This is a genomic window from Protaetiibacter intestinalis (assembly GCF_003627075.1).
Lineage (GTDB): Bacteria > Actinomycetota > Actinomycetes > Actinomycetales > Microbacteriaceae > Homoserinibacter > Homoserinibacter intestinalis.
The window spans coordinates 2655827-2711015 of record NZ_CP032630.1 but is presented as its reverse complement, the minus strand read 5'-3'; the positions used below and the strand labels follow the sequence as shown (position 1 = coordinate 2711015).

57 protein-coding genes and 1 tRNA gene (2 of these 58 cut by a window edge) are annotated in these 55189 nt (G+C 71.9%); 34 read left to right on the top strand and 24 right to left on the bottom strand.

Annotated elements, in window-relative coordinates:
• The 5 genes in view from sufB to D7I47_RS12805 are tightly spaced (at most 27 nt apart) and all read left to right on the top strand, a layout consistent with a single transcriptional unit that may run on beyond the window.
• Nucleotides 1-67, top strand: the end of a protein-coding gene (gene sufB / locus D7I47_RS12825) for a Fe-S cluster assembly protein SufB (protein WP_120763420.1). It extends 1352 nt beyond the left edge of the window; the window shows 67 of its 1419 coding nt (coding positions 1353-1419); the start codon falls outside the window, past its left edge; it ends in the stop codon at nt 65-67.
• Entirely contained in the window at nt 68-1237 is a 1170-nt protein-coding gene (gene sufD / locus D7I47_RS12820) for a Fe-S cluster assembly protein SufD (RefSeq protein WP_405083438.1), read from the top strand.
• Nucleotides 1234-1560, top strand: coding sequence for a non-heme iron oxygenase ferredoxin subunit (locus D7I47_RS12815; RefSeq protein ID WP_120763419.1), 327 nt, complete (start codon nt 1234-1236; stop codon nt 1558-1560). The genes sufD and D7I47_RS12815 overlap by 4 nt, the downstream gene beginning before the upstream one ends.
• 11 nt (nt 1561-1571) lie before the next feature.
• The gene (gene sufC / locus D7I47_RS12810; RefSeq protein ID WP_120763418.1) at nt 1572-2330 is read left to right on the top strand and encodes a Fe-S cluster assembly ATPase SufC; all 759 of its coding nucleotides are present in this window, start codon (nt 1572-1574) and stop codon (nt 2328-2330) included.
• Between the two features lie 27 nt (nt 2331-2357).
• Nucleotides 2358-2687, top strand: coding sequence for a metal-sulfur cluster assembly factor (locus D7I47_RS12805; RefSeq protein ID WP_120763417.1), 330 nt, complete (start codon nt 2358-2360; stop codon nt 2685-2687).
• Nucleotides 2688-2744: 57 nt separating this feature from the next.
• On the opposite strand, the gene D7I47_RS12800 is transcribed toward D7I47_RS12805, so the two are convergent.
• A complete protein-coding gene (locus tag D7I47_RS12800) occupies nt 2745-3359 on the bottom strand; it encodes a biotin transporter BioY (RefSeq protein WP_120763416.1) in 615 nt (204 codons plus the stop codon).
• A 118-nt stretch (nt 3360-3477) separates the two neighbouring features.
• Here D7I47_RS12800 and D7I47_RS12795 point away from each other — a divergent pair, with 118 nt between their 5' ends.
• Complete coding sequence (locus D7I47_RS12795) at nt 3478-5076, top strand: ABC-F family ATP-binding cassette domain-containing protein (protein ID WP_120763415.1); 1599 nt, start codon at nt 3478-3480, stop codon at nt 5074-5076.
• On the opposite strand, the gene D7I47_RS12790 is transcribed toward D7I47_RS12795, so the two are convergent.
• The 3 genes from D7I47_RS12790 to D7I47_RS15190 are packed head-to-tail and all read right to left on the bottom strand — an operon-like array spanning nt 5073 to nt 6360.
• Nucleotides 5073-5927 carry an SURF1 family cytochrome oxidase biogenesis protein gene (locus tag D7I47_RS12790; RefSeq protein WP_120763414.1) on the bottom strand — a complete coding sequence of 285 codons (855 nt, stop codon included), beginning with the start codon at nt 5925-5927 and terminating at the stop codon, nt 5073-5075. The genes D7I47_RS12795 and D7I47_RS12790 overlap by 4 nt on opposite strands.
• Nucleotides 5924-6157, bottom strand: a complete 234-nt coding sequence (locus D7I47_RS12785; protein WP_405083437.1) for a hypothetical protein — start codon at nt 6155-6157, stop codon at nt 5924-5926. The genes D7I47_RS12790 and D7I47_RS12785 overlap by 4 nt, the downstream gene beginning before the upstream one ends.
• Nucleotides 6154-6360: a DUF3099 domain-containing protein gene (locus D7I47_RS15190; protein WP_264371273.1), complete on the bottom strand. Its 207-nt coding sequence runs from the start codon at nt 6358-6360 to the stop codon at nt 6154-6156. The genes D7I47_RS12785 and D7I47_RS15190 overlap by 4 nt, the downstream gene beginning before the upstream one ends.
• Before the next feature lie 112 nt (nt 6361-6472).
• Here D7I47_RS15190 and fabG point away from each other — a divergent pair, with 112 nt between their 5' ends.
• Nucleotides 6473-7180: a beta-ketoacyl-ACP reductase gene (gene fabG / locus D7I47_RS12775; protein ID WP_120763412.1), complete on the top strand. Its 708-nt coding sequence runs from the start codon at nt 6473-6475 to the stop codon at nt 7178-7180.
• A 1-nt stretch (nt 7181) separates the two neighbouring features.
• On the opposite strand, the gene serB is transcribed toward fabG, so the two are convergent.
• Together serB and glgC are read right to left on the bottom strand one after the other, a co-directional pair.
• A complete protein-coding gene (serB, locus tag D7I47_RS12770; protein WP_120763411.1) occupies nt 7182-7820 on the bottom strand; it encodes a phosphoserine phosphatase SerB in 639 nt (212 codons plus the stop codon).
• 45 nt (nt 7821-7865) lie between these two features.
• Entirely contained in the window at nt 7866-9107 is a 1242-nt protein-coding gene (glgC, locus tag D7I47_RS12765; protein ID WP_120763410.1) for a glucose-1-phosphate adenylyltransferase, read from the bottom strand.
• Between the two features lie 47 nt (nt 9108-9154).
• Between glgC and glgA the strand changes: the two genes are divergently transcribed.
• The 3 genes from glgA (at nt 9155) to D7I47_RS12750 (ending at nt 11459) form a co-directional block, all read left to right on the top strand.
• Entirely contained in the window at nt 9155-10339 is a 1185-nt protein-coding gene (gene glgA, locus D7I47_RS12760) for a glycogen synthase (protein WP_120763409.1), read from the top strand.
• Between the two features lie 12 nt (nt 10340-10351).
• Complete coding sequence (locus D7I47_RS12755) at nt 10352-11140, top strand: ABC transporter ATP-binding protein (protein ID WP_120763408.1); 789 nt, start codon at nt 10352-10354, stop codon at nt 11138-11140.
• A 70-nt stretch (nt 11141-11210) separates the two neighbouring features.
• On the top strand, nt 11211-11459 hold the full coding sequence (locus D7I47_RS12750; protein ID WP_120763407.1) for a type B 50S ribosomal protein L31: 249 nt from the start codon (nt 11211-11213) through the stop codon (nt 11457-11459).
• Between the two features lie 64 nt (nt 11460-11523).
• On the opposite strand, the gene D7I47_RS15275 is transcribed toward D7I47_RS12750, so the two are convergent.
• Both D7I47_RS15275 and treS read right to left on the bottom strand, forming a co-directional pair.
• The gene (locus D7I47_RS15275) at nt 11524-13020 is read right to left on the bottom strand and encodes an exonuclease domain-containing protein (protein ID WP_120763406.1); all 1497 of its coding nucleotides are present in this window, start codon (nt 13018-13020) and stop codon (nt 11524-11526) included.
• Nucleotides 13021-13052: 32 nt separating this feature from the next.
• Complete coding sequence (treS, locus tag D7I47_RS12740; RefSeq protein WP_120763405.1) at nt 13053-14780, bottom strand: maltose alpha-D-glucosyltransferase; 1728 nt, start codon at nt 14778-14780, stop codon at nt 13053-13055.
• 50 nt (nt 14781-14830) lie between these two features.
• Here treS and D7I47_RS12735 point away from each other — a divergent pair, with 50 nt between their 5' ends.
• Together D7I47_RS12735 and D7I47_RS12730 are read left to right on the top strand one after the other, a co-directional pair.
• The gene (locus D7I47_RS12735; RefSeq protein ID WP_120763404.1) at nt 14831-15739 is read left to right on the top strand and encodes an alpha/beta fold hydrolase; all 909 of its coding nucleotides are present in this window, start codon (nt 14831-14833) and stop codon (nt 15737-15739) included.
• Nucleotides 15736-16818 carry a glycosyltransferase family 4 protein gene (locus D7I47_RS12730; RefSeq protein WP_120763403.1) on the top strand — a complete coding sequence of 361 codons (1083 nt, stop codon included), beginning with the start codon at nt 15736-15738 and terminating at the stop codon, nt 16816-16818. The genes D7I47_RS12735 and D7I47_RS12730 overlap by 4 nt, the downstream gene beginning before the upstream one ends.
• A gap of 51 nt (nt 16819-16869) precedes the next feature.
• On the opposite strand, the gene D7I47_RS12725 is transcribed toward D7I47_RS12730, so the two are convergent.
• The 3 genes from D7I47_RS12725 to D7I47_RS12715 are packed head-to-tail and all read right to left on the bottom strand — an operon-like array spanning nt 16870 to nt 18859.
• A complete protein-coding gene (locus D7I47_RS12725) occupies nt 16870-17328 on the bottom strand; it encodes a YbaK/EbsC family protein (RefSeq protein WP_120763402.1) in 459 nt (152 codons plus the stop codon).
• Nucleotides 17328-17981: a histidine phosphatase family protein gene (locus D7I47_RS12720; protein WP_120763401.1), complete on the bottom strand. Its 654-nt coding sequence runs from the start codon at nt 17979-17981 to the stop codon at nt 17328-17330. The genes D7I47_RS12725 and D7I47_RS12720 overlap by 1 nt, the downstream gene beginning before the upstream one ends.
• A gap of 20 nt (nt 17982-18001) precedes the next feature.
• Nucleotides 18002-18859 carry a Sir2 family NAD-dependent protein deacetylase gene (locus D7I47_RS12715; protein ID WP_120763400.1) on the bottom strand — a complete coding sequence of 286 codons (858 nt, stop codon included), beginning with the start codon at nt 18857-18859 and terminating at the stop codon, nt 18002-18004.
• A gap of 75 nt (nt 18860-18934) precedes the next feature.
• On the opposite strand from D7I47_RS12715, the gene D7I47_RS12710 reads away from it, so the two are divergent.
• The 3 genes from D7I47_RS12710 to D7I47_RS12700 all read left to right on the top strand — a co-directional run bounded on the left by D7I47_RS12710 (nt 18935) and on the right by D7I47_RS12700 (nt 22577).
• On the top strand, nt 18935-19735 hold the full coding sequence (locus D7I47_RS12710) for a TrmH family RNA methyltransferase (RefSeq protein ID WP_120763399.1): 801 nt from the start codon (nt 18935-18937) through the stop codon (nt 19733-19735).
• Nucleotides 19736-19744: 9 nt separating this feature from the next.
• Nucleotides 19745-21274: an APC family permease gene (locus D7I47_RS12705; protein WP_120763398.1), complete on the top strand. Its 1530-nt coding sequence runs from the start codon at nt 19745-19747 to the stop codon at nt 21272-21274.
• Nucleotides 21275-21341: 67 nt separating this feature from the next.
• The gene (locus tag D7I47_RS12700; protein ID WP_120763397.1) at nt 21342-22577 is read left to right on the top strand and encodes a D-alanyl-D-alanine carboxypeptidase family protein; all 1236 of its coding nucleotides are present in this window, start codon (nt 21342-21344) and stop codon (nt 22575-22577) included.
• A gap of 9 nt (nt 22578-22586) precedes the next feature.
• Here D7I47_RS12700 and D7I47_RS12695 read toward each other — a convergent pair whose 3' ends face one another.
• A complete protein-coding gene (locus D7I47_RS12695) occupies nt 22587-23369 on the bottom strand; it encodes an SGNH/GDSL hydrolase family protein (RefSeq protein WP_120763396.1) in 783 nt (260 codons plus the stop codon).
• A 103-nt stretch (nt 23370-23472) separates the two neighbouring features.
• Here D7I47_RS12695 and D7I47_RS12690 point away from each other — a divergent pair, with 103 nt between their 5' ends.
• From D7I47_RS12690 to D7I47_RS12675, 4 genes are all read left to right on the top strand, one after another.
• Nucleotides 23473-23736, top strand: a complete 264-nt coding sequence (locus D7I47_RS12690; protein WP_120763395.1) for a GlsB/YeaQ/YmgE family stress response membrane protein — start codon at nt 23473-23475, stop codon at nt 23734-23736.
• Between the two features lie 92 nt (nt 23737-23828).
• Nucleotides 23829-25073, top strand: a complete 1245-nt coding sequence (dinB, locus tag D7I47_RS12685) for a DNA polymerase IV (protein ID WP_120763394.1) — start codon at nt 23829-23831, stop codon at nt 25071-25073.
• Nucleotides 25074-25113: 40 nt separating this feature from the next.
• Nucleotides 25114-26916 carry a DEAD/DEAH box helicase gene (locus D7I47_RS12680; RefSeq protein WP_120763393.1) on the top strand — a complete coding sequence of 601 codons (1803 nt, stop codon included), beginning with the start codon at nt 25114-25116 and terminating at the stop codon, nt 26914-26916.
• 49 nt (nt 26917-26965) lie between these two features.
• On the top strand, nt 26966-28204 hold the full coding sequence (locus tag D7I47_RS12675) for an aminotransferase class I/II-fold pyridoxal phosphate-dependent enzyme (RefSeq protein WP_120763392.1): 1239 nt from the start codon (nt 26966-26968) through the stop codon (nt 28202-28204).
• Nucleotides 28205-28481: 277 nt separating this feature from the next.
• On the opposite strand, the gene D7I47_RS12670 is transcribed toward D7I47_RS12675, so the two are convergent.
• From D7I47_RS12670 to D7I47_RS12645, 6 genes are all read right to left on the bottom strand, one after another.
• The gene (locus tag D7I47_RS12670; protein ID WP_120763391.1) at nt 28482-31886 is read right to left on the bottom strand and encodes an error-prone DNA polymerase; all 3405 of its coding nucleotides are present in this window, start codon (nt 31884-31886) and stop codon (nt 28482-28484) included.
• The gene (locus tag D7I47_RS12665) at nt 31886-33418 is read right to left on the bottom strand and encodes a DNA polymerase Y family protein (RefSeq protein ID WP_120763390.1); all 1533 of its coding nucleotides are present in this window, start codon (nt 33416-33418) and stop codon (nt 31886-31888) included. The genes D7I47_RS12670 and D7I47_RS12665 overlap by 1 nt, the downstream gene beginning before the upstream one ends.
• Before the next feature lie 237 nt (nt 33419-33655).
• Nucleotides 33656-33955 carry a DUF1905 domain-containing protein gene (locus D7I47_RS12660; protein ID WP_120763389.1) on the bottom strand — a complete coding sequence of 100 codons (300 nt, stop codon included), beginning with the start codon at nt 33953-33955 and terminating at the stop codon, nt 33656-33658.
• Between the two features lie 9 nt (nt 33956-33964).
• Nucleotides 33965-34669: a hypothetical protein gene (locus tag D7I47_RS12655; RefSeq protein WP_120763388.1), complete on the bottom strand. Its 705-nt coding sequence runs from the start codon at nt 34667-34669 to the stop codon at nt 33965-33967.
• Between the two features lie 42 nt (nt 34670-34711).
• Nucleotides 34712-35347, bottom strand: a complete 636-nt coding sequence (locus tag D7I47_RS12650; RefSeq protein WP_227000990.1) for a DUF1294 domain-containing protein — start codon at nt 35345-35347, stop codon at nt 34712-34714.
• 166 nt (nt 35348-35513) lie between these two features.
• Nucleotides 35514-35598, bottom strand: a tRNA-Leu gene (locus D7I47_RS12645).
• A gap of 91 nt (nt 35599-35689) precedes the next feature.
• Between D7I47_RS12645 and guaD the strand changes: the two genes are divergently transcribed.
• The 3 genes from guaD to D7I47_RS12630 all read left to right on the top strand — a co-directional run bounded on the left by guaD (nt 35690) and on the right by D7I47_RS12630 (nt 39304).
• Entirely contained in the window at nt 35690-37018 is a 1329-nt protein-coding gene (gene guaD, locus D7I47_RS12640; protein ID WP_120763386.1) for a guanine deaminase, read from the top strand.
• A 108-nt stretch (nt 37019-37126) separates the two neighbouring features.
• Nucleotides 37127-38422, top strand: coding sequence for a M20/M25/M40 family metallo-hydrolase (locus tag D7I47_RS12635; protein WP_120763385.1), 1296 nt, complete (start codon nt 37127-37129; stop codon nt 38420-38422).
• 12 nt (nt 38423-38434) lie between these two features.
• The gene (locus D7I47_RS12630) at nt 38435-39304 is read left to right on the top strand and encodes an undecaprenyl-diphosphate phosphatase (protein ID WP_120763384.1); all 870 of its coding nucleotides are present in this window, start codon (nt 38435-38437) and stop codon (nt 39302-39304) included.
• A gap of 4 nt (nt 39305-39308) precedes the next feature.
• On the opposite strand, the gene D7I47_RS12625 is transcribed toward D7I47_RS12630, so the two are convergent.
• Nucleotides 39309-40163 (bottom strand): PAC2 family protein, encoded by an 855-nt coding sequence (locus D7I47_RS12625; protein WP_227000673.1) that lies wholly within the window; start codon nt 40161-40163, stop codon nt 39309-39311.
• Nucleotides 40164-40272: 109 nt separating this feature from the next.
• Here D7I47_RS12625 and D7I47_RS12620 point away from each other — a divergent pair, with 109 nt between their 5' ends.
• The 9 genes from D7I47_RS12620 to lnt all read left to right on the top strand — a co-directional run bounded on the left by D7I47_RS12620 (nt 40273) and on the right by lnt (nt 50185).
• The gene (locus D7I47_RS12620; protein ID WP_120763382.1) at nt 40273-40911 is read left to right on the top strand and encodes an HAD family hydrolase; all 639 of its coding nucleotides are present in this window, start codon (nt 40273-40275) and stop codon (nt 40909-40911) included.
• Nucleotides 40908-41906 (top strand): tRNA (adenine-N1)-methyltransferase, encoded by a 999-nt coding sequence (locus D7I47_RS12615; RefSeq protein WP_120763381.1) that lies wholly within the window; start codon nt 40908-40910, stop codon nt 41904-41906. Before D7I47_RS12620 ends, D7I47_RS12615 begins: the two co-directional genes overlap by 4 nt.
• A gap of 76 nt (nt 41907-41982) precedes the next feature.
• Nucleotides 41983-42963, top strand: a complete 981-nt coding sequence (locus tag D7I47_RS12610; protein ID WP_120763380.1) for an FKBP-type peptidyl-prolyl cis-trans isomerase — start codon at nt 41983-41985, stop codon at nt 42961-42963.
• A gap of 63 nt (nt 42964-43026) precedes the next feature.
• Complete coding sequence (locus tag D7I47_RS12605) at nt 43027-43962, top strand: helix-turn-helix transcriptional regulator (RefSeq protein WP_227000671.1); 936 nt, start codon at nt 43027-43029, stop codon at nt 43960-43962.
• Nucleotides 43955-44953, top strand: coding sequence for a helix-turn-helix transcriptional regulator (locus D7I47_RS12600; RefSeq protein WP_120763378.1), 999 nt, complete (start codon nt 43955-43957; stop codon nt 44951-44953). Before D7I47_RS12605 ends, D7I47_RS12600 begins: the two co-directional genes overlap by 8 nt.
• A gap of 38 nt (nt 44954-44991) precedes the next feature.
• The gene (gene tatA, locus D7I47_RS12595; protein ID WP_120763377.1) at nt 44992-45228 is read left to right on the top strand and encodes a twin-arginine translocase TatA/TatE family subunit; all 237 of its coding nucleotides are present in this window, start codon (nt 44992-44994) and stop codon (nt 45226-45228) included.
• 5 nt (nt 45229-45233) lie between these two features.
• Complete coding sequence (gene tatC / locus D7I47_RS12590) at nt 45234-46118, top strand: twin-arginine translocase subunit TatC (RefSeq protein ID WP_319592666.1); 885 nt, start codon at nt 45234-45236, stop codon at nt 46116-46118.
• Complete coding sequence (locus tag D7I47_RS12585) at nt 46115-48556, top strand: DEAD/DEAH box helicase (protein ID WP_120763375.1); 2442 nt, start codon at nt 46115-46117, stop codon at nt 48554-48556. Before tatC ends, D7I47_RS12585 begins: the two co-directional genes overlap by 4 nt.
• Before the next feature lie 33 nt (nt 48557-48589).
• On the top strand, nt 48590-50185 hold the full coding sequence (gene lnt, locus D7I47_RS12580) for an apolipoprotein N-acyltransferase (RefSeq protein WP_120763374.1): 1596 nt from the start codon (nt 48590-48592) through the stop codon (nt 50183-50185).
• Here lnt and D7I47_RS12575 read toward each other — a convergent pair.
• From D7I47_RS12575 to D7I47_RS12560, 4 genes are all read right to left on the bottom strand, one after another.
• Nucleotides 50134-50508, bottom strand: coding sequence for an RNA polymerase-binding protein RbpA (locus D7I47_RS12575; protein WP_120763373.1), 375 nt, complete (start codon nt 50506-50508; stop codon nt 50134-50136). The genes lnt and D7I47_RS12575 overlap by 52 nt on opposite strands.
• A gap of 187 nt (nt 50509-50695) precedes the next feature.
• Nucleotides 50696-51475 carry a glycerophosphodiester phosphodiesterase family protein gene (locus tag D7I47_RS12570; protein ID WP_120763372.1) on the bottom strand — a complete coding sequence of 260 codons (780 nt, stop codon included), beginning with the start codon at nt 51473-51475 and terminating at the stop codon, nt 50696-50698.
• On the bottom strand, nt 51456-52388 hold the full coding sequence (locus D7I47_RS12565; protein ID WP_120763371.1) for an SPFH domain-containing protein: 933 nt from the start codon (nt 52386-52388) through the stop codon (nt 51456-51458). The genes D7I47_RS12570 and D7I47_RS12565 overlap by 20 nt, the downstream gene beginning before the upstream one ends.
• Nucleotides 52385-52861 (bottom strand): NfeD family protein, encoded by a 477-nt coding sequence (locus D7I47_RS12560; RefSeq protein ID WP_120763370.1) that lies wholly within the window; start codon nt 52859-52861, stop codon nt 52385-52387. Before D7I47_RS12560 ends, D7I47_RS12565 begins: the two co-directional genes overlap by 4 nt.
• Nucleotides 52862-52948: 87 nt before the next feature.
• On the opposite strand from D7I47_RS12560, the gene D7I47_RS12555 reads away from it, so the two are divergent.
• The 3 genes from D7I47_RS12555 (at nt 52949) to D7I47_RS12545 (ending at nt 55015) form a co-directional block, all read left to right on the top strand.
• A complete protein-coding gene (locus tag D7I47_RS12555; RefSeq protein WP_120763369.1) occupies nt 52949-53716 on the top strand; it encodes an SDR family oxidoreductase in 768 nt (255 codons plus the stop codon).
• Nucleotides 53717-53728: 12 nt separating this feature from the next.
• A complete protein-coding gene (locus D7I47_RS12550; protein WP_120763368.1) occupies nt 53729-54193 on the top strand; it encodes an NUDIX hydrolase in 465 nt (154 codons plus the stop codon).
• Nucleotides 54194-54262: 69 nt separating this feature from the next.
• The gene (locus D7I47_RS12545) at nt 54263-55015 is read left to right on the top strand and encodes a hypothetical protein (RefSeq protein WP_120763367.1); all 753 of its coding nucleotides are present in this window, start codon (nt 54263-54265) and stop codon (nt 55013-55015) included.
• A gap of 69 nt (nt 55016-55084) precedes the next feature.
• On the opposite strand, the gene D7I47_RS12540 is transcribed toward D7I47_RS12545, so the two are convergent.
• A protein-coding gene (locus D7I47_RS12540) for an LCP family protein (protein ID WP_157981732.1) crosses the window boundary here: on the bottom strand, nt 55085-55189 show its 3' portion. The gene runs 1026 nt beyond the window's last position; 105 of the gene's 1131 nt are visible here — the last part of the coding sequence; the start codon falls outside the window, past its right edge; its stop codon occupies nt 55085-55087.

Here is a 55189-nt window from a genome sequence, read left to right as displayed (position 1 = left end):
GCCGATGGAGTACGCACTCGAACTCAACAAGCTCATCGAGATGAGCATGGAAGGCAGCGTCGGCTAAGTGAGCACCCCCGTTCAGACTGAACAGCACGGCCTGACGGAGCACTCGCACGGAGGGTGGGCGACCGCGCCCGTCCAGACCCGTTCGGAGCGCTTCGCCTCGACCGCGCACGACGAGTTCCCCGAGGTCACCGGTCGCGAGGCGATCTGGAAGTTCAGCCCCGTCGACCGGCTCCGCGGTCTCATCGACGGTGAACTCGACGGCTCGCCCTACGCGGTCCTGTACCCGGAGGCGGCGGGCACCACCGTCGAGTGGGTCGACCGCAGCCACGAGCTCGTCGGCACCGCCGGCACCCCCGAGGACCGCGCTGCCGCGAACGCCTGGACGAGCTTCGAGAAGGCCCTGCACATCCGTCTGGACGGTGAGGCCGAGACGCTCACCGTGACCCGCACCGGCCTCGGGGATGCGCCGCGCGCCGCGCACACGCTCATCACGGCCGCCGCGGGTGCCACCGGGCTCATCGTGCTCGACAGCCAGGGTGACGCGCGGCTCACCGAGAACCTCGAGATCGTGCTCGAGGCCGACGCGAACATCACGGTGGTCTCGGTGCAGGAGTGGGACGACACCGCGCTGCACCTCGCGAGCCAGTTCGCCCGCATCGGGCACGGCGCGACCCTCACCCACATCATCGTGTCGCTCGGCGGCTCCGTCGTGCGGGTCAACCCCTCCGCCCACCTCGCCGAGGAGGGCGCGGAGGCCGAGCTGTACGGCGTCTACTTCGCGGATGCCGGCCAGCACCTCGAGCAGCAGGTCTACGTGCACCACGACGCCCCGCACACCCGCAGCCGGGTCACCTACAAGGGCGCGCTGAACGGCGAGGGCGCGCACACCGTCTGGATCGGCGACGTGCTCATCGGCCGCGACGCGACCGGCACCGACACCTACGAGCAGAACCGCAACCTCGTGCTCTCCGACGGCACCCGCGCCGATTCGATCCCGAACCTCGAGATCGAGACGGGCGACATCGAGGGCGCCGGGCACGCCTCCGCGACCGGTCGCTTCGACGACGAGCAGCTGTTCTACCTGCAGGCGCGCGGCATCCCCGAGGACGAGGCCCGTCGCCTCGTCGTGCTGGGCTTCCTCAGCGAGATCGTCCAGAAGATCGGCGAGCCGGTGCTCGAGGCGCGCCTGCACGAGGCCCTCGAGGCGGAACTGCAGGCGGCCCGATGAGCGCTCAGAAGGTGTGCGGCGTCGAGGAGCTCTCACCCGCGACCGCGCGTCGCGTCGTCCTGGACGGTGTCGCGATCGCCGTCGTGCGGGACTCCGCGGGCGAGGTGCACGCCATCGGCGACACCTGCACCCACGGCGACATCTCGCTCTCCGAGGGTTTCGTGGAGGACGACGGCCTCGAGTGCTGGGCGCACGGGTCGAAGTTCTCGTTCGCCACCGGCAAGCCCCTGAACCTCCCGGCCTACGAGCCGGTCCCCGTCTTCGCGGTCGAGATCATCGACGGCGACGTGTACATCGACCCGGCCGTGCGGCTCGCGGTCTGAAAGGCCACATCATGTCCACTCTGGAAATCCGCGACCTCAAGGTCTCGATCGAGACCGACCAGGGCACCAAGCACATCCTCAAGGGCGTCGACCTGACGATCAACGAGGGCGAGATCCACGCCGTCATGGGCCCCAACGGCTCGGGCAAGTCGACGCTCGCGTACACGATCGCCGGCCACCCCCGCTACACCGTCGAGGGCGGCTCGATCACCTTCGACGGCCAGGACGTGCTCGCGATGAGCGTCGACGAGCGCGCCCGTGCGGGCCTGTTCCTCGCGATGCAGTACCCCGTCGAGATCCCCGGCGTCACCGTCACCAACTTCCTGCGCACCGCGAAGACCGCGATCGACGGCGAGGAGCCCTCGATCCGTCACTGGGGCGCGACCGTGAAGGATGCGATGGGCAAGCTGCGCATGGACCCGTCGTTCGCCGCGCGCAACGTCAACGAGGGCTTCTCGGGCGGCGAGAAGAAGCGCCACGAGATCCTGCAGCTCGAACTGCTGAAGCCCAAGTTCGCGATCCTCGACGAGACCGACTCGGGCCTCGACGTCGACGCGCTCAAGATCGTCTCGGAGGGCGTGAACCGCGCCCATGAGGAGACCGGGCTCGGTGTGCTGCTCATCACGCACTACACGCGCATCCTCCGCTACATCACCCCCGACTTCGTGCACGTCTTCGTCGACGGCAAGGTCGCCGAGGAGGGCGGACCGGAGCTCGCCGAGCGCCTCGAGGACGAGGGCTACGACCGCTACCTCGTCGCCCAGGCGTGAGCCGGGCGACCCGCGTAGCCTAGACGCATGCCCACGTCGCTCGAACCCGCGCTCTTCGACCAGGTCGAGGAGGGGCTGAAGGACGTCATCGACCCCGAGCTCGGGGTCAACATCGTCGACCTCGGCCTCGTCTACGACCTCGCCTGGGACGACGAGAACGACGCCCTCATCATCTCGATGACGCTCACCTCGGCCGGCTGCCCGCTCACCGACGTCATCGAGGAGCAGGTGTCGCAGTCGCTCGACGGCATCGTCGAGCGCTTCCGCATCAACTGGGTATGGATGCCGCCGTGGGGTCCCGAGCGGATCACCGACGACGGCCGCGACATGATGCGCGCTATCGGCTTCTCGATCTGACACCGACCACACGACGAAGGCCCACGGGTCCCCGTGGGCCTTCGTCGATGGTGGAGCCTAGGCGTCGCGGCGCTCGGCGAGTCGGTTCGCACCCCACCACGCGGCGGGAAGCAGGAGTGCCGCGATCACGGCCTTGATCACGCCGCCGATGATGAACGGGTAGAGGCCCCACTCGAAGGTCTGCTGCAGCGTGGCGCCGGTGACGACCGCGAGCCAGGGCAGGCCGATGGCGAACACGACGAGCGATCCGCCGACGAACGTCGCGAGCGCCTTGAAGAACTTGCGGTCCCAGGTGCGCTCCGAGAGCCAGCCGACGAGCGCGGCCGCCGGGATGAAGCCGAGGATGTAGCCGAAGCTGGGGGCCGCAAGGGCGGCGAGCCCCGTCAGGTGGCTGCCGTCGTCCTGCGGGGCGTAGAACGGCAGACCCGCGAACCCGAGGAGCGCGTAGAGCAGCAGGGCCGCTCCGCCGCGGACGCTTCCGAGCGTGGCGCCGACGAGCAGCACCGCGAGGGTCTGACCGGTGATCGGCACGGGCCAGAGCGGGATCGTCACCTGGGCGAGCAGCGCCGTGAAGAGCGCGCCACCGGCGACGAGCGCGATGTCGGTGACGATGCCGCGCGGCAGCACACGGTCGGCGAGGACGAGACGGGGGGCGGGGGAGATGGCGGTCATGAGGTCCTTCGTGGTGTGGCCGTCACGGGGAATGGGCGCTCAGGCCCTCCGGTTAGACTAGCGGGCTGGCTCACTCGAGCCGTTTGTCCCCATCCTCCCGAAGAAACGGACCCTTGCTGTGCTCGCCGTGCATGATCTCGAGATCCGGGTGGGCGCACGCACCCTCATGTCGGAGGTGACCTTCCGGGTCGACAAGGGCGACAAGGTGGGACTCGTGGGCCGCAACGGCGCCGGCAAGACCACCCTCACCAAGACGCTCGCGGGGGAGACCCTGCCGACGGCCGGCAAGATCGACCGCACGGGCGAGATCGGCTACCTCCCGCAGGATCCGCGGTCCGGCGACCCCGAGGACACCGCGCGCACCCGCATCCTCGACGCGCGCGGACTCGGCCGCGTCGTGCAGGAGCTGCGGCAGGCGACCGAGGACATGGCGAGCACGGACGCCGCCACGAGCGAGGCTGCGATGGCCCGCTACGGGCGCCTCGAGGACCGCTTCCTCGCCCTCGGCGGGTACGCGGCCGAGGCGGAGGCCGCGGCGATCGCCTCCAACCTGGCGCTGCCCGACCGCATCCTCGACCAGCAGCTGAAGACGCTCTCCGGCGGCCAGCGCCGCCGCATCGAGCTCGCGCGGATCCTGTTCTCGGGCGCCGAGACGATGATCCTCGACGAGCCCACCAACCACCTCGACGCCGACTCGGTCGTCTGGCTGCGGGAGTTCCTCAAGGCCTACCAGGGCGGGGTGATCGTGATCTCGCACGACGTCGACCTCGTCGAGGAGGTCGTCAACAAGGTGTTCTACCTGGACGCGAACCGCCAGGTCATCGACATCTACAACATGGGGTGGAGGAACTACCTCAAGCAGCGCGAGGCCGACCAGGAGCGGCGCAAGAAGGAACGCGCCAACGTCGAGAAGAAGGCGACCGCCCTGCAACTGCAGGCGGCCCGCTTCGGGGCGAAGGCCTCGAAGGCCGCCGCCGCGCACCAGATGGTCGCGCGCGCGGAGAAGATGCTCTCGGGGCTCGAGGAGGAGCGCGCCGTCGACCGTGTCGCGAAGCTGCGCTTCCCGGATCCGGCGCCGTGCGGCAAGACGCCCATCACGGCGACCGACCTCTCGAAGTCCTACGGCTCGCTCGAGATCTTCACGGCCGTCGACCTCGCGATCGACCGCGGCTCCAAGGTCGTGGTGCTCGGGCTCAACGGCGCGGGCAAGACCACGCTGCTGCGCATCCTCGCGGGCGTCGACCGTCCCGACACCGGCCACGTCGAACCGGGGCACGGCCTGCGCATCGGCTACTACGCGCAGGAGCACGAGACGATCGACGTGAACCGCACGGTGCTGCAGAACATGGTCGCCGCCTCCCCGAACCTCACCGAGACCGAGGCGCGCAAGGTGCTCGGCTCGTTCCTCTTCACGGGGGATGACGGGCACAAGCTCGCCGGTGTGCTCTCGGGCGGCGAGAAGACGCGCCTCGCCCTCGCCATGATCGTCGTCTCGGGTGCCAACGTGCTGCTGCTCGACGAGCCGACGAACAACCTCGACCCGGCCTCCCGCGAGGAGATCCTCGGAGCCCTCGCCGGCTACTCCGGGGCCGTCGTGCTCGTCTCCCACGACGAGGGCGCCGTGGAGGCGCTCAACCCCGAGCGCGTGCTCATCCTGCCGGACGGCGTCGAGGACCACTGGAACCCCGACTACGCGGAGCTCATCGCGATCAGCTAGGGCGAGCGGGCGTCGAGGATGGCGTCCTCGGCGTCGGCGTCGGCGTCGTCGTGCCGGCGGCGCGGGGCCCGGGCGGCGGCCTGCTCCTCGGCCGGCAGCGCGGCGATCCGCCTCTCGCGACGCCACGCCCAGAACAGGCCGATGAAGGCGAGCACGCCGAAGGCGATCCACTGCAGGGCGTAGGACAGGTGCGGACCCTCGTCCTCCTCGGGGCGCACCGCCGGATACGGCATGTCGTCGACCGCGGGATCCTCGCTCGCGAGCACCCCGTAGGCGCCCGTGAAGCCGTCGACGCCGAGCGCCTCCACGATGCCGGCGACGTCGATCGACGGGATCTGCCCGGCCGGCGCGGTGCGTCCGGGCAGCGCGGGTTCGGCGGGCCGCAGCCGCGCGACCACCGTGACCTCGCCCTCCTGTGGCTGCGGGATGTGGTCGGGTGTCGCATCCGCGGAGTCGCCCACGGGCAGCCAGCCGCGATCCACGATCACCACGGCGCCGTCGTCGAGCCGGAAGGGCACGAGCTGCTCGAAGCCGGGGCTGCCGCCGCGCACCCGGTTGCGCACGAGCAGTTGGTCGCCCGCGAGATACTCGCCCTCGAGCAGCACGGGAGTCCACTCGTCCTCCGGGTCCCAGGCGTCGAGTTCCGGCAGCACCTCGGCGAGCGGTCGCGGATCGGCGTCGAAGTTGCGTTCCACGCGCTGGATCTCGGCCACCGTCTCGGCGCGCCGGGCCCACTGCCACCACGACAGCAGCCCGCAGGCGAGGGCGAACACGACCGTGAGCGCGAGGTACGCACCCCAGCGGCGCCAGCCCGTCACGGGGGCGTGACGGCTCTCGGATGCGGTGCTCATGCGCGATCCGGAACCCGGTCGAGCTCCTCGTCGAGGGCGGTGGTCTGCACAGGGAAGCCGCGCGTCGCGAGGTAGTCGGCGAGCCTCGCGCGGTGCGCGTCGCAGGCGAGCCACACCTTCACGCGCTCCGGACCGTGGATCCGGGGGTTGCGCCAGTTCACCCGCGTCGTCGCGTCCGCGGTGCAGCCCGCGGCGGAGCAGCGCATCCCCGGGTCGCCGAACCCGATCACCGCTCGTCCTCCCGGCGCGGGACGATGGCGCCCGGACGCTGCACGGTGCCCCGACCGGTGCGCACGTTGTTGGCGACGACGACGGCGAAGTACGGCAGGAAGATGGCCCCCGCGGCCGGCAGCAGCGCCCACCACCCCGGCACGACGAGGCAGAGCGCGATGCACACGACGCGGATGGACATCGCGACCGTGTACTTGATCATGCGCGATCGCCGCTCGAGCTCGGGCGCGAGGGGGAGCTCGGTGACGGTGTGGGGATGCGTGCGACTGGCGATGCCTCCAGGGTACGCGCGTGCGCCGGTAGGCTCCTGAACCATGACTTCTCGCACCGTCCTCGTCACCGGAGGCAACCGCGGCATCGGTTTCGCGATCGCCTCCGAGTTCCTCGCCCAGGGTCACCGCGTCGCCGTCACGGCACGCTCGGGGGAGGGACCGGAGGGCGCGCTCACGGTGCGCGCAGACGTCACCGACGCCGCGTCGCTCGACGCCGCCTTCACCGAGGTGGAGGAGAAGCTCGGCCCCGTGGAGGTCGTGGTCGCGAACGCGGGGATCACCCGCGACACGCTGCTGCTGCGGATGAGCGACGACGACTTCACCCAGGTGATCGACACGAACCTCTCGGGCGCGTTCCGCGTCGTCAAGCGCGCCTCGAAGGGCATGCTCAAGGCGCGGTTCGGGCGCGTCATCCTCGTCTCGAGCGTCGTGGGCCTCCTCGGCAGCGCGGGGCAGGTGAACTACGCCGCCTCGAAGGCGGGGCTCGTGGGGATCGCGCGATCGCTCACCCGCGAGCTCGGTTCCCGCGGCATCACGGCCAACGTCGTCGCCCCCGGCTTCATCGAGACCGACATGACGGCCGAACTGCCGGAGGAGCAGCAGAAGCAGTACCTCTCGCAGATCCCCGCCGGCCGCTTCGCGTCACCGGTCGAGGTGGCGCGCGTCATCGCCTGGCTGGCGTCCGACGACGCCGGCTACATCTCCGGCGCCGTGATCCCCGTCGACGGCGGCCTCGGAATGGGGCACTGAGCTAGCGCGACAGCCCGATCAGCGGCAGCAGCATCGACAGGTCGCGCTCGTCGAGCAGCACGTCGGCGACGTCGCGCACCGGCGCCTTCGCATCGAAGCCCACCGACAGCCCGGCGAGGGCCATCATCGGCAGGTCGTTGGCGCCGTCGCCGACAGCGAGGGTCTGCGCGATCGGGAGGCCGGCGGCATCCGCCCACTCCTGAAGCGCCTCCGCCTTCGCGGCCGCGTCGATGATCGGCGGGATGACGCGCCCCGTGAGCCGGCCGTCGACCACCTCGAGGCGGTTGGCCCGCCAGTGGTCGAGCCCGAGCCGCTCCGCGAGCGGATCGATGACCTCGTGGAAGCCCCCCGAGACGACCGCGACGCGACCGCCCGCCGCGTGCACGGCCGCGATCATGGCCGGGACGCCGTGCGTGACCGTGACCCGCGCACCCACCTCGGCGAACACCGACTCGGGCAGCCCGGCGAGGGTCGCCACCCGTTCCCGCAGGCTCTCGGCGAAGTCGAGCTCCCCGTTCATGGCCCGGAAGGTGACCTCGGCGACCGCCTCACGGGTTCCCGCGGCATCCGCGAGCAGTTCGATCACCTCGTCCTCGATGAGGGTGGAGTCGACATCGAGCACGACGAGGAAGCGGGCCATGGGGTGCGGGTCTCCGGGGGTGCGAGGGATGCGAGGGAGGCGTCGTCAGTCGACGTGGACGCCCTTGCCCACGACCGTGATGCCCGACTCGGTGACCGTGAAGCCGCGGAGCCGGTCGGCCTCGTGGTCGACGCCGACGCTCGCGCCGGGGGCGACGACGACGTCCTTGTCGAGGATAGCGCGGCGCACGGTGGCGTTCGCGCCGATCGCGACCCGCTCGAAGACCACGGCATCCGTCACCTGCGCCCCGGATTCGATCGTCACCCACGGACCCAGCACCACGCGCTCGAGGTGGCCGCCGGAGACGACGCAGCCGAGCGAGACGATCGAGTCGATCGCCGTGCCGACGGCGTTCTTGCCGTCGCGGACGAACTTCGCGGGCGGGGAGTTGAGCTGCTGGCTGTAGATCGGCCAGTCCTGGTTGTAGAGGTTGAAGACCGGCAGGGCCGAGATGAGGTCCTGGTGCGCCTCGAAGAACGACTCGATCGTGCCGACGTCACGCCAGTAGTAGCGGTCGCGGTCGGTGGCGCCCGGCACGTCGTTGCGGTTCAGGTCGTAGACGGCCGCCTCACCGCGCGAGACGAAGTCGGGCACGATGTCGCCGCCCATGTCGTGGTTGGAGTCGGCGCGGGAGCCGTCGCGCTGCACCGCGTCGATGAGCACGTCGGCGTCGAAGACGTAGTTGCCCATCGAGGCGAGCACCTCGCCGGGGGAGTCGGCGAGGCCCACCGCATCCTTCGGCTTCTCGCGGAAGGCGGCGATGCGGGTCGGATCCTTCGGGTCGAGCTCGATGATGCCGAACTGGTCGGCGAGCGAGATCGGCTGGCGGATCGCGGCGACCGTGACGCCCGCGCGGGCCTCGATGTGGGCGCGGATCATCTGGCTGAAGTCCATGCGGTACACGTGGTCGGCGCCGACCACCACGACGATGTCGGGCTTCTCGTCGCGCAGCAGGTTGAGGCTCTGCAGGATGGCGTCGGCGGAGCCTGAGAACCAGCGCTTGCCGAGACGCTGCTGTGCCGGAACCGACGCGACGTAGGCGCCCAGCATCCCCGACAGCCGCCAGGTCTGCGAGACGTGCCGGTCGAGGGAGTGCGACTTGTACTGGGTGAGCACGACGATCTGCCGCAGCCCCGAGTTGATGAGGTTCGACAGCGCGAAGTCGATGAGCCGGTAGCCGCCCCCGAAGGGCACCGCGGGCTTGGCCCGGTCGGCCGTCAACGGCATCAGCCTCTTCCCTTCGCCACCTGCGAGGACGATGCCGAAGATCTTGGGCGCTGCTGCCATGGCACAACAGTAGGACAGCCACCAGGGGTGTACTAGCGTCGACAGGCATGCGAGTCGATGTTCTGAGCCGTGAGTATCCGCCCGAGGTCTACGGGGGCGCCGGGGTGCACGTGGCGGAGCTCGTGGCGGCCCTGCGGCACGACGTCGACGTCGTCGTCCGCTGCTTCGGACTTCCCCGCGACGAGCCGCATACCTACGCCTACCTGGTGCCGCCGCAGCTCACCTCGGCGAACCCGGCACTCGCCACCCTCGGCGTCGACCTGCAGATGGCCGAGGATGTCGCGGGCGCCGACCTCGTGCACTCGCACACCTGGTACGCGAACGCCGCGGGGCATCTCGCCAAGCTGCTGCACGGCATCCCGCACGTCGTCACCGCCCACTCCCTCGAGCCGTTGCGCCCCTGGAAGGCGGAACAGCTCGGCGGCGGCTACCGCGTCTCGAGCTGGATCGAGCAGACCGCGTTCGAGGCGGCGGATGCCGTGATCGCGGTGAGCGCCGGCATGCGTGCCGACATCCTGCGCAGCTACCCGGACATCGACCCCGCCAAGGTGCATGTCGTGCACAACGGCATCGACCTGGAGCGCTGGAAGCCGACCGAGGACGCGGCCGTGCTCGAGCGCCACGGCATCGACCCGGAGCGGCGCAGCGTCGTGTTCGTCGGCCGCATCACGCGCCAGAAGGGCCTGCCGTACCTGCTCGAGGCGGCCCGGCGGCTCGACCCCGACGTGCAGCTCGTGCTGTGCGCGGGCGCGCCCGACACGCCCGAGATCCTCGAGGAGGTGCAGCGCGGCGTCGCCGTGCTGCAGGAGGAGCGCGAGGGCGTCGTGTGGATTGAGGAGATGCTGCCGCAGCCGGAGCTCGCGGCCGTGCTCACCTCGGGCACCGTGTTCGTGTGCCCCTCGGTGTACGAGCCGCTCGGGATCGTCAACCTCGAGGCGATGGCGTGCGGGCTGCCGGTGGTCGGGACCGCGACGGGCGGCATCCCCGAGGTCGTGGCCGACGGGCTCACCGGGCGCCTCGTGCCCATCGAGCAGCTCGCCGACGGCACGGGCACGCCCGTCGACCCGGAGCGATTCGTCTCCGACCTCGCGGCGGTCCTGAACGAGGTGCTCGCCGATCCGACCGCCGCCCGGCTCATGGGCGAGGCGGGACGGCTGCGCGCGGAGGCCGAGTTCAGCTGGGCGAGCATCGCCGAGCGCACCCGCCGGGTCTACGAGACCCTCGCGCACTAGGCTGGAGCCATCATGGTGCGGGTGCTGGAGCTCTCTGACGTCTCGGTGGTGCGTGACGGGAACGTCATCCTCGACCACATCGACTGGACCGTCGAGTCGGAGGACCGCTGGGTGGTGCTCGGGCCGAACGGCGCCGGCAAGACCACGCTGCTGAACATCGTCTCGGCGAGCATGCATCCCTCCTCGGGCGTCGCCCGGGTGCTCGGGGAGCAGCTCGGCCGCGTCGACGTCTTCGAACTGCGTCCCCGGATCGGCTTCGCCTCGACGGCGACCTCGCGCCGCATCCCGCCGGACGAGACCGTGTTCGACGCCGTGCTGACGGCGGCCTACGCGGTCACCGGGCGCTGGAACGAGGAGTACGAGGAGGTCGACACCCGCCGCGCCGAGCGCGTCATGCGCGAGTGGCGACTTGAGGGGCTGCGCGATCGCCGCTACGGCACGCTCTCGGACGGGGAGCAGAAGCGGGTGCAGATCGGCCGCTCCGTCATGACGGACCCCGAGCTGCTGCTGCTCGACGAACCCGCCGCGAGCCTCGACCTCGGCGCTCGCGAGGAGCTCGTGCAGCTGCTCGGCGCCTACGCCTCCTCGGGCGAGGCGCCCGGGATGGTCATGGTGACCCACCACGTCGAGGAAATCCCGGCCGGCTTCACCCACGCGCTGCTGCTCGCCGGCGGCCGCGTGCACGCCGCGGGGCCGATCTCCGAGATCATCACGGGGGAGCGGCTCTCGGAGGCCTTCGGGCTCTCGCTCGTCGTCTCGACGAGCGAAGACGGTCGCTTCGCGGCCCGAGCGCAGTCCTGACGTCTGCTAGACTCGACAGTCGGCCCATCGGGCCCGCGAACTTTCCCATCCATTCCGACTGAGGTACCTCATGAAGACCGACATCCACCCCGACTACCAGGCGATCGTCTTCCGCGATCTGGCGAGCGGCGAGACCTTCCTCACCCGTTCGACCCTCACGAGCGACAAGACCATCGAGCTGGACGGTGAGACCTACCCGGTCGTCGACGTCGAGATCTCGTCCGCCTCGCACCCCTTCTACACGGGCAAGCAGCGCATCCTCGACAGCGCCGGCCGCGTCGAGAAGTTCAACACGCGCTACAAGAACTTCGGCAAGTAAGCCTCCGGTTCACCTGCGCACAGGGCCCCGTCTTCGGACGGGGTCCTGTTGCATGTGGGGACGGTCAGAACCCGAAGGCCTGCGCGCGGCGACGCTCCCAGAGCGGCAGCAGCTCGTCGAGCGTGAGCGGCGCCACGTCGACGCCGTCGAGGTCGAGGTCCGGATCGTCGACCCAGAGCAGCTCCTCGATCTCACCGGCGGCCGCGACGTCGCCGTCGACCGTCATCGCGAAGACCGCCGCGAGCACGACGGTGTCGTCCTCGTTGGCCGCGACGGCACGGAACAGGCCCAGGTACTCGGCGGCGGTCAGGTCGAGCTCGACCCCGATCTCCTCCGCGAGCTCGCGGGTGAGCGCGTCGATCGCGCTCTCGCCCTCCTCGATCTTGCCGCCCGGTTGCATGAAGTGGGTCGTGCCGCTCTTGCGCACGAGCAGCGTGCGTCCGTCGCCGTCGGTCACGATGGCCGCGGCGATCCGCAGCACCGCGGGCTTCGCACCCGTGGCCTCGTCGGCCGCCTCGGGCTCGTCGGCCGCCTCGGGCTCGTCGGCCGCCTCGGGCTCGTCGGCCGACACCGGCTCGGATGACTCCGCGACGTCGTCCGCCGGCTCCGGCGCCGGCTCGACGAGATCCGGCTGCTCGAGCACGTCCGGCTGATCCGCCGTGTCGAGAACGGGCGGCTCGCTCGTCGGCACAAGCCCCGGGTAGGCATCCCGCGGGTCGGGCGGGCCCGCCTCGAGGCCCCGAGGGGCGTCGGGTGCGGGGGCGAGCTGGAGCCCCAGCGGGCGGCTGAAGTCGATGATCGGCACCCGGCCCTGGCGCGGCTCCAACGGCGGGATCGGCTGCGTGTCGCGGTAGGCGCCCGGATGCGCGGGGTACTTCACGGGCCAGGCCGTGGAAGCAGTGAACGACTCGTCGCCCTTCTGACGGCGGATGTAGTCCTGGAAGCGCGCGGCCTGCTCGGCGTACCAGATGCTCTGACGCCCGTGCAGATCCGAGATCGGCAGGTCGAGCTCCTCGGGGAAGGCGGCCCGCAGAGCCTGGGCGACCCGCCCGGCGGCGATGGCATCCGCACCCGCGTCGTGAGCGTCGTCGAGCACGACCCCGTAGCGCTGCGCGGCGACCTCGAGGGTGCGCTTGCCCTTGCGATACCGATCGACGGCCTTGTCGAGCACGAGCGGATCGATCACGGGAGCCGGGTCGGCGAGGGGCTCGAGCTCGTTCCGGCGGCACTCGCGGTCGAGCAGCGAGAGGTCGTAGGGCGCGTTGTAGACGACCACCGGGATGCCGAGGCCGAACAGGGTGCGCAGGGTCTGGGTGATCTCGGCCACGACGACCTCGGTCGGGCGGCCCTCGGCGCGCGCCCGCTCGGTCGTGATGCCGTGCACCTCGGATGCGGCATCCGGGATCTCGACGCCGGGATCGGCCAGCCAGTCCCAGCGCTGCACGACCTCCCCGGCGCCGTCGAGCACCGCGATGCAGGCGGTCACGATGCGCGCGCTCTCCACGTCGACGCCCGTCGTCTCGAGGTCGAACACGCCCAGGCGATCGGCCCAATCGGTCATGCCCGAAGCATATGGGCGCGGTCGGACGCCGCTCAGAAGGCGCGCGGAAGCGTCGTGCGGGGTTCTCCGAGGTGCAGCCAGTAGAAGCTCTGGGTGGCGAGGGTGAGGGTCAGGATGCCGTCGTCGCCGACGGCGGGGAACGCGCCGCCGCCGAACAGGTCGAACATCGGCACGCCCTCGTCGCCCGAGAACGCGATCGACACCGACACCGGGTTGTGCGAGAACGAGAACACGCACAGCACGCGCTCGGGCGCGTCGCCGAACTGGGTACCGGAGCCCTCGTACTCGCGCACGAACGCGAGCACCGACTCGTGGTTGGTCCGCAGCACGCGGATCGTGCCGAGACCGAAGGTGGGATGGGCCTTCCGCACGTGGATGACGTTGCGGATCCAGTGCAGCAGAGAGCGCGACTGGGCCAGCTGCGACTCGACGTTGACGAGCGAGTAGTTGTAGACGAGCGACTGCACGACCGGCAGGTAGAGCTTGCCGGGGTCGGCGGTCGAGAAACCGGCGTTGCGGTCGGGGGTCCACTGCATGGGGGTGCGGGAGGCGTCGCGGTCCGGCAACCAGATGTTGTCGCCCATGCCGATCTCGTCGCCGTAGTAGAGGAACGGCGAACCCGGCAGCGAGAACAGCAGGGCGTGGGCGAGCTCGAGCTCGGCGCGCGAGTTGTCCAGCAGCGGCGCGAGGCGGCGACGGATGCCGACGTTCACGCGCATCCGCGGGTCGTAGGCGTACCAGCCGTACATCGCCTGCCGGTACTCCTCGGAGACCATCTCGAGCGTCAGCTCGTCGTGGTTGCGCAGGAACACGCCCCATCCGGCGCCGTGGGGCACCTCGGTCGTCTCGGACAGCACCCGGGTGAGCTCCTGCGCGGACTGCGCGCGCAGCGAGTAGAAGATGCGCGGCATGACGGGGAAGTCGAACGCCATGTGGCACTGGGGCTCCTCGTCGGTGCCCATGAAGTTGACCACCTCGGCGGGCCACTGGTTCGCCTCCGCGATCATCACCCGGCCCGGGTACTCCTCGTCCATCATGCGGCGCACGGAGCGGATGAACTCGTGGGTCTCCGGCTCGCCCTCGCCCGAGCCCTCCTCCGACTCGTAGAGGTAGGGGATGGCATCGAGCCGGAAGCCGTCGACACCGAGGTCCATCCAGAACCGGATGATGTCGAAGACCGCCGCGTGCACCGCGGGGTTGCGGTAGTTGAGGTCGGGCTGGTGCGAGAAGAAGCGGTGGAAGTAGAACTGGCGCCGCTCGGCGTCGAAGGCCCAGTTGGAGTCCTCGTAGTCGGTGAAGATGATGCGGACGTTCGGGTAGCCCTCGTCCGTGTCGCGCCACACGTAGAAGTCACCGTAGGGGCCCTCGGGGTCGCTGCGGGACTGCTGGAACCACTCGTGCTGGTCCGAGGTGTGGTTGAGCGGGAGGTCGATGATGATGCGCATGTTGCGCTCGTGCGCCTTCGTCACGAGCTCGCGGAACTCGTCGAGGGTGCCGAACTCCGGAAGGATCTGCCGGTAGTCGGCCACGTCGTAGCCGCCGTCGCGCAGCGGCGACTGGTAGATCGGCGGGATCCACAGCGCGTCCACGCCGAGCCACTGCAGGTAGTCGAGCTTCTGGATGAGGCCGCCGAGGTCGCCCGAGCCGTCGCCGTTGGAGTCGACGAAGGAGCGCACCATGACCTCGTAGAAGACCGCCCGCCGGTACCAGTGCGGGTCGAGGGTGAGGCCGGGCAGCGTGATGGGAGCCGTGAACGTCACCGTCCGAGTCTGTCACCGGATGCCGGGTGCGCGCGCCTAGAATCGCTGAGATGGCCGTCCCGACCCCACACGCCGAGGCGCTCGCCCGTATCCCGGTGAGGACGCGCGAGGCCCAGATCCTCGGCTCGACGACCCGTTTCGAGGACTTCGGCCCGGAGGACGCCCGCGACGTCGTCGTGCTCGTGCACGGCTACCGTGGCGACCACCACGGTCTCGAGGCGGTCATCGCGCGGCTCGACGGCATCCGCGTCATCAGCCCCGACCTGCCGGGGTTCGGCGACTCGACGCCCCTGACGGAGGCGCCGCACTCGATCGCGGGCTACGGGCGCTGGCTCGCCGCGTTCATCGAGGAGCTCGGCCTCGACGAGCCGCCGGTCGTGCTCGGTCACTCCTTCGGCTCGATGGTGAGCTCGCACGCGATCGCCGACGGTCTGCCGGCACGCGCGCTCATCCTGCTGAACCCGATCTCCTCGAACCCGAAGGTCGCGGCCGGGCGGATCATCACGACCCTCACCCGCGGCTTCTACGCTGTCTCGCGTGCGCTGCCCGCGCCCGTCGCGCGGCTCTGGCTCGGCAACTGGCTCATCGTGCAGTTCATGAGCATGTCGCTCGTCACGAACGACGACCCGACGCTCACGAAGTGGATCCACGAGGAGCACCACCGCTACTTCAACGGGTTCTCGGATCCGCGCACCGTCGCCGAGGCATTCCGCGCCTCGGTCAGCACCGAGGTGGGGGAGGCGGCCCCGCGGGTGAGCGTGCCGACCCTCATGATCGCCGGCGAACTCGACCGGATCGCTCCGCTGCCGGGCCAGCACGCGACGGTGGGGCTGTTCCCCGACGGTCGGCTCATCGTCGTGGAGGGCGTCGGGCACCTCGCGCACTACGAGACCCCGGGCGCCGTCGCGACCGCGATCCGGGGGTTCCTCGCCGAGCTGTCCACCGGGTCCTCGCGGTGAGGATCCTCGTCGACTGCCGCTACACGCGTTTCCCGCGGCACGACGGCATCAGCCGCTACACGGCGAACCTCGTCGCGGCGCTCGCGCCGCTCGCCGCCGAGGCGGGGCACGAACTCGTCATGGTGATCTCGGACGAGGGGCAGCTCGCGATGCTGCCCGAACTGCCGTGGGTGCGCGCGACCGATCCGACGAGTCCGCGTGAGTTCACGATCGCGAGGAGGCTCAACGCCTCCGACCCGGATGTGCTGTTCAGTCCCATGCAGACGATCGGCTCGTGGGGGCGCCGCTTCGGGCTCGTGCTGACGCTGCACGACCTCATCTACTACCGCAACCGCACGCCGCCGCGCGACCTCGCCTGGCCCATCCGGCTGCTGTGGCGTCTGTACCACCTCGCCTGGTGGCCGCAGCGGCTGCTGCTGAACCGCGCCGACGAGGTGGCGACCGTGTCGGCCACGACGCGCGAGCTCATGCGGCGGCATCGCCTCACGGACCGGCCGATCACGATCGTCTCGAACGCCGCCGACCCCGTCGAGACGGATTCCGAGCGCCAGCAGCCTGCCGCCCGCGACATCCTCTACATGGGCTCGTTCATGCCCTACAAGAACGTCGAGACGATCGCGCGGGCCCTGCACGCGCTGCCCGGCTACCGGCTGCACGTGCTGAGCCGCATCGGCGCCGCCGACCGTGCCCGGCTCACCGCGCTCGCGCCCGCCGACGCGCTCGTCGTGCACGACGGCGTCACGGATGCCGAGTACGGCGCGCTGCTCGACGGCGCCTACGCCCTCGCGACGATGTCGCTCGACGAGGGATTCGGGCTGCCGCTCGTGGAGGCGATGGTGCGCGGCACGCCCGTCGTGGTCTCCGACATCCCGATCTTCCGCGAGATCGGGGGAGAGGCGGCCGTCTACGCCGACCCGCGCGACGTGGACGCCGTCGCCGCGGCGCTGCGCTCCCTCGAGGAGCCGGGGGAGTGGGCGCGACGGTCGGCGGCATCCCGGGAGCAGGCACGCTCGTTCGACTGGAGCCGCTCGGCGCACGCCCTGCTCGAGATGCTCGAGCGCGTCGCCCGACGACGCTGACCGGTCGGTTCCTGGCCCCATTCGCGCGATTTGGGGCGAGAAACCGACCGCTCAGGGTCGGACGGAGAGGACCTCGGCGCGGGACAGGCGGACGAGGTCGGCCGGGGCGATGGGGAACACCGAGGAGGCGGTGCCCGCGGCCGCCCACAGGACATCGAGGGCGAGCAGATCCTCGTCGATCACGGTGCGCAGCGGCTCGCGGTGGGCGAGCGGGGGCACGCCGCCGATCGAGTAGCCGGTGGCCTCCTTGACGGTGCGGGCGTCCGCCTTGCCGAGCGCCCCGCCGAGACGGGCGCCGAGCGCGTCGGTGTCGACCCGGTTGGCGCCCGAGACGAGCACGAGCAGCGGTGCGTCGTCGAGCACGAAGACGAGGCTCTTCACGATCGCCGCGACGGGGCAGCCGATCGCATCCGCGGCATCCTGTGCGGTGTGGGTTCCTTCCGGGAACTCGCGCACCTCGACGTCGAGTCCGAGCGCACGCAGCCGCTCCGCGTAGTCCTCCGCGACCATCAGGCCCCGCTCCGCACGAGGGTCTCGCCGTCGTCCTGGGCCTCGACGGCGTTCTGCGCGTCGATGTCCTCGCAGTCGGGCAGCAGCGACTCCTCCTCGAGCGGGTCGTCGAAGGCGATGAGCCGCAGGGCGCCATCCTCGACGCGGAAGCTGTGGACCGAGGCGTTGGTGATGCGCGGATGCTGGGTGCCGGGGTCGGCGGCGTTGAGCACGCCGCGGATCGCGCCCCCGTGGCTCACCACGATGAGCGAGGCCCCCGGATGCTCCTCGGCGAGGGCGAGCAGTGCTCCGACGACCCGCCGGCCGACGTCCTCGCGGGTCTCCTGCCCGGGCGCGCGCACGCCCTCGGGGTAGAGCGCCTCGATCTCGTCGAACGTCATGCCTTCGGCCTGGCCGTAGTCGCGCTCCATGAGGCCGTCGCGGATGCCGAGCTCCGAGATGCCCACCGCCTCGCCGATGATCCGTGCCGTCTCCGCGGCGCGCGAGAGCGGGCTCGTGTAGATCGCGTCCCACCGGCGCCGGGCGAGCAGGGCGCCCGTCTGCCGGGCCTGCTCACGGCCCGCGTCGTTGAGGGGCACGTCGGTGCGGCCCTGGATGCGGCGCGCCGCGTTCCAGTCGGTCTCGCCGTGACGGACGAGGTACAGCTCGGTCATCTCTCCTCCGAGGTTCGAGACTAACCGAGCCTCTCCGCGAGGGCGCCCAGCACCTCGGAGGTGCCCGCGTCGATCTTGAGCCCCGCCCGCTTGTCGCCGCGGGTCTCGCCGCGGTTGACGATGACGATCGGCAGTCGGCGCTTCGCCGCCTGGTCGAGCAGCCGGATGCCGGAGTTCACGACGAGGGACGACCCCGCGATGAGCAGCGCATCCGAGCCGCGCAGGATCGAGCGGGCCGCCGCGAAGACGGTCGACGGCACGAATTCGCCGAAGAAGACGACGTCGGGCTTGAGGATGCCGCCGCAGACCGTGCACGCGGGGATCACCATCCGGTCCACGTAGTCGATCTGCACGTCGCCGTCGGGGCCGGACTGGATCGCATCCGGGAAGTCGAGCCACGGGTTCTCGTGCGTCATGCGGGCGGCGATGTCGCTGCGGGCGAAGGTCTGGCCGCAGGTGAGGCAGCTCACGCGCCGCATCGCGCCGTGCAGCTCGACGACGCGCCGCGAGCCGGCACGGGCGTGCAGGCCGTCGACGTTCTGCGTGATGACGCCCGATACGACACCGGCCTGCTCGAGCTGCGCGAGCGAACGGTGCCCGAGGTTCGGGTCGGCGCTCGAGAAGTGCTGCCACCCGAGATGGCTGCCCGCCCAGTAGCGCTTGCGCGAGCGCTCGTCGGCGAGGAAGGCCGAGAAGTCCATGGGCTTGCGGTGCACGGGCGTGCCGGCCCCGCGGTAGTCGGGGATCCCGGAGTCGGTGGAGACCCCCGCACCGGTGAGCACGGCGATGCGGCGGCCGGCCAGTAGGCGTTCGGCGGCGTCGAGGGCCGGTTGCAGGGTACCCGCGGCGCCGGGCGCGGAGAGCGTGACGATCGACATCGGGCCTCCTTCCGCATTGGCAGCCTACGGGGCGCAGTTTTCGGGCATGTTTCGCCGTGCTGGCAGAATCGGGGCATGCAGCTCGTGCCGGTCGACGACCCCGCCGACCCCCGGCTCACCGACTACCTGCGGCTCACCGACGTCGTGCTGCGGCGGCTGTCGGAGCCGGAGGGCGGCCTCTACATCGCCGAGTCGACGAAGGTGATCCAGCGCGCGCTCGAGGCGGGGCACCGGCCCCGCTCGGTGCTGCTGCAGGAGAAGTGGATCCCGGACCTCGCGCCCCTGCTCGAGGACGTCGACGTCCCGGTGTACGTGGCGCCGCCGCCGCTCCTCGAGGAGATCACGGGTTTCGTGCTGCACCGGGGGGCGCTCGCCTCGATGCACCGGCCCGTGCTGCCGGCGCCCGCCGAGCTGCTGCGCGACGCCCGCCGCGTCGTCGTGCTCGAGGACATCGTCGACCACACCAACGTCGGTGCGATCTTCCGCGCCGTGGCGGGGCTCGGGGCGGATGCCGTGCTCGTCACGCCGCGCTGCGCCGACCCGCTCTACCGGCGTTCGGTGCGGGTGAGCATGGCGGCCGTGCTGCAGATCCCGTGGACGCGGCTGCCGGAGTGGCCGGAAGCGGCCGAGGTGCTGCACGCGAGCGGCTTCGAGATCGCGGCACTCGCCCTCGACGACGACGCCGTGCCGCTCGACGACTACGCCGCCACGGCCCCCGAGCGGGTCGCGCTGCTGCTCGGCACCGAGGGCGACGGCCTGAGCCGCGCGGCCCTGCGGCACGCCGACCGCGTCGTGACGATCCCCATGCAGCGCGGCATCGACTCCCTCAACGTGGCCGCCGCATCCGCCGTCGCCCTGTGGGCGCTGCGGGTGTAGCGTCCAGCCATGACAGCGTCGTCGTCGCCCGCCCCCGCACCCTCCGACGGCAAGGGCCTCGCCCGCGGCCAACTGGGCCTTCTCGGCTCGACGGTCATGGGTCTCGCCTCGACCGCACCCGTCTACTCGCTCGTCGCCACCCTGGGTTTCGTCATCACCGCGGTCGGCGTGCAGGCGCCGATCGCGTTCATCGTCGCGTTCGTGCCGATGCTGTTCATCGCCTTCGCCTACCGCGAGCTCAACCGCGCCGTGCCCGACTGCGGCACGACCTTCACGTGGGCGACCAAGGCCTTCGGGCCGTGGGTGGGATGGCTCGGCGGCTGGGGGGTCGCGGTCGCCGGCATCATCGTGCTCGCCAACCTCGCCCAGATCGCCGGGATCTACTTCTGGCTGCTGATCGGGCAGACCGAGCTCTCCGAGAACACCGTGGTCGTGACGATCACCGGCGTGGTCTTCATCGCGGCGATGGTCTACGTGAGCTACCGGGGTCTCGAGATCGGCGAGCGCCTGCAGAACGTGCTGCTCGGCATCCAGTACCTCGCCCTCGCGCTGTTCGTCGTGTTCGCGGTGGGCAGCGTGTTCGCCGGGACCGCACCCGCGGGAGCCACGCCGGTGTCGCTCGACTGGTTCAACCCGCTCGGATTCGGCTCCTTCGACGGGTTCACGGAGGCCGTGCTGCTCGCGCTGTTCATCTACTGGGGGTGGGACACCTGTCTCGCGCTCAACGAGGAGACCAGGGATCCCAAGCGCATCCCCGGGCAGGCGGCCCTGCTGTCGATCCTCGTGCTCATGTTCACCTACGTCGCCGTCGCGGTCGCCGCGATCGCCTACGCCGGGGTGGATGCGCTGGCCGACCAGGACGACGTGTTCCTCGTCGTCAAGGACGCCCTGTTCGGCCCGTGGGCCTGGTTGCTCGTGCTGGCCGTGCTCATCTCCGCGGTCTCGTCGACGCAGACCACGGTGCTGCCGACCGCACGCGGCACCCTGTCGATGGCCGTGTACCACGCGCTGCCGGCCCGCTTCGGGCAGGTGCACCCGCGGTTCCGCACGCCGGGCTTCTCGACCCTCACGATGGGCATCGTCGCGATCGCCTACTACGTGGGCATGACCTTCGTGAGCGAGAACCTGCTCGCCGACTCCATCTACTCGCTCGGGCTCGCGATCGCGTTCTACTACGCGGTGACCGGGTACGCATGCGTCTGGTACTTCCGGCGGGAGCTGTTCACGAGCGCGTACAACGTGTTCTACAAGTTCCTCTTCCCGCTGCTCGGCGCCGTGCTGCTCACGATCGCGTTCGTGAAGTCGGCGATCGACATGTTCGACCCCGACTACGGCTACACGGTGCTGTTCGGGGTCGGCGGGGTGTTCGTCGTCGGCGTCGGGGCGCTGCTGCTCGGCGTCGTGCTCGCCATCGTGTGGTCGCTGTTCCCCTCCGCGAAGCCGTTCTTCCGGGGTGAGAGCCTCAACGCCGCGACACCCGTGCTCGTGCCGGAGGATCCGGAGACGATCACCCGGTCGGTCGACGGCGGGCGCGCCTGAGCCTCCGCGTCGGGCCCGCCCGTCGCGCCTCGGCGGACTCACGGCGAGGGCACGGAATAATGCTCCGGTGCCCCTCACCCGACGCCAGGTCTACCGTCGACGCCGGATCGCGGTGTTCGGCGGCACGCTCGTGCTGCTGGCGGGACTGAGCTACCTGCCCCTGACACTCCTCGCGCCGGTCGCGGAGCTCGAACCCGCCGTCACGACGCCCGAGGTGGCGCCCGGCACCGCGGTGCAGCTCGCGATGCCGGCCGGCGCCGCATCCGCCATCAGCGCCGTCGGACGCGAGGGCACGCTCGCGCAGGCGGGCTCGGCGGATGCCCTGCCGATGGCGAGCATCACGAAGATCATCACCGCGCTCACGGTGCTCGACGCGCATCCCCTCGGCGCCGACGAGGTCGGCCCGAGCGTCACGATGACGGCCGCCGACGTCGCCCTCTACCGCCGCCTGGACTCCGGGGGCGCCTCCGTGGCGCCCGTGAAGTCGGGCGTCGTCTACACGGAACGCGAGCTCCTCGAGATCATGCTCATCGACTCGGCGGGCAACTACGCGATCACGATCGGCAACTGGGCCTTCGGCTCGCAGGACGCCCTCGTCGCGGCGATGCGCAGCTGGCTCGACGCGCACGGCTTCCCCGGCATCAACGTCGTCGAGCCGACCGGACAGGACGCCCGCAACACCGCGACGGCCGCCGACCTGGTGCGCCTCGGCGAGGCGGCTCTCGCGAACCCGGCCCTCGCCCAGATCGTCGCGATCACCAAGATCGACATCCACGACGTCGGCAAGCTCGAGAACAGCAACAAGCTGCTCGGTGAGGGCGGCGTCGACGGCATCAAGACCGGAACCCTCAACGCCTTCGGCGCCAACCTGTTGTTCTCGGCCGACCTCACGGTGGGGGATGCGCAGATCCCGCTCGTCGGCGTCGTGCTCGGGGCCGCGACCCACGCCGAGCTGAACGCCGGGGTGCGCTCGCTGCTCGCCCAGGTGACCGCCGGCTACCGCGTCGTGCCTCTCATCGCCGCAGGGGATGCCGTCGCCGAGTACGCGACACCGTGGGACACGACGGCCGACGCCGTCGCGGCATCCGCGGCGTCGCTCGTGGTCTGGTCGGACACGCCCATCACCGCGACGGTGACCGCGCAGTCGATCCACCTCGCCGACCGCGGCACGGAGGTCGGTTCGGTCACGTTCACGGCGGGCACGCAGACGGTGACGGTGCCGCTCGACCTCGCCGAGGACGTCGAGGATCCCGGTCCCGGATGGCGGCTCGGGCATCCCGAGATCATCTTCGGGATGCGCTGAGCCCCGAGCTCAGCGCTCGGGGTCGAGCGGCTCCGGCAGCGGGCGCTTCGGCGTGATGCCGTCGCCCGAGGACTGCCGGCGCAGCCGCCGCAGGATCCACGGGCCGAAGTGTTCGCGCGCCCACACGATGTCGTCGATCCGCGCCTGGCGCCACGGCACGGCGGGCATCGGCTCCGGCTGGAACGGCTCGAGCTCGTTGTCGACGCCGAGCGCCTCCAGCACCATCCGCGCGATCGTGTGGTGGCCGGTGGGCGAGAAGTGCAGGCGATCGGGCGCCCACATGCGCGGGTCGGTGAGCTCGCGCAGGGCCCACATGTCGGCGACGATCGCGTCGTGCTTCTTCGCGATGTAGTGCAGGTTCTCGTTGTAGATGGCGACCTTGCCGCGGATGCGCCCGAGCACGGGCGTGCCCCCGATGTCGGGGCCGTTGAAGAGCACGACGGTCGCGTCGTCGCGGCGCAGGCGCGCGATGCCGCCCTCGAGCCGCGCCGCGACATCGTCGGGGTCGGTACCGGGGCGGATGATGTCGTTGCCGCCCGCGGAGATCGTGATGAGGTCGGGCCGGAGTTCGAGTGCGGGATCGACCTGCTCGTCGAGGATCTGCTGCAGCAGGCGCCCGCGTATGGCGAGGTTCGCATAGGCGAAATCCTCAACCTGCCCGCTCAGCACCTCGGCGACGCGGTCCGCCCAGCCGCGGTGCCCGCCCGGGCTGCGGGGCTCGGGATCGCCGATGCCCTCGGTGAAGGAGTCGCCGATCGCGACGTAGCGGGACCAGGGGTGGAGCGCGGACATACACCCAGGATGCCCCATCGCGCGAGGGTCTTGCCGTCACCCGGCGAGGGGAGTTGAGTGGTGCCGTCGCCCCCCGAACGAGGGTCGACGGATTGGAGTCATCATGGGATTCTTCGGTTGGATCGTGCTCGGCCTCATCGCGGGCGCCATCGCGAAGCTCATCCTGCCCGGCAAGCAGGGGGGCGGATGGTTCGTGACGCTGCTGCTCGGGGTCGTGGGTGCGCTGCTCGGCGGCTGGCTCGGCTCGCTGCTCTTCAACGTGAAGATCGAGACCTTCTGGTCGTGGCAGACCTGGCTCCTCGCGATCGGCGGCTCGATCATCGTCCTGCTCATCTGGGGGCTCATCACGCGCGGCCGGAAGGCCTGAGCGTCCGGCTCCTCGCGACGCCCGTCCCGTCCGCGGGGCGGGCGTCGTCGCGTGTGCGGGAGCCGGTCGGGGGCGGATGACAGGATGGCCCCGTGAGCAAGCAGGACGGGTCGGGGCGGCAGGTCACGGCCGAGCCCCTCGACGATCCGGCGGCCCACATCATGCACGTCGACATGGACGCGTTCTACGCCTCCGTCGAGCTGCTCGAGCGCCCGGAACTCGTCGGCAAGCCGGTCATCGTGGGTCACGCCTCGCAGCGCTCGGTCGTGACCGCCGCGACCTACGAGGCGCGCCGCTACGGGGTCAACTCGGCGATGCCGATGGCGGTCGCGCTGCGCCGCTGCCCGCAGGCGATCGTGCTCGAACCGCACTTCGACCGGTACACGCACTACTCGCGCCTCGTCATGGGCATCCTCGGCTCGCTCACCCCGCACGTCGAGCAGCTGAGCATCGACGAGGCCTTCCTCGACGTGGCGGGCGCCCGCAAGCTGCTCGGCAGCTCGTGGGCGATCGGCACGCGGCTGCGTGAACGGGTGTACTCCGAGACGGGACTGCGCTGCTCGGCGGGCGCGGCCGCCACCAAGTTCGTGGCGAAGCTCGCGTCGAGTCGCGCCAAGCCCGACGGGCTGCTCGTGGTGCCGGAGGCGGGCACCCTCGACTTCCTGCATCCGCTGCCGGTGTCGGCACTGTGGGGCGTCGGCGGCAAGAGCGAGGAGGTGCTGCAACGGTTGGGGCTCCGCACCGTCGGGGACGTCGCGCACGCCCCGCTCGAGATGCTGCGGCGCGCGCTCGGCGAGGCGGGCGCGGAGCGCCTGCACGCCCTGTCGTGGGCGCGCGACCCCCGCGAGGTGACGCCGGGCCGCGAGGAGAAGTCGATCGGCCACGAGACGACGTTCGAGACCGACCGCACCGACCCGGCCGAACTGCACCGCGTGCTCCTGCAGCTCGCCGACGGGGTGGGACAGCGGTTGCGGCGTTCCGGCGTGCAGGGCCGCACGATCGCGATCAAGCTGCGCTTCTCCGACTTCACGACCATCACACGCTCGCGCACGCTCGCCGAGCCGACCCAGCTCGGTCGACGCATCTACGAGGCCGCGCGCGAGCTCTACGACCAGGCCAACACCTCCGCCCGCCCCGTGCGTCTCATCGGCGTGCGGGCCGAGCAGCTCGTCGGCGGCGAGGCGAGCACGCTCGGGCTCTGGGACGACGACGAGGACTGGCGCGAGGCCGAGCAGACCGTCGACGCGATCACGGAGCGCTTCGGCGCGGGTGCGGTGCGGCCCGCCGCCCTGCTGCGGCCTGCGGTGCAGCGCCGCTTCGGGCACGGCGACGACTGAGCCGCCCGCGGGCGTCGGCGTCGCCGACTACGCTCGTCGGGTGAGCGAGGTGTCGGGGGAGCGGGCGTTCCGCGCGACCGCCGCCGCCGAGCACCTCTCGCCGAGCTTCCCGGAGCGGGCCGCCTGGGGCACCGCGGGCAAGCTGCGGGCCTGGCAGGAGGAGGCGCTCTCCCGCTACTTCGATCCGGCCGCGAACCCCGCGAGCCGGCGCGACTTCCTCGTCTCGGCGACACCCGGCGCCGGCAAGACGACCTTCGCGCTGCGCCTCGCCTCCGAACTGCTGCAGCGCCGCCTCGTCGACCGCATCACGGTCGTCGCGCCCACCGAGCACCTCAAGGTGCAGTGGGCGGATGCCGCGCACCGGGCCGGCATCCGCCTCGATCCGCGCTTCAGCAACCGTCACGGGCGCGAATCACGGCAGTTCCACGGGGTCGTGGTGACCTACGCGGCGGTCGCCGTGCGCGCGAGCCTGCACCGCGAGCTCACCCACTCGGCGCGCACCCTCGTGATCCTCGACGAGGTGCACCACGCGGGCGACGCGCTCAGCTGGGGGGATGCCGTGCGCGAGGCGTTCGAGGGCGCCGAACGTCGTCTCTCGCTCACCGGCACGCCGTTCCGGAGCGACACCTCGCCCATCCCGTTCGTGCACTACGCGCGCGACGAGCGCGGCATCCGGCTCTCGCAGACCGACTACGCCTACGGCTACGGGCATGCCCTGCGCGACGGCGTCGTGCGCCCCGTCGTGTTCCTCAGCTACGCCGGCTCGATGCGCTGGCGCACCCGCGCGGGCGACGAGATGGAGGCGGCGCTCGGCCAGGACGACACGCAGGACGTCACGGCGCAGGCCTGGCGCACCGCGCTCGACCCCGGGGGCGACTGGATGCCCGCCGTGCTCTCGGCCGCCGACCGACGCCTCCGCGAGGTGCGGCAGCACATCCCCGACGCGGGCGGACTCGTCATCGCCACCGACCAGGCCGCGGCCCGGGCGTACGCGACCATCCTCACCGACCTCACGGGCACCCCGCCGACCCTCGTGCTCTCCGACGACGCGGGCTCGGGGGAGCGCATCACGGCCTTCGCCGAGGGAACCCAGCGCTGGATGGTGGCGGTGCGGATGGTGTCCGAGGGCGTCGACGTGCCCCGGCTGTGCGTCGGCGTGTACGCGACGAGCGCCTCCACGCCGCTCTACTTCGCGCAGGCCATCGGCCGCTTCGTGCGCGCACGCCGCCGCGGTGAGCTCGCGACGGTGTTCCTGCCGAGTGTGCCCGTGCTGCTACGGCTCGGCGCCGAGCTCGAGCGGGAACGCGACCACGCCCTCGACCGGGAGAGCGCCGACGACGCGCTGCTCGACGACGGGCTGGTCGACGAGGCGAACCGCGAGGAGGAGAGCTCCTCCGAACTCGCCGACGAGTTCGAGTGGGAGGCGCTCGGCTCGTACGCGACCTTCGAGAAGGCCATGTTCGACGGGGAGGACTACGGCGCGCTCGCCACCCCCGGCAGCCCCGAGGAGTGGGACTTCATCGGCATCCCGGGCATCCTCGAGCCCGAGCAGGTCTCCGAGCTGCTGCGCCACCGGCAGCGGCGCCAGGCCCGCCGCAGCGAGGAGCGCGCCGAGCGGGGCGAGGAGGAGACCCAGCCGCAGCCGCTGCACCGCACCCTCTCGGAGCAGCGGCGGCTGCTCAATAGCCTCGTCAGCATCCACGCGCGCGGCACCGGCCAGACCCACGCGCAGGTGCACGCCGAGGTGCGGCGCCTCTGCGGCGGCCCCGAGGTGGCCCGCTGCACCGTGGCCCAGCTGCAGGCCCGCATCGAGCTGCTGCGGCGGCGTCTCGGGTCCGCGTGAGCCGGATCGGCATCACGGGAGCGTGATGCCCAGCGGGTAGCGTGGAGACATGCCCCACACCCTCGAGAGCCTGCGCGCGGACTACGACGCGCTGAAGGCTCGCGGACTCTCGCTCGACCTCACCCGCGGCAAGCCCTCGGCGGCCCAGCTCGACCTCTCGAACGGCCTGCTCGGCATCGACCTCTCCGACGACTACCGGGATGCCGCGGGCACCGACCTGCGCAACTACGGCGGTGCGGACGGAGTGCTCGAGCTGCGTCAGATCTTCGCCGAGGTGCTCGGCATCCCCGTCGCGCAGCTGCTCGCCGGCAACAACGCGAGCCTCCAGTTCATGCACGACACCCTCGTGCACGCCCTGCTGCACGGCGTCCCCGGGGGCGAGCCGTGGGTCGGGCAGGACGTCGCGTTCCTCTGCCCCTCGCCCGGCTACGACCGGCACTTCGCACTCACCGAGAGCTTCGGCATCCGGATGATCTCCGTGCCGTATCTCGCCGACGGCTCGCTCGACCTGCCGGCCATCGCGGAGCACCTCGCGGACCCGGCCGTGCGCGGGATGTGGCTCGTGCCGACGTACGCGAACCCCACCGGATCGGTCGTCGACGAGGCGACGGCGCGCGCCCTCGTCGCGCTGCCCGCCGCCGCGGGCGACTTCCGCATCTTCTGGGACAACGCCTACGCGGTGCACCACCTCACGGAGGCGGAACCCGCGCCGCTCGACATCCTCGGCTTCGCGGCCGAGGCGGGCAACCCCGACCGCGTGTTCGTGTACGCGTCGACCTCCAAGATCACCCAGGCCGGTGCCGGGGTGTCGTTCTTCGCCTCGAGCCCCGCCAACGTCGCGTGGTTCCGGGAGCACGCCTCCGTGCAGACCATCGGCCCCGACAAGCTCAACCAGCTGCGCCACGCGCGCTTCTTCCGCGACGCGGAGGGAGTGCGGGCGCTCATGCGACGGCACCGGGAGCTGCTCGCGCCCAAGTTCGCCCTCGTCGATCGGGTGCTCGGCGAGAAGCTGTCCGGTCGCGCCACCTGGACCAAGCCCGCGGGCGGGTACTTCGTCACCCTCTACGCGCCCGACGGCACCGCAGCGCGCGCCGTGCAGCTCGCGAAGGGGGCCGGGATCGCGATCACGCCCGCCGGTGCGGCGTACCCCTACGGCGACGACCCGCGCGACAGCGTCATCCGCATCGCGCCGTCGCTGCCTCCCGAGTCGGAGCTCGAGCCCGCGATCGAGGCGCTCGCGCTGTGCGTGCTGCTCGCCGAGGCGGAGCTGGGGGCTCCCACTCGCTGAGTGCCGCCGCACGGCGTCACCTTCCCGCTGGTTGAATGCCGCCGCACGGCGTCACCTTCCTGCTGGTTGAGTGCCGCGCGAAGCGCGGTGTATCGAAACCAGCGAAGGCGCCCCTCGACGGGGCGCCTTCGCTCGGTGAGGCCTCACTGGTCCACGTCTGCATGGGTTTCGATACGCCCGCTGCGCGGGCTACTCAACCCGCGGGAGGGGGTCGCTGCGCGGATACTCAACCCGCGGAGGGGTGGTGCGGCACTCAACCCGCGGAGGGGCGCGGCACTCACCGGAAGTCGCGGGAGCGGTGGGCGACGCCGACACGCAGCGGCTCGATGCCGTCGGCGAGCACGTTGACGACGCCCTCGGGGCTGCGCTCCAGGATGCCGCGCACGATCACCGCGGGCTCGTCACGGGCGACACGACGGTGCCGCGCCCAGAAGCCGGCGCCGCAGATGACGTTGACGAGACCCGTCTCGTCTTCGAGGTTCATGAAGGTGATCCCGGATGCCGTGGCCGGCCGCTGCCGGTGCGTCACGAGCCCCGCCACCTCGATGCGCCGCCCCGGCTCGGCGCCCCGCAGGGCGGCTGACGACAGCACGCCGCGCGCATCGAGGCCCGCGCGCAGGTGCCGCACGGGGTGGTCGTCGGGGGAGATGCCGGTGGCCCACAGGTCGGCGCCGAGCGTCTCGAAGGCGCTCGGGTCGGCGAACAGCGGCGGCTGCACGGTCACGACCGTGCCGGCGAGGTACTCCGCACGGTGCTCGGCGGCGGAGCCCGCCCGCCAGAGGGCCTCGCGGGTGGCGAGCCCGAAGGGTTCGAAGGCGCCCGCGGTGGCGAGCGCCTCGAGCTGCGCCGTCGTGAGCCCCACGCGGCGCACGAGGTCCTCCATGTCGCGGAAAGCGCCGCCCGTCTCGCGCTCGGCGACGATGCGCGTCGCGAGCGGCGCCCCGATGCCGCGCACCGCCGCGAGCCCCAGCCGCACGGCCACCCCGCCGTCCCGGCGGTGCGCGGCCGTGACATCCGGAGCCGCGGGGTCGAACTCGCCCGGATCGGGTTGATGCCGTTCGCGGCATGCGTCGAGGCCGGTGGCGGCGGGAATCGCACCGTCCGAGAGCGGTTCGAGCCCCGCATCCGCCCCCGAGCGCAGGATGTCGGGCCGCAGCACCCGCACACCGTGCCGCTTCGCGTCGGCGGCGAGCGAGGCGGGGGAGTAGAAGCCCATCGGCTGGGCCCGCAGCAGGCCCGCGAGGAACGCGGCCGGGTAGTGCAGCTTGATCCACGAGCTCGCGTAGACGAGCAGGGCGAAGCTCAGACTGTGGCTCTCGGCGAAGCCGAAGTTCGCGAAGGCCTGGATCTTGGCGTAGATGTCGTCGGCGGCCGCCCCCGTGAGCCCGTTCGACGCCATGCCCGCGTAGAGCTTCTCGCGCAGCCGGTCGATGCGTTCGAGCCCGCGCTTCGAGCCCATCGCGCGGCGCAGCAGGTCGGCATCCTCGCCCGAGCATTCACCCACCGCCATCGCCATCTGCATGAGCTGCTCCTGGAACACGGGAACCCCGAGGGTGCGCGCGAGCACCGGCTCGAGCTTCGGATGCGCGTACTCCACGGGCTCCTTCCCGAGCTTGCGGCGCACGAAGGGGTGCACGGCCCCACCCTGGATGGGCCCCGGCCGCACGAGCGCGATCTGCACCACGAGGTCGTAGAACCTGCGCGGCTGCAGGCGCGGCAGCAACCCCATCTGGGCCCGCGACTCCACCTGGAACACCCCGATCGAGTCGGCCCGGCACAGCATGTCGTAGACGGCCGGCTCCTCCTTCGGCAGCGTCTGCAGCGTCCACCGCTCGCCGGTGGCCTGCACGATGAGGTCGAAGCAGTGCTGCAGAGCCGCGAGCATGCCGAGGCCCAGCAGGTCGAACTTGACGAGCCCCATCCAGGCGGCGTCGTCCTTGTCCCACTGGATGACGGTGCGGTCCCTCATGCGGGCGTGCTCGATCGGCACCACCTCGCCGACGGGCCGGTCGGTGAGCACCATGCCGCCCGAGTGGATGCCGAGGTGCCGCGGGGCCTTCAGCAGTTCGCGGGCCAGCTCGATCACGGGCGCGGGGATGTCGGAGTCGGCGGTCGCGGCCGCCTCCAGGTTCCAGGCGTGCGCGTCGACCTGCTTCGACCAGGCGTCCTGCTGCCCGGGGCTGTAGCCGAGCGCCTTCGCCATGTCGCGCACGGCGTTCTTCGGCCGGTACTGGATGACGTTGGCGACCTGGGCGGCGTTGCGGCGCCCGTACTTGCCGTACACCCACTGGATGACCTCCTCGCGGCGGTCCGAGTCGAAGTCGACGTCGATGTCGGGCTCCTCGTCGCGCAGGCTCGACAGGAAGCGCTCGAACGGCAGCCGGTAGGCGATCGCGTCGACCGCGGTGATGCCGAGCAGGTAGCAGACGGCCGAGTTGGCGGCAGACCCCCGCCCCTGGCACAGGATGCCTCGGCTGCGGGCGAAGGCGACGATGTCGTGCACGATGAGGAAGTAGCCGGGGAAGTCCTTCGTCGCGATGACGTCGAGCTCCGCCTCGATGCGGGCGCGCCCCGCCTCGTCGAGCTCGGGGTAGCGTTCGGGGACCGCCGCCCAGACCAGCTCGCGCAGGTACGACATGGGGGTGTGCCCCTCGGGCACCTGCTGTCTCGGCAGGGCGGGCTTCGCGCGGCGCAGCGGGAAGGCGAGCTCGGCGGCGAGCTCGAGCCCGTGCTCGACCGCTCCCGGGTAGCGGGCGAAGCGCTCGCGCATCTCGCGGCCCGAGCGCAGGTGCGCCCCTCCCGTGGCGGGCAGCCAGCCGTCGAGCTCGTCGAGGCTGCGGCGGGCGCGCACCGCGGCGACCGCCGCGGCCAGGTGCCGCCGCCCGGGGTGGGCGTAGTGCACGTTGCCGCTCGCGAGCACCGGCAGTCCGCGGGCGGATGCCAGCTCCGCGAGCACGTCGTTGCGGTCGCTGTCGAGGGGGTCGCCGTGGTCGATGAGCTCGACGTGCACGGCCTCCCGCCCGAAGACGGCGACCAGTTCGTCGAGGGCGCGGCCCGCGGCATCCGCCCCGCCCGTCTCGAGCGCGCGGCGCACGGCGCCCTTGCGGCATCCGGTGAGCACCGCCCAGTGCCCGCCTGCTGCCTCGGCGAGCCGCGGAAGCTCGTAGACGGGCCGCCCCTTCTCGGCGCCGCGCAGGTTCGCCTCGGTGAGGGCGGAGGCGAGGCGGTGGTAGCCCTCCGGCCCGCGCGCGAGCACCACGAGGTGGCTGCCCTCCGGATCGGGTTCGCCGTTCTGCGGGCCGGCGAGCCCGAGCGAGAGCTCGGCGCCGAACACCGTCGCGACGCTCGAGGTCTCGGCCGCCTCGGCGAAGCGCACGATGCCGGCAAAGGTGTCGTGGTCGACGAGGGCGAGCGCGCTGAGGCCCAGGCGTTCCGCCTCCTCGAGCAGCTCCTCGGGCGAGGAGGCGCCGTCGAGGAAGCTGAAGCTCGAGTGCGCGTGCAACTCGGCGTAGGGCAGCGCATCCGGGTCGCGCACGAGCTCGCGCGGCGGCAGGTACGGCCCGCGCTTGCGCGAGAAGGCCGGGCCGTCGCCGCCGTCGTGCGCCTCGTCCTCCGCGGGGCGGCGGCCCGAGAGGGTGCGTTCGAACTCGGCCCAGGGCACCGGCGGGTTGCTCCAGCCCATCAGTCGTAGCGCCCCTCGGCCCACCAGCCCTCGGCGTCGAGCACGAGCAGCCACGCGCATCCGGTGGCGTCGACGGCCTGCAGGCGGTGCGCGCTGCGGGCGGTCTGCGGATCCCACCAGCGCTCCTCGAGGGGCCACGGGCCCGCCCAGGCGGTGAGCTCGCGCCGGGTGCCGGACTGCGCGACGAGCACGGCGGGGGCCGCGCTCACCGCCCCGCGCTCGTCGACCGTGACGGGGCGACCCCGCGCATCCTCGACCCGCAGCGGGCGCGGCACCTCGTAGACGGTCGTGGGCGGGGGATCGGGCAGAGCGCCCGGCCAGGGATCGGTGCGCGGTCGCGCCACGACCGCACGGTCGCCCCACGGCACGAGCTGCTGGCGGTCGGCGGGGCGGCGACCGCCCGCGAGCCGCGGGGTGAGCACGCCGCGGTGGCCCACCATGCCCTGCACGCGCGACAGCGCCGAGTGCACGCGCTCGTCGGGGCCGAGCCCCCACAGGCCGCCCTCGTGCACGTGCACGGGGTCGACGGCCTCGGGGCTCACCCGCACCCGCACGACGCCCGCACGGAGCGTCTCGGTGGCCTGCAGCTGCCAGCGCACCCGGTCGACCACCTCGGCGGCCGAGAAGGAGCGCGGGTGCAACCAGACCCGCTCGTCGCCCTCGCCGCGGTCGCTCAGCAGCTCGATGCGCAGCGCCGTGCAGACGAGCCGCTCGGCGAGCAGGGCGCGCACGAAGTCGTCGCACGCGGCCCGCACGCCGAAGGCGACCTCGTCGACGCGTTCGGCGGCCGGCTCGAAGTCGACGACCGCGTCGATGTCGCGCGGCGGGATGCGCGGGGTCGCGGGCCGCGGATCCCGGCCGCGGGCGAGCGCGTGCAGGCGCGCCCCGGCGGGACCGAAGCGGGCCACGACATCCGCCTCCTCGAGCCGCGCGAACTCGCCGAGGGTGCGGATGCCGAGCCGGGGGAGCAGGGACGCGAGCTCGGGGTCGCCGAGGGCGGCGACGGGAAGCGGGGCGAGGAAGGCGGTCGTCTCGTCGTCGGGCACGATGCGCGACTGTTCACGGCCGACACGGCTCGCGAGCTCGGCGGCGAAGAGCCCGGCCGCGATACCGACCCGGGCCGCATCCGCCCCCGCCTCGGCGACGATGCCGAGCACCGTGCGCGCGGCTGCCCGCTCGTTGCCGTAGTAGCGGGCGGGGCCGCGCGCGCGGATCGCGGCCGTGCCGGGACGCAGCGCGTGCCAGCCGGGCAGCGCCTGCTCGAGGGCGGCGAGCACCGGTTCGAAGGCGCGCACGGCGACGGCCGGGTCCTCCCGCAGCACCCGCAGCCCGGGGCACCGACCCTGCGCCTCGCGCTGCCGCATCCCCTCGCGCACCCCCTCATGCCGGGCGGCGGGGGTGCAGGCGACCACGAGCCCCTTCGCCACGAGCGCGACGGCCTGCCCGTCGGGGATGCGCTCGGCGCGGCCCTGCGCCCGCACCGCCCAGTCGGCCACGTGCAGCACGAGAAGCCGGGGAGCGGTCGCGGTCATACCCCATTCTCGAACATCTGTTCGAATGCGTCAACCCGCCTCGTGATTCCGCAACTCAGGAGATCCCGGCGCATCCGCCCCGAAAATCCCCGCCGCAACACCTTTCTCCTGAGTTGCGGAAGACGGCAGTTTCGCAACTCAGGAGAAAACCGCGAGGAGGCCCGGGAAGCGTCGTTCCGGGCGGATGCTCCTGAGTTGCGAAAACAGCGGATGCGGCGGGTCGGGCGCGGCGGCGCGTCACCCCGCGAGCTCGACCTCGGCGACGACCGTGTCGCCCGGCTCGATGCCCTCGGCGCGGCGCACGCGGGCGTTCAGCACGAGGCTGTAGACACCGGATGCCCCGGGGAAGATCGAGGTCGACCAGCTCGTGGCGCCGACCCGCGCCGTGACCTTGACGGCGCCGAAGCCCGCGCGGGGGAGCGCATCCGCCCACTCGTGGATCTCGGCCGACTGCTCGAGCGGCAGGTCGACGAAGTACCAGTCGTCGTGCACGCGCGCCTCCCAGCGCCGCAGCTCGGCCTCGAAGCGGTACCGCATCCCGTCAGCCTAGAGACCGCCGGCGACGGCGCGCAGGGGAACGCCCGCACCCTCCGCGCTCCGCGCCTGCACGGGCGAGACGAGCCCCCGCGCATCCGGCAGCCAGAGCCGCCGGGAGCGGCTGCGCCCCTGCCAGGCGGGCGAACGGGAGGCGACCGTCACCTGCCGCGCCGCGAGGTGCCCGAACCCCGCGCCGAGCCCCGCCCAGTCGCTCTCGGACACCTCGAGCCGCGCATGCGCCCGCGGCCAGTCGCGCGTCGAGACGAGCACGGCCCCCCTCTGCCGCAGCCGCGCCGCCAGCCGCCCGGCCGCCGCCTCGCCGACGCGCGCCCGGGCGGGCGGGCGCACGAGCACGACGGCGACCGCATCCACGAGCGCCGCGACGACCGCGAACCACTGCTCGGCCGGATGCGGCACGAGCACGAGCCGCTCGAGCTCGAGGCCCGCGGCGGCGGCCGCCTCGACCCCCAGGTCGGGCATGCCCACGACGGCGCACCACGAGCCCGCACGGCTCGGCTCGCGCAGCAGTTCGAGCGCGAGCGCCGTCGAGCCCTCGACGACGTAGCTGCCACCCGCCGCGAGCGCGCCACCGGGCAGCAGCTCCGCGAGCGACTCCGAGGTGGGCAGCGCGCGCTCGTCGAGCCGGGTGCGCTGCATGCCGCGGATGCGATCCTGCAGTCCGCGGATCTCCTCCGCGCGCGCCGACTCGAACATGCATTCGATGCTACGCCCGGGCGCCGACGCCGGGAACCCGGCCTACGGGGAGAGGATCCCGGGCTGGTCCAGTGTCCCGACCCACGAGAACACCACGAACGCGACCACGTTCACGATCACCGTCACCCAGAACACCACCTGGAAGCTCATCTTGATCGTCTTGTGCCGGAACACCTGCTGCGCGATCACGCCACCCGGCCAGCCGCAGGCGAGCCCCATCGCGAGCAGCGAGCCCTCGCTCAGCCGCCACCCCTCGGTCGCGGCCGCGCGCTTGTCGAGCGCGTAGGCGACGAAGGTGGCGAACGACATCCCGAGGTACAGGATCCACACCCAGTACGGGATCGGGTGGATGAGCGCCATCACGAAGGCGATGCCGATGAAGCCGAGCACCGCGAGGTAGCCGAGCCGGCTCGCCCGGCGGGCGGGCGCGAGGCGCGGATGCGACACCGGCTCGGGCGCACGGCGCGCCGCATCCGCCGACACCACCGAGGCGCGCCCGGCACGCGGCTTGCCCTCGGGGGAGAACTCGAGCAGGTAGTCGACCTCGTCGCCCTCGACGGGGCGCGGGCCGCCCGATGCGAACGCGGAGATGTGCACGAACACATCGGGGCCGCCGACGGCCGGGGTGACGAAGCCGAAACCGCGTTCGTCGTTCCAGTTCGTCAGCACACCTCGCATGCGCACGGGACCAGGTTTCATCTTGCACTGGATGCTACGTGGCTTCGCCGCGGGGAGGCACGTCCGAACGGCGCGCCACGCACCCCGTCTCCGGGGGTCGTGCCGGCGGATCGCCCCGAACACGACGAAGGCCCCGGATCCACGATCCGGGGCCTTCGCACTCGCGTGCGCGAGGGGGGACTTGAACCCCCACGCCCTATACGGGCACTAGCACCTCAAGCTAGCGCGTCTGCCAATTCCGCCACCCGCGCGAGTGCGATCCTCACAAGGAGGACCGGAGATAGACCTTAGCACGGTCCGAGGAGGGGTCGCGCACGCCCGGGGACGCCCCATGATGGAGCCATGAGCTTCGCGCCGGCACCCGAGGGTCACGCCCCGGCCCGCGCGATCCGCGGGCATCTCGTCACGATCACGGGGGACCCCTTCGGTCCGAACCCGGCCGCGCTCGTCGAGCATCCGGATGGCCTCCTCGTCATGCAGGACGGCCTGATCGCCGCCGTGGGACCGTACGCCGAGACGGCCCACCGCATCCCGCCGGGAGCGACCGTCGACGACCATCGCGGGCGGATCGTGTCCGCCGGCTTCGTCGACGCGCACACCCACTACCCGCAGACCGGCATCGTGGGTGCCCACGGCGCGCAGCTCATCGACTGGCTCGAGAACTTCACCTTCCCGGCGGAGCTGGCCTTCACCGATCCGGACCACGCGGCCGCCGTCGCACGGGTCTTCTTCGACACGATCCTGCGCGCCGGCACCACGACCGCGCTGAGCTTCGGCACCAGCTCCCCGGTGTCGGTCGACGCGTTCTTCGCCGAGTCGCTGCGCCGCGGCACCCGGATGGTGGCGGGCAAGGTGCTCATGGACCGCAACGCCCCGGCGGGTCTGCTCGACACGGCGGATGCCGGCGCGGCCGAGTCGGCGGAGCTCATCGCCCGCTGGCACGGCACCGGCCGCAACGGCTACGCGGTGACCCCGCGGTTCGCGCCCACGAGCACCCGGGCGCAGCTGGACGCGGCGGGCGAGCTGCTGCGCGCGCATCCGGGGGTGCTGCTGCACACCCACCTGTGCGAGAACGACGCCGAGCTGGCCTGGGTGCGCGAGCTGTTCCCGGAGGCGCACGGCTACCTCGACGTGTACGACCGCGCGGGGCTCGTGGGCGAGCGCTCGGTCTTCGCCCACGGCATCCATCTGCGCACCGACGAACGGGCGCGGCTCGCCGATGCCGGTGCGGCGATCGCCCACTGCCCGAGCTCGAATCTGTTCCTCGGCAGCGGCCTGTTCTCGCTGCGCCGCGCGGCGGATGCCGGGGTGCGGGTGGCGCTCGGCACCGACATCGGCGCCGGCACGAGCTTCTCCCTGCTGCGCACCATGGCCTCCGCCTACGAGGTCGCCCACCTCGACGGGCTCTCGCTCGGCGCCGCCGAGCTGCTCTACCTCGCGACCCTCGGCGGGGCGCGCGCCCTCGGTCTCGGCGACCGGATCGGCTCGCTCGAGGTCGGCAAGGAGGCGGACCTCGTGGTGCTGGATCCCGCCGCGACCGAGCTGCTCGCCTTCCGCAGCGCGCGGGCCTCCTCGGTCGAGGAGCTGCTGTTCGTGCTCGCCACCCTCGGCGACGACCGCACGACCGCGGCCACCTACGTCGCCGGTCACCCGGCCTACCTGCGCGACTGAGCGTCGCATCCACTTCGTTCGGGAGGACGACGCGCCGTGCGGGGCCCGGATGCGGGGGCGGATGCGGCGTGTCGTCCTCCCGAACGAAGTCACGGGTAGCGTGTGGGGATGGACGGCGCACTCGAGGACACCGCCCGCATCGCCCGCGACCTCATCCGCATCGACACCACCAACTGGGGTGGCGGCCGCGCGAACGGCGAGACGGAGGCGGCCGAGTACGTCGAGGCCGAGCTCCGCGGCCTGGGACTCGAGCCGCATCTCTACGACGCGGCCCCGCGCCGCACGAGCGTCGTGGCGCGCGTCGAGGGCGCCGACCCCGGCCGCCCCGCCCTCGTCGTGCACGGCCACCTCGACGTCGTCCCGGCCGACCCGGCGAACTGGAGCGTCGACCCCTTCGCGGGCGAGATCCGCGACGGGATGCTGTGGGGCCGTGGCGCCGTCGACATGAAGGACATGGACGCCATGATCCTCACGAGCCTCGGCGACATCCTGCGCTCGGGGAGACGCCCCGCCCGCGACCTCGTCGTGGTGTTCTTCTCGGACGAGGAGAACGGCGGCGTGTTCGGCTCCCACCACCTCGTGACGCACCACCCGGAGCTCTTCGCGGGGGCCACGGAGGCCATCAGCGAGGTGGGCGGCTACTCGATCGACCTCGCCGGCCGCCGCGCCTACCTGCTGCAGACGGGAGAGAAGGCGCTCCTCTGGGTGCGTCTCGTGGCCCGCGGCGTGGCCGCCCACGGTTCGCGCGTCATCCGCGACAACGCCATCACGAAGCTCTCCGCGGCGGTCGCCCGCATCGGCACGCACGAGTGGCCCGTGCAGCTCGGCGCCACGACGAGCGCCATGCTCACCGGGGTGCGGCGTCTGCTCGACGCAGCACCCGACGAGGACCCGGTGGCCCTCATCGAACGCACCGGCATCGCCGCGGGTTTCCTGCGCGGCACGGTGCGCACCACCTCCAACCCCACGGTGCTCGAGGCCGGCTACAAGCACAACGTCATCCCCGATCGCGCCGAGGCGCTCGTCGACGTGCGCCCCTTCGCGGGCCAGGAGGATGCCGTGCTCGCCGAGCTGCGGGAACTCGCGGGCCCCGAGGTGGAGGTCGAGATCGTGCACCACGACGTCGGGCTCGAGAGCCCCTTCGAGGGCCCGCTCGTGGAGCGCATGGTGGGCGCGCTGCGACGACACGACCCGGATGCCGAGGTTCTGCCGTACCTGTTGTCGGGCGGCACCGACAACAAGGCGCTCAGCGCCCTCGGCATCACGGGCTACGGCTTCGCCCCGCTGCGGCTCGGCCCGGGCCTCGACTTCCCGGCGATGTTCCACGGCGTCGACGAGCGCGTGCCGCTCGATGCGCTCGCCTTCGGCCGTGCCGTGCTGACCGACTTCCTGCTCGAGGCCTGACAGAATCGCCCCGTGGACTTCCTCCAGGCGATCATCCTCGGCCTCATCCAGGGGCTCACCGAGTTCCTGCCGATCTCGTCGAGCGCGCACCTGCGCATCTTCGGCGACCTGGTCGGCTGGGACGACCCGGGCGCGACGTTCACCGCGATCACCCAGCTCGGCACCGAGACGGCGGTGCTCATCTACTTCTGGAAGGACATCACCCGCATCATCGGCAAGTGGTTCCGCTCGCTGTTCCCGGGGGGCGGCGGCAAGCGCTCCACGGGGGTGCAGAAGGGCGACCCGGATGTGCGGCTCGGCTGGCTGGTGATCATCGGCACCGTGCCGATCGTGCTGGTCGGGTTCTTCTTCCAGGACACCATCCGGACGACCCTGCGGTCGCTGTGGATCGTGGCGATCGTGCTCATCGTGTTCGGTCTGCTGCTGTGGCTCGCCGACTGGCTGGGCCGGCGCACGAAGCCCATCGAGCAGATGAGCTACCGCGACGGCATCCTCATCGGCCTCGCGCAGATGCTCGCGCTCATCCCCGGGGTGAGCCGTTCGGGCGCCTCGATCAGCGCGGGGCTCGCGCTCGGCTACACGCGTCCCGCGGCCGCCCGTTTCGCGTTCCTGCTGGCGATCCCGGCCGTGTTCGGCTCGGGGCTCTACGAGACCTACACGGCGTTCACGTGCGAGCCGGGCGTCGACGCGGGCTGCACGGTCGGCTACGGCCTCGGGCCGACGATCGCGGCGACCGTGGTCGCGTTCGTCGTGGGGTACGCGGTCATCGCGTTCCTCATGCGCTACCTCGAGACGCGCTCGTTCCTGCCGTTCGTGATCTACCGCATCCTGCTCGGCGGCACCCTCATCGTGCTGCTGTCGACGGGCGTGCTGCAGCCGTAGGCGGCTACGGCGTCGGCGGCTGGTCGCCGTCGCGCTTGCGGAGGTACTTCTCGAACTCCTCCGCGATCGCGTCGCCGGATGCCTCGGGCGAGTCGACCGTGTCGCGCGCCTGCTCGAGCTGCTCGATGTAGGCGGACATGTCGTCGTCGTCGCTCGCGAGCGCGTCGATGCCGCGCTCCCACGCCTCCGAGTCCTCGGCGAGCGAGCCGCGGTCGACCCGCACCTCGATGAACTCCTCGAGACGCTCGATGAGGGCGAGGGTCGCCTTCGGCGAGGGGGCGTTGTGCACGTAGTGCGGCACCGACGCCCAGATCGACACGGTCGGGATGCCGGCGCGCTCCGCCGCATCCGCGAGCACCGAGATGATGCCGACGGGCCCCTCGTAGCTCGAGCGCTCGAGGCGGAACCGCTCGCGCACGGAGGCGTTCTCGCTCGAGGCGAAGACGGAGATCGGGCGCGTGTGCGGCACGTCGGCGAGCATCGCGCCGAGGAAGACGACGCGCGAGATCCCGGCCACCGAGATCGCGTCGAGCGCCTCCTCGGCGAAGGTCTTCCAGCCCCGGGACGGCTCGGTGCCGAGCAGCACGTGCAGGCCGTCGGAGCGGTCCTCCGGGCCGAAGAGCGTGACGTTCGGCCAGGCCAGCACCCGGTCGCCGTTCTCGTCGAAGGCGATGACCGGACGGTTGAACTGGTAGTCGAAGTAGTCCTCGGGCTCGACCTCGACGAGCGCGACGAGGCCGAGCTGGTCGCGCAGGGCGCGCACCGCCGTGGAGGCGGCCTCCCCGGCGTCGTTCCAGCCCTCGAAGGCGACGACGAGCGTCGAGCCCTCGTGGCCCCAGTCGTCGGGTCGTCCGCTCACCTTGCCGCCTCTCCGCCCGTGGGGGCGTCCGTCCCAGGATAGGACCGCGCCCGTAGACTTGCCGGTCGTGAGCGAAACACCTGGCGCCCCGGCCGCCGTCCTGTGGGACATGGACGGCACCCTCGTCGACACCGAGCCGTACTGGATGACCGCGGAGCGCGAGCTGGTGCACGAGTGGGGCGGCACCTGGACCCACGAGGACGGCCTGCAGCTCGTCGGCCAGGGGCTGTGGAGCTCGGCGCTCGTCTTCCAGTCGCGGGGCGTGAAGCTCACGCCGCAGGAGATCATCGACTGGCTCACCGACCGCGTCACGGTGCAGATCGAGGAGCACGTTCCGTGGCGCCCGGGGGCCCGTGAGCTGCTCGCCGAGGTGCGCGAGGCGGGCATCCCGACGGCGCTCGTGACGATGTCGATCCGCCGGATGGCCGACCAGATCGCGGGGTTCCTCGACGAAGAGCTCGGCCGCCCCGCGTTCGACGTCGTCGTCGCGGGCGACGAGGTGGAGCGCCCGAAGCCCTACCCGGACGCCTATCTGCGCGCCGCGGAGCTGCTCGGCGTCGAGATCGCCGACTGCGTCGCGATCGAGGACTCCGAGCCGGGCGTCGCCGCCGCCGTCGCCTCGGGCGCCACGACCTTCGCGGTGCCCTTCCACGTGCCGCTGCCGGAGAGCCCCGCGTACACGCGCCTCCCGAACGGGCTCGACGGCATCCGCCTCGACGACCTCGCCGCGAGCGGGGCACTCCGATGAGCGTCTTCCGCGCGGGCGACCGCGTGCAGCTCACGGGACCCAAGAACCGTCTCCACACGATCACCCTGGAACCGGGCCGGCAGTTCCACACCCACCGCGGCATGCTCGCGCACGACACCCTCATCGGGCTGCCCGACGGCTCGGTCGTGCAGGCGTCCAACGGCGACGCGTACCTCGCGCTGCGACCGCTGCTGTCCGACTTCGTGATGTCGATGCCGCGCGGTGCGGCCATCGTCTACCCGAAGGATGCCGCGCAGATCCTCGCGATCGGCGACATCTTCCCGGGGGCGACGGTCGTGGAGGCCGGGGTGGGCTCGGGCGCGCTGTCGCTCTGGCTGCTGCGCGCGATCGGCTCGGGCGGGCGCCTGCTCTCCTTCGAGCGTCGCGAGGAGTTCGCCGAGGTCGCCCGCGCCAACGTGACGGCGTTCACGGGCGACACCCCCGCCAACTGGTCGATCGGCATCGGCGACCTCGCCGAGGTGCTCCCGGATGCCGTGGAGCCCGGCACCGTCGACCGCGTCGTGCTCGACATGCTCGCGCCCTGGGAGTGCCTCGACGTCGTGTCGGACGCCCTCGCACCCGGGGGCGTGCTCGTCTGCTACGTCGCGACCGCGACGCAGCTCTCCCGGGTCGCCGAGGCCATCCGGGCGACGGGCCTCTACACCGAGCCGAGCTCGACCGAGACGCTCGTGCGGGGCTGGCACGTGGAGGGGCTCGCGGTGCGGCCCGACCACCGGATGGTCGCCCACACGGCGTTCCTCATCGCCGCGCGACGCCTCGCCCCGGGCGCCGTGCTGCCGAAGCCCGCACGCCGCGCCTCGAAGTCGGACTACGACGACGAGGACGTCGAGCTGTGGACGCCGGGCGCCCTCGGCGTGCGCGACAAGACCGACAAGCGCATCCGTCGCGTCGTGCGCGACGCGCAGCAGCTCGCCGAGCGCACGACGGGCGGCACGGGCGCCGCGCCGTCCGGAGCGCCGTCCACGGAACAGTAGACTCGACACGCTCCGTGCACCCCGGCCGCGCCGACGGGTGCGGACCCCCGACAACGCCGTAACGAAAGAAGACCCCGTGCGTCGCATCCCTGCGCTGGTCAGCTCCGTCGCCGTCCTGACGGTGCTCGCCGCCTCGCTCGCCGGCTGCTCGCCGTCGACCGCGTCGTGCACGCCGACGATCGCCGCGGGGGAGACCTCCGCCCTCGTCGAGGCGACCGGTGAGGTCGGCAGCAAGCCCGCGATCAGCATCCCGGCGCCGCTCACGGCGAAGACGCCCGAGCGCTCGGTGATCGTCGAGGGCGAGGGCGGCTTCGCCACGGAGGGGTCGACCGTCGACTTCGAGGTGTCGCTCGTCGACGCCGCCAACGGCGAGTTCCTCGACTCGACCGGCTACGACGAGAACGCCTTCCTCGGCGTCGCGGGCCGTGACGGGGCCATGTACCAGGCGCTCGTCTGCGCCCGTCCGGGCGATCGCCTCGCGGTCACCTCGACCCTCGGCGACAGCGGCCTCGACGTCACCTCGAGTGCGACGGAGGACGACCTCGCGCGCTCCCTCGTCCTCGTCATCGACGTCCGATCGATCTACCTCGGCAAGGCGGATGGCGTGAACCAGCTCCCGCAGGACGGCATGCCGAACGTGGTCACGGCCCCCGACGGCACCCCCGGCGTCTCGGTGCTCACGACTGAGCCGCCGACCGAGACCAGGATCTCCACGATCAAGGCGGGCTCCGGCGTCGCCCTCGCCGACGGCGACAGCGCGGTGCTCAACCTGACCGCCTGGGTGTGGCCGAGCGACGGCTCGGATCTGCGTCAGATCTCCACCACCTGGAACAAGAAGCCCATCGTCCAGCTGGTCGCGAACGACCCGACGGCCGCCCAGGGCGTTCCGCCTGGGGTGTTCGACGCCCTCGTCGGCGCCCGGGTCGGCTCGCAGGTGCTCGCGGTCGTCGCCCCCGACGACTCCTTCGCCGACGACTCCTGGCCCTCGGGCGCCTCGGCCGGCGACACGCTCATCTACGTGATCGACGTGCTCGGCCTGCGCTCGACCGGGAAGTAGGCGGCGACGAACTCGCAGCAGGCCCCGGCACCGGTTCCCGTCGAGGATCGGCTGTTCAGCCTCGTGCTGGCGCTCGTCGCCACGGAGCCCGGCCTCACCAAGGCGGAGATCCTCTCGAGCGTGCGCGGCTACGCGCAGCGCTACGCGCCGGGCGGCGACAACGCCAACCTCGAGCGCCAGTTCGAGCGCGACAAGGACGACATCCGCGAGCTCGGGGTGCCGCTCGAGACGATCGAGCCGCTCGGCGAGCCGGGCGACAACCACAACCTGCGCTACCGCATCCCCAAGGGCGCCTACGACCTGCCCGCCGACGTGCGGTTCTCGGCCGAGGAGGTCGCGCTGCTCAACCTCGCCGGCATGGTGTGGCGCGAGGGCTCGCTGAGCGCCGAGTCGCGGCGCGCGCTCGTCAAGCTGCGCGCGCTCGGCATCGCGGCGGACGAGCCCGTGCTCGGCTACGCGCCGCGGCTGCGGCTGCGGGATGCGGCGTTCGAGCCGCTCACCCAGGCGATCGACCGGCGGCAGCTCGTGCGTTTCGACTACCTGAAGCCCGGGGAGTCGCGGGCCCGCACCCGCGAGGTGATCCCGCTCGCCCTCGTGCAGTACGACGGACGCTGGCACCTGACCGCGGAGGAGCTCGCGACGGGGGAGGGGAAGACCTTCCTGCTGCGCCGCATCGTCGGCAAGGTCACCGCGGGCAAGCCCGCGCCCGAGCGCCCCGGCGACCACAAGGCCCGCGCCCTCGCCGAGCTCGAGGCCCTGTGGGAGCGCGGCACCGCCGAGATCGAGGTGCGCGCGGGTTCGGATGCGGCGCGCCGGCTCGCGCACCGCCGCGGCTCCGCGGAGACCGCCCCCGGCATCCTGCGCGTGCACTACGTGGATCTCGCGATCCTCGCCGACGAGCTGGCGGGCTTCGGGCCCGAGGTGCTCGTGCTCACGCCCCCGGAGCTCCGCGACGCGGTCGTGGAACGCCTCGAACGGACGGTGGACGACCATGGCTGACCGCCGCCACCGGGCGCCCTCGCGCTCCGTCCCGCCGCCGCAGGCGCGCGACAAGCTCGCCTTCCTGCTGGCCCTCGTGCCGTGGCTGCTCGAGCACGACCGGGTGACGGTGCAGGAGGCGGCCGCCCACTTCGGCGTGAGCGACGACGAGATCCGCTCCTCGGTGTCGCTCGTCGCCCTCAGCGGCATCCCCGGCTCGACCTCGACCTACCAGCACGAGGACCTCTTCGACATCGACTGGGAGGCCTTCGAGCAGGACGACGAGATCGCCATCACCCAGCACGTCGCGATCGACGACGCCCCCCGACTCTCGGCGCGCGAGGCGGCGGCCCTCATCGCGGGGCTGCAGTACCTGCAGGCGCTCCCGGAGAACGCCGACAGCGCGGCGCTCAAGACCCTCGTCGGCAAGCTCTCGCGCGGGGCCTCGAGCGAGCCGAGCCAGCTCGCCGTCGCGGGCGGTGCGGACGACGCGCTGCTGCAGCTCGTGGGGCGTGCGGTCGCCGAGGGGCATCGCGTGCGGTTCGGCTACCTGAACTCCCGCGGGGAGCTCGAGCAGCGCGACGTCGACCCGCTGCGCGTCGAGTCGATCGACGCCGACTGGTATCTGCGCGGCTGGTGCCACCTGCGGCAGGCGCTGCGCACCTTCCGTTTCGACCGGATGAGCGACCTCGTCGTGACCGGATCGCCGATCGAGCACGACGCCTCCGAGGTGCGACTGCCCGACTCGCTCTTCGAGCCCTCGGAGGAGGATCTCGTGGTCACGATCGAGGCCGCGCCCGAGGTGATCGGGCTGCTCGCGGACTACATCCCCGACGGGGCGCTCACGAGCGAGGTCGGCGACCGCATCCGCACGACCCTGCGGGTCTCGCACTACCACGGCCTCAAGCGCCTCATCGCGGGGATGCCCGGGACCGTGCGCGTCATCGCCCCCGAGCAGGCCCGGCGGGCGGTCGCGGAGTGGGCCGCGGCCGGTCGAGCACGCTACGCGTAGACTGGGGATACCCGCACACAACGACGAGGACGTGTCTCATGCTCATCCACCCTCTCTTCTGGAACCAGCCGTGGACCTGGGTGATCATCCTGCTCGTCGTGCTGGTGCTGTTCGGCGCCACGCGTCTACCGGCGCTCTCGAAGAGCCTCGGCCAGTCGATCAAGATCTTCCGCAACGAGGTCAAGTCGGACGCCCCGAAGACGGACGGCACCGCGACGTCGGAGTCCGACGAGGCGCCGAAGGCCGCCGACTCCGCGCCGACCGACAAGTCGTAGGCGCCGTGGCCGGCGGCACGGCCCGGGCGAATCCCCGCAAGAACAACCCCGAGCGGCGGATGTCGCTCGCCGAACACCTCATCGAGTTGCGCAAGCGGCTCACCCGCGGCGCGCTCGCGGTGCTCGCGGGCACGATCGTCGGCTGGATGCTGTACGACCTCAGCTGGTTCGGCGACCTCATCGACCCGCTCGTCCCGGGCGCGTCCGAGGCCCTCGCCGGGCAGGGCACCTGGGCGGCGATCTCGGGCCCCGTCTTCCACATCGCCGACCAGTTGGGCCTCGACCCCGAGAAGATCACCCTCAACTTCTCGAGCCTCACCGGTGCCCTCGACATCCAGCTGCAGGTGTCGCTCGTCGTCGGCATCATCCTCGCGAGCCCGATCTGGCTGTATCAGCTGTTCGCGTTCTTCGTGCCGGGTCTCACGGGGCGCGAGCGGCGCTATGTGTTCGGCTTCTTCTTCTCCGCGGTGCCGCTGTTCCTGCTCGGCTGCGCGGCGGGCTGGATGGTGCTGCCGCGCATCGTCGAGTTCATGTTCACCTTCGTGCCGCCGGGCGCCTCGCAGCTCTACGACACCAAGACCTACGTCGACTTCATCCTCAAGCTCATGCTCGCCACCGGCGTCGCCTTCGTCATGCCGGTGTTCCTCGTGCTGCTGAACTTCGCGGGGGTGCTGCAGGGGAAGACGATCCTCAAGGGCTGGCGCTGGGCGGTGCTCATCATCGTCGTGTTCACCGCGATGGCGACACCGGCCGCCGACCCGATCTCGATGCTGCTGCTCGCGCTGCCGATGGTGCTGCTGTACTTCGCCGCGGTGGGGGTCGCGGTGTGGCACGACCGGGCCGTCGCGCGCCGGCAGGCGGCGTTCGAGACCGGTCTCAGCGGCGCATGACGGCATCCGACGACGCAGCGCTCTCGCCGAGCGAGCGCTACGCGGCGTTCCGTGCGCGGGCGCGCACGCCCGAGCTGGAGTCGTTCCGCGGACGCCTCGCGGTCGAGCTCGACGACTTCCAGTTGGAGGCCTGCCGCTCGCTCGAGGAGGGACGCAGCGTGCTCGTCGCGGCGCCGACGGGCGCCGGCAAGACGATCGTCGCCGAGTTCGCCGTGCATCTGGCGCTCGCCGGACCCCGCGCGAAGGTGTTCTACACGACCCCCATGAAGGCGCTCAGCAACCAGAAGTACTCCGAGCTGGCCGCCGAGCACGGCGCGGAGCGGGTGGGGCTGCTCACGGGTGACACCAACATCAACTCGGGTGCCCGCGTCGTCGTCATGACGACCGAGGTGCTGCGGAACATGCTCTACGCCGACTCGCCGCTGCTCGCCGACCTCGCCTACGTCGTCATGGACGAGGTGCACTACCTGGCGGATCGCTTCCGCGGCGCCGTCTGGGAGGAGGTCATCATCCATCTGCCCCGGGAGGTGCGGATGGTGAGCCTCTCGGCCACCGTGTCGAACGCGGAGGAGTTCGGCGACTGGCTGCAGGCGGTGCGCGGCGACACCGACGTCATCGTCTCCGAGCGGCGTCCCGTGCCGCTCGAGCAGCACGTGCTCGTGCGGGGGAAGCTCGCCGACCTCTTCGACGGGGCGCAGTCGCCCGACGCCCCGCCCCGGGTCAACCCCGAACTCGCGCGGCTCGCGATCGCGGGGGGCCGCGGTGCGGGCACCTACCGCGGGCAGCATCCGGGGCGTCACCAGCGCAAGGGCGAGGTGCTGCGCGACCGCATCGACCGCCCGGAGGTCGTGCGACTGCTCGAGGATCGTCACCTGCTGCCCGCGATCTTCTTCGTCTTCAGCCGGGTGGGCTGCGATCAGGCGGTGCAGCAGCTGTTGCGCTCGGAGGTGCGCCTCACCGAGCGCTGGGAGCGCGACGAGATCCGCCACCTCGTCGAGGAGCGCTGCGCGGGTCTGCGCGACGAGGATCTCGGGGTGCTCGGCTACTTCGGCTGGCTCGAGGGCCTGGAGCGCGGCATCGCCGCCCACCACGCCGGGATGATCCCGACCTTCAAGGAGGTCGTCGAGGAGCTCTTCCAGCGCAAGCTCGTGAAGGTGGTCTTCGCGACCGAGACCCTCGCGCTCGGCGTCAACATGCCCGCCCGCACCGTCGTGCTCGAGAAGCTCGAGAAGTTCAACGGCGAGGCGCGGGTGCCGATCACGCCGGGGGAGTACACCCAGCTGACCGGGCGCGCCGGGCGACGCGGGATCGACGTCGAGGGGCACTCCGTCATCCAGTGGGCGGCGGGCCTCGACCCGCAGGCGGTCGCGCAGCTCGCCTCCCGCCGTAGCTACCCGCTCAACTCGAGCTTCCGGCCCACCTACAACATGGCCGTCAACCTCATCGAGCAGTTCGGCCGGGAGCGCACCCGGGAGATCCTCGAGAGCTCGTTCGCGCAGTTCCAGGCCGACCGGGCGGTCGTCGACCTCGCCCGCAAGATCCGCGAGCAGGAGAAGTCGCTCGCCGGCTACGCGGAGGCGATGCGCTGCCACCTGGGCGACTTCACGGAGTACGCCGGCATCCGCCGCGAGCTGAGCGACCTGGAACGCAAGCAGTCGCGCGCGCAGGAGGGCTCGCGCGCCGAGCGGGAACGCCGACAACGGCAGGTGGAGCAGTTGCGGCGCCGCATGAAGCAGCACCCCTGCCACGCGTGCAACGACCGCGAGGCGCACGCGCGCTGGGCGGAGCGCTGGTTCCGGTTGAAGCGCGACACGGATCGCCTCGCGAACCAGGTGCGCGGCCGCACGGGCGCGGTCGCGCAGGTCTTCGACCGGATCACCGAGCTGCTGCTCGAGCTCGGCTATCTCGAGCGCGACGAGCACGGCCGTCTCGGCGTGGGCGCACCGGGCCGTCAACTGCGCCGGATCTACGGCGAACGCGACCTGCTCGTGGCGGAGTGCCTGCGCACGGGCGTGTGGGAGGGGGCCGACGCCCCCACGCTCGCCGCCCTCGCGAGCGCGCTCGTCTACGAGCCGCGGCGCGAGGATGCCGGCATCGTGCGCGAGTTCCCGCGCGGCAGGTTCCGGGAGCTCTTCGAGGCGACCGAGCGGCGCTGGAGCGAACTCAGCACCCTCGAGGAGGATCGCCGCCTCCCCGAGACGGGGCCGCTGTCGGCCGCTCTCGCGACGGCGACCCATCGCTGGGCGCAGGGCGGCCGGCTCGACCACGTGCTGCGCGACACCGACCTCGCCGCGGGCGACTTCGTGCGCTGGATGAAGCAGGTCATCGACCTGCTCGACCAGCTCTCGATCGTCGCCGACGGCGAGCTCGGCCGCACCGCGCGCACCGCGATCGACGGCGTGCGGCGCGGCATCGTCGCCTACAGCTCCGTCGGCTGACCCCCAGCATCCGCGCCGTAGGCTGATCCTCCGATGTCCGCAGCCGTGCCCGCACCCGACCGCACGCGGCCCTTCCTGCCGCTGTGGGCCGCCGTGCTGCTCGCGGCCGCCGCGGGACCGGTCACGGATGCCGCCTTCCCCGACCGGGGCTGGTGGCCGCTCGCCTTCGTCGGCGTGGCGATGGTGCTCGTGGCCGCGCAGGGCAGGCGTGCGGGCGCCGGATTCCTCGTCGGACTCGTGTGGGGACTCACGTTCTACCTCGTGCACATCCCGTGGATGACCGAGTTCCTGAGCCCCGACGAGCCGTGGATCGTGCGGGCGGTGCCGTGGTTCGCCCTGAGCCTCGTCATGGCGTTGTGGTGCGGCCTCGGCACGATGCTCATCTCGATCGCCACGCGCATCGTGCCGCGCGGCGTACGCGGACCGCTCGGGCGGATGCTGTTCGTGCCGCTCGTGATCGGCGGGCTGTGGACGGCACGCGAGGCGGTCTCGAGCGTGTGGCCGTACGGCGGCTTCGCGTGGGGTCGCATCGCCGAGTCGCAGTCGGACAGCCCCATCGCCCCGCTCTTCGCCTGGGTCGGCATCTCCGGCGTCGGGTTCCTCATGGTGTTCCTGGTCGCCGTCGCGATCGCCTCCGTGCGGGAGGCGGGCGTCGCGCCCCTGCTGCGGGTGGGGCTCGTGACGGCCCTCGCGGCGCTCCTCGTCGCCTTTCCGGCGTTTCCGCTGGAGAGCACCGGCACCCTGCGGGTCGGTGCGGTGCAGGGCAACGGCAAGACGGGCTACTTCGACCGCCCGGAGCACACCGGTGACAACCTCCTCGCCCAGTACGAGGCGAGCGCCGCCCTGTACGACCAGGATGTCGACCTCGTCGTCTGGCCCGAGGGCGGATCGGATCTGGACCCCCTGCGCGTGCCCGCTGCGGCGCGCGCCTTCGACGCCGTCGCGGAGCAGGCGGGCGCCCCGCTCGTCGGCTGGTCGGTGACGACCCGCGACGACGCGTACTTCAACACCTCGTTGCTGTGGCGGCCGGGGAAGGGGGCGGTCGACCACTACGACAAGCGCCACCCGGTGCCGTTCGGCGAGTACGTGCCCGACCGCGCGGTCTGGCGGCAGTTCGCGCCCGAGCTCATCGACCTCATCCAGCGCGAGTACACACCCGGGACGACGGATGCCGTGATGGACGTCGGCTCGGACGGGAGAAGCATCCTCGCGGCCTTCGCCATCTGCTTCGACATCGTCGACGACGCGCTCATGCGCGAGGGCGTCGAGGAGGGCGGGCAGCTCGTGCTCGCGCAGACCAACAACGCCGACTTCGGGCAGACCGACGAGAGCGTGCAGCAGCTCGCGATCGCCCGCATCCGTGCGATCGAGCTGGGGCGCACGGTCGTCAACATCTCGACGGTGGGGGCGAGCGCCGTCATCCTGCCCGACGGCACGATCGCCGACGATCTGACGCGCTACACGGCCGGCGTCATGGTCGTCGACGTGCCCCTCGAGAACGCCACGACCCCCGCGGTCGTGATCGGCGCGGGGGTCGGTTGGGGGGTTGCGATGCTCGGGCTCGGGGCCCTCGCGGGTCAGGCGCTCTTCGGGTTCTTCGCGGCCTCGCCGCGGCGGGCGCGCAGGTAGTCGAGGCGCTCCTGGAGGATCTCCTCCAGCTCGGCGCGCGTGCGGCGCTCGAGCAGCATGTCCCAGTGCGTGCGGGGGGCCTTCGTCTCCGCCGCCTCGGTCTCGACGAGCTCGCCGTCGTCACCCACGAGGCGACCCTCCTGACCGGTACGCGGGGACTCCCACGTCTCGGGCACCTCCGCGTCTGCGGCGAACACCACCTCGAAGGTGGTCCCTTCGTCCGTGCGGTACACGGCCCTCTTGCGGGGAGAGAACTCCACTCCCTCTTCGCTCTGCATGCTCTGCGAACCGAGTCGCATTCCGCGCAAGCTGCGATCTGCCATCGTGTGGCCTCCTCTGCGCCGTGGTCGATGAGTGGGCGCGCTGTGACGCGCCGAGAGACGGTTCCGGTCGGTGGCCGGAAAGACCGTCAGATGGATACAACGTCTACCGTGGCGGATCGTATGCCCGACGGGCGCCGTTTACAGTGCATTCCCAGCCTCTTCGGTGCGGATGGGAAGCGGACGGGGGTCAGTGGCGGGCTGCGACGAGGGGGAGGGCGAGGTCGGCCCGGTCGGTGACGATGCCGTCGACGCCCGCGTCGAGCAGCCGCGTCATCTCGGCCGGGTCGTTGATCGTCCACAGATGCACCTCGACGCCGACCTCGTGGAAGCTCGCGAGGGCCCGCTGGGTGACGATCGACGCACCCGCGACCACGGGCGGCAGCTGCACCGCGGCGATGCCGTCGAGCAGCCGGGCGAGGAAGCGGGTGGCGCCCACCCGCGCCGCGTGCACCGCCGGCAGGGCCCCGCCGGCCGAGATGGAGGTGGCGACGCCGGGCAGCTCGGCGATCGTCGCGCGACGCCGGGTCGTCGAGAACGAGCCGATCAGCACCCGATCGACGGCGCGCGCGTCCCGGATGGCGCGGATCGTGCCGGGCACCGCATCCGCCGACTTCACGTCGATGTTGAACCGCGTCTCGGGGAACGCGTCGAGGGCCTCGGCGAGCGAGCAGAAGTTCTGACCCTCGCCGAGCGGCACCCGGCGCAGTTCGGCCGCCGTCAACTGCGCGACGCGCACGTCCCGGCCCGCGACGCGCTTCAGATCGGGGTCGTGGCTCACCATCGCGACGCCGTCGGCGGAGCCGTGCACGTCCGTCTCCACGTGCGTCGCGCCCGCGTTCACGGCGTGCAGGAAGGCGAGCAGCGTGTTCTCGGGGGCGTGCAGCGCGAGCCCGCGGTGGGCGAGCACCCGCGGGGGAGCGGGGGTCAGGTAGGGGACCCTGCCGCCCTCAGCCGCGCGGCGTCGCATCCGTCGGCGGTGCGGCGTGCCGCGGCGCGAAGAAGCCCTCGCCGATGCCCTTGAGCGCCTCGGTGAGCTCGCTCGGGATGATCCAGAGCTTGTTCGACTCGCCCTCGGCGAGCTTCGGCAGGGTCTGCAGGTACTGGTACGCGAGCAGCTTCGAGTCGGGGTCGCCCTCGTGGATGGCCCGGAACACCGTCTGGATCGCCTCCGCCTCGCCCTGCGCGCGCAGCACGGCGGCCTTGGCGTCACCCTCCGCCTGGAGGATCGCCGCCTGACGCTGACCCTCGGCGCCGAGGATCGCGGCCTGCTTGGTGCCCTCGGCGGTGAGGATCGCGGCGCGCCGGTCGCGCTCGGCGCGCATCTGCTTCTCCATCGAGTCCTGGATCGACACGGGCGGGTCGATCGCCTTGAGCTCGACGCGGCTCACCCGGATGCCCCACTTGCCGGTGGCTTCGTCGAGCACGATGCGCAGCTGGCCGTTGATGTTGTCGCGGGAGGTGAGCGCCTCCTCGAGGTTGAGTCCGCCGACCACGTTGCGCAGCGTCGTGGTCGTGAGCTGCTCGACGGCGCCGAGGTAGTTGGCGATCTCGTAGGTCGCGGCACGCGCATCCGTCACCTGGAAGTAGACGACGGTGTCGATCGATACCACCAGGTTGTCCTCGGTGATGACCGGCTGGGGCGGGAACGACACGACCTGCTCGCGCATGTCGACGAGCGGGCGCAGCCGGTCGATGAGCGGCACGAGGATGTTGAGGCCCGGGTTGAGCGTCTTGTGGTAACGGCCCAGCCGCTCCACGATGCCCGCGTAGGCCTGCGGGATGATGCGGATCGAGCGGAACAGGATCGTCAGCACGAAGATGACGATGACCGCCACCACGATGATCGTGATGACGACGCGGAAGATGTCGGCGTCGCTCATCCGACGCTCCTCTCGACGGGGACGACGACGGCGGTCGCGCCGTCGATGGTGGTCACGACGACGCGGTCGCCCTCGTGCAGCTCGGTCTCGGAGGCCTCGGCGTCGAGGCGGGCGGTCCACACCTCGCCGTTGGCGAGCTTCACCTGGCCGGCACCGGCCCGGAAGTCGGTCGAGACGACGCCGCCGAGCCCGTGCAGGGCGGCGACGTTCGAACGGGCCGGATCGGCTCCCCGTCGCAGCAGGTGCAGCAGCGGTGGTCGGACGAACAGCACGAGCACGAGGGCGAGCACCGCCGAGATGATGAACTGCAGCCACCACGGGGCGCCCAAGAGGCCCGCGACGAGTCCGCCGACCGAGCCGAGCGCGAGCATCAGGAAGGTGAACTCGAGCGTGTTCACCTCGATGATGATGAACACGAGCACGAGGGCCAGCCAGAACAGCCAGGCCCAGCTGCTGATCACATCCGGTTCCATGGCGGCATCCTCCTACGGCGTCGTCGACTCGAAACTAGCACCGCGGCATGCTCGGGGGCGGCGCCGCGCTCGATAGGGTGGGGGATCGTGAACGACCTGCTTCCCCCCGACTCCCTGCGCGGCGCACGCGTGCTCATCACCGGCTCCTCCCGCGGCATCGGCGCCGACACCGCCGGCTACCTCGCGGCCGCCGGCGCCCGCGTCGTGATCAACTACCGCAACAAGGAGGCCCGCGCCCTCAAGGTGGTCGCGGCGATCGAGGAGGCCGGGGGAGAGGCCATCGCGATCGGCGCCGACCTCACGGACCCCGCGTCGACGGCGGCCATGTTCGCCCGGGTGCGCGAGGAGTGGGGCGGGCTCGACATCCTCGTGCTCAACGCCTCCGGCGGCATGGAGTCGGGCCTCGGCGAGGACTACGCCATGCGGCTCAACCGCGACGCGCAACTGGGCGTGCTCGACGCGGCTCTGCCCCTGCTGCACGCGGGTTCGCGTGTCGTGTTCGTCACGAGCCACCAGGCGCACTTCATCGCGACCGTGCCGACGATGCCCGAGTACGAGCAGGTGGCACGCAGCAAGCGTGCGGGCGAGGACGCCCTGCGGGCCCGCATCCCCGAGCTCGACGCCGCCGGTGTCGGCTTCGTCGTCGTCTCGGGCGACATGATCGAGGGCACCATCACCGCGACGCTGCTGGAGCGGGTCAACCCGGGCGCGATCGCCACCCGTCGCGAGGCGGCAGGCAAGCTCTACAACGTGGCCGAGTTCGCCGCCGAGGTGGCGCGCGCGGCCGTCGACGACATCCCCGCCGACCACACCCGCTACGTCGGCGACGTGAGCGACTTCACCGCGCAGGCCTGAGCGGATCGAGCGATGGTCAGCGCCCACCGTCACCGGCTCGCGGCGCGCGTGCTCGTGTTCGATCGTGAGGACCGCGTGCTGCTGTTCCTGACGACCGCTCCGGATTCCTCGGGGATCGCCCGCTGGCTGACCCCCGGCGGGGGAGTGGATGCGGGGGAGGGCTTCGAGGAGGCCGCCCGGCGTGAGCTCTTCGAGGAGACCGGTCTCGAGGTCGGGGAGCTCGGCGCCCCCGTGTGGGCGCACGACTACGACGTGGAGTGGGACTCGGCCGACCACGACAGCGGCCACGCCGAGTTCTTCACGGTGGTGACCGACCGCTTCGAGCCCTCGAGCGCCCACTGGACGGCGGAGGAGCAGGTCGACGTGCTCGAGCATCGCTGGTGGAGTCTCGCCGAACTGCTCGCCGAGCGACCGCGGTTCGAGCCGGCCGAGCTCATCGAGCTGGTGCGGCGGCAGCTGCCGTCCTGCACCGCCTGAGTCGCCGCATCCGGACGTACCCCGAATACGGGATGGTGGAACGTTCCGTACAGGAGCACCGTGTAACCCATGAGCCTGCCCGAGCTCACACCCGAATTCCTCATCCAGCTCGGCGTCGCCGTCGGCGCCGGGGTGCTGGTGCTGCTCCTGGTGTGGATCATCATCCGTTCCGCGGTCCTCAGCGCGCTCAAGGCGCATCAGCGTCAGCTCGACGCGGGGGAGTCGACCCCGGTGGCGTCGCGGCGTGGTAGGCGCTCGGAGTCTCCGCCCGCGGAGGTCGCGGTCGCCACTCCGACGGCGCCCTCGACGCCCGCGGCACCTTCTCAGGAGATCGCGCAGCTCGTGCCGCCCGCGCAGACCGCCACGAGCCCGCATCCCGGTGTCTCGGATCCGCTCCGGATGCCCTCCACGCCTGCACCCGCCGCCGGTCCCGTCGCGACGCCGGTGGGTCCGGGCCCCGCGACGGTCAACCCGTATGCGACGCCCGCGCCCGGTCCCGTGTCGGTCCCCGCCGTGCCCGCTCCGGCTCCGACCCCGCAGGCGGCCCCGGCAGCCGTCGCTGCGGCAGCGGCCCTCTACACCTCGCGCGCTCCGGCCGCGCCCGCAGCGCAGCCGCCCACCGCGGTGCCCGTGCAGCAGCTTCCGGCACAGCCCGTCCCAGCGCACCCCGTCGCCGCGCAGCCTGCGCCCGCGCAGCCGTCCTGGCAGGCGCCCGCCGAATCCACCGCCATGCCGTTCCAGCAGGCACCGCCCGCCCAGCAGCAGCCCGGTGAGCCGTATGTCATTCCGGTGGTCACCCCGGGATCTGCACGTCCGTACTGAGAACTCATAATCGCGCCGATAAGCGCGATTATGTCAGCACGTCTGATTCTCGGTCGGTCCCACAGCCGCCTAGCGTCCGATGCTGCAGGTCTGGTCGGCCGCGCTCTGGCCCCGGATGCCGTCGATGACGACCTGCTCGGAGAGCGTCGGTTCATCGCCCGGCGACGCCGACGG

Bases quoted from the DNA above. Each gene is read 5' to 3' on its own strand.
- D7I47_RS12675 (WP_120763392.1), top strand. From the start codon at position 26,966: ATGCCCCACACCCTCGAGAGCCTGCGCGCGGACTACGACGCGCTGAAG.
- D7I47_RS12690 (WP_120763395.1), top strand. From the start codon at position 23,473: ATGGGATTCTTCGGTTGGATCGTGCTCGGCCTCATCGCGGGCGCCATC.
- D7I47_RS12735 (WP_120763404.1), top strand. From the start codon at position 14,831: ATGGCCGTCCCGACCCCACACGCCGAGGCGCTCGCCCGTATCCCGGTG.
- D7I47_RS12665 (WP_120763390.1), bottom strand. From the start codon at position 33,418: ATGACCGCGACCGCTCCCCGGCTTCTCGTGCTGCACGTGGCCGACTGG.
- D7I47_RS12750 (WP_120763407.1), top strand. From the start codon at position 11,211: ATGAAGACCGACATCCACCCCGACTACCAGGCGATCGTCTTCCGCGAT.
- D7I47_RS12805 (WP_120763417.1), top strand. From the start codon at position 2,358: ATGCCCACGTCGCTCGAACCCGCGCTCTTCGACCAGGTCGAGGAGGGG.
- D7I47_RS12710 (WP_120763399.1), top strand. From the start codon at position 18,935: ATGCAGCTCGTGCCGGTCGACGACCCCGCCGACCCCCGGCTCACCGAC.
- D7I47_RS12755 (WP_120763408.1), top strand. From the start codon at position 10,352: ATGGTGCGGGTGCTGGAGCTCTCTGACGTCTCGGTGGTGCGTGACGGG.
- D7I47_RS12545 (WP_120763367.1), top strand. From the start codon at position 54,263: ATGAGCCTGCCCGAGCTCACACCCGAATTCCTCATCCAGCTCGGCGTC.
- D7I47_RS12790 (WP_120763414.1), bottom strand. From the start codon at position 5,927: ATGAGCACCGCATCCGAGAGCCGTCACGCCCCCGTGACGGGCTGGCGC.
- D7I47_RS12660 (WP_120763389.1), bottom strand. From the start codon at position 33,955: ATGCGGTACCGCTTCGAGGCCGAGCTGCGGCGCTGGGAGGCGCGCGTG.
- glgC (WP_120763410.1), bottom strand. From the start codon at position 9,107: ATGGCAGCAGCGCCCAAGATCTTCGGCATCGTCCTCGCAGGTGGCGAA.
- D7I47_RS12620 (WP_120763382.1), top strand. From the start codon at position 40,273: ATGGACGGCACCCTCGTCGACACCGAGCCGTACTGGATGACCGCGGAG.
- D7I47_RS12635 (WP_120763385.1), top strand. From the start codon at position 37,127: ATGGACGGCGCACTCGAGGACACCGCCCGCATCGCCCGCGACCTCATC.
- D7I47_RS15190 (WP_264371273.1), bottom strand. From the start codon at position 6,360: ATGATCAAGTACACGGTCGCGATGTCCATCCGCGTCGTGTGCATCGCG.
- D7I47_RS12725 (WP_120763402.1), bottom strand. From the start codon at position 17,328: ATGGTCGCGGAGGACTACGCGGAGCGGCTGCGTGCGCTCGGACTCGAC.
- D7I47_RS12570 (WP_120763372.1), bottom strand. From the start codon at position 51,475: ATGCGACGCCGCGCGGCTGAGGGCGGCAGGGTCCCCTACCTGACCCCC.
- D7I47_RS12615 (WP_120763381.1), top strand. From the start codon at position 40,908: ATGAGCGTCTTCCGCGCGGGCGACCGCGTGCAGCTCACGGGACCCAAG.
- D7I47_RS12715 (WP_120763400.1), bottom strand. From the start codon at position 18,859: ATGTCGATCGTCACGCTCTCCGCGCCCGGCGCCGCGGGTACCCTGCAA.
- D7I47_RS12560 (WP_120763370.1), bottom strand. From the start codon at position 52,861: ATGGAACCGGATGTGATCAGCAGCTGGGCCTGGCTGTTCTGGCTGGCC.
- tatA (WP_120763377.1), top strand. From the start codon at position 44,992: ATGCTCATCCACCCTCTCTTCTGGAACCAGCCGTGGACCTGGGTGATC.
- D7I47_RS12705 (WP_120763398.1), top strand. From the start codon at position 19,745: ATGACAGCGTCGTCGTCGCCCGCCCCCGCACCCTCCGACGGCAAGGGC.
- D7I47_RS12670 (WP_120763391.1), bottom strand. From the start codon at position 31,886: ATGGGCTGGAGCAACCCGCCGGTGCCCTGGGCCGAGTTCGAACGCACC.
- D7I47_RS12565 (WP_120763371.1), bottom strand. From the start codon at position 52,388: ATGAGCGACGCCGACATCTTCCGCGTCGTCATCACGATCATCGTGGTG.
- D7I47_RS12650 (WP_227000990.1), bottom strand. From the start codon at position 35,347: ATGCGAGGTGTGCTGACGAACTGGAACGACGAACGCGGTTTCGGCTTC.
- D7I47_RS12815 (WP_120763419.1), top strand. From the start codon at position 1,234: ATGAGCGCTCAGAAGGTGTGCGGCGTCGAGGAGCTCTCACCCGCGACC.
- glgA (WP_120763409.1), top strand. From the start codon at position 9,155: ATGCGAGTCGATGTTCTGAGCCGTGAGTATCCGCCCGAGGTCTACGGG.
- D7I47_RS12550 (WP_120763368.1), top strand. From the start codon at position 53,729: ATGGTCAGCGCCCACCGTCACCGGCTCGCGGCGCGCGTGCTCGTGTTC.
- D7I47_RS12575 (WP_120763373.1), bottom strand. From the start codon at position 50,508: ATGGCAGATCGCAGCTTGCGCGGAATGCGACTCGGTTCGCAGAGCATG.
- serB (WP_120763411.1), bottom strand. From the start codon at position 7,820: ATGGCCCGCTTCCTCGTCGTGCTCGATGTCGACTCCACCCTCATCGAG.
- lnt (WP_120763374.1), top strand. From the start codon at position 48,590: ATGTCCGCAGCCGTGCCCGCACCCGACCGCACGCGGCCCTTCCTGCCG.
- D7I47_RS15275 (WP_120763406.1), bottom strand. From the start codon at position 13,020: ATGACCGATTGGGCCGATCGCCTGGGCGTGTTCGACCTCGAGACGACG.
- D7I47_RS12800 (WP_120763416.1), bottom strand. From the start codon at position 3,359: ATGACCGCCATCTCCCCCGCCCCCCGTCTCGTCCTCGCCGACCGTGTG.
- sufC (WP_120763418.1), top strand. From the start codon at position 1,572: ATGTCCACTCTGGAAATCCGCGACCTCAAGGTCTCGATCGAGACCGAC.
- D7I47_RS12600 (WP_120763378.1), top strand. From the start codon at position 43,955: ATGGCTGACCGCCGCCACCGGGCGCCCTCGCGCTCCGTCCCGCCGCCG.
- D7I47_RS12695 (WP_120763396.1), bottom strand. From the start codon at position 23,369: ATGTCCGCGCTCCACCCCTGGTCCCGCTACGTCGCGATCGGCGACTCC.
- D7I47_RS12585 (WP_120763375.1), top strand. From the start codon at position 46,115: ATGACGGCATCCGACGACGCAGCGCTCTCGCCGAGCGAGCGCTACGCG.
- guaD (WP_120763386.1), top strand. From the start codon at position 35,690: ATGAGCTTCGCGCCGGCACCCGAGGGTCACGCCCCGGCCCGCGCGATC.
- fabG (WP_120763412.1), top strand. From the start codon at position 6,473: ATGACTTCTCGCACCGTCCTCGTCACCGGAGGCAACCGCGGCATCGGT.
- D7I47_RS12655 (WP_120763388.1), bottom strand. From the start codon at position 34,669: ATGTTCGAGTCGGCGCGCGCGGAGGAGATCCGCGGACTGCAGGATCGC.
- D7I47_RS12720 (WP_120763401.1), bottom strand. From the start codon at position 17,981: ATGACCGAGCTGTACCTCGTCCGTCACGGCGAGACCGACTGGAACGCG.